Below are 55,632 nucleotides of genomic sequence, written 5' to 3'. Positions count from 1 at the left end.
CGCGGCGATGGCGGCGAGGTCCTCGGCGTCGATGGCCGCGCGGACCGCGTCCCAGGCGTTGATCATGCCCGCAACCGTAGGGAACCCCACCGACAATCTCGCCGCGGGCGGCGGGTACCGGGCCACCGGCAACCTCTGCATGACCGAGCCGGGCGACAGGGTGGACGCCGGAGGGGATGTCCGGGCCCGCGGCCCGCCGCGCCCTCAAGGCCGCCGCCCGGCAGCAGGGTGTCTCCGCTGGCGGCGATGGGCAGCCCCAAGCCATCCATCGACGATGAATCGTCCGGCCGGGGATGGCAGGCAGAGACGATCGAGCGCCCAGCGGGACCGGACTGGACGGCAATTCATGACATATGTCCCTACACCGCGACACCTGGCGGATCGTACGTTACAGGTGCTCCCGGGCGGTTACCGCTGGATGACGGTCGGGCCCGGATGCTGCTGCCGGAGCGGGCGGAGGTCGCCTCTGGGAGCCGGGCGCGAGGTGCCCGAGCGGGAGATCGATGACGTTCTGGGCTTCAAGCGAGCGCGTATGGCAGGCAGGGCAGTGGTGCTGGGCGGCGGCGGGATGATCGGGATCGCCTGGGAGACGGGGGTGCTGGCCGCGCTCGCGGCGGACGGTCTCGACCTGCGCGAGGCCGACCTGATCGTCGGCACATCGGCGGGCGCGGTGGTCGGCGCGCAGCTCGCCACGGGGCTCGACCCCCTGGACCTGTACGCCCGCCAGCTCCGCCCGCAGGCCGGCGAGCAGGCGCCGAAGTCGTCGCCGTTCGCGCTGTTCCGGATCGTGTGGCAGTTGACCAGGTCGAAGACGATCGAGGAGTACGGCGCCCGGATGGGCAGGATCGCGCTGGCTGCCAAGACCTCCACCGAGCAGGAACGCCGGGCGGAGGTGGCGGGGTTGCTCGGTGACGACGTGCGGGAATGGCCGAACAAGCGGCTGGTCATCACCGCCGTGGACGCGGAGACCGGCAAGCCCGCCGACTTCGACGCGGCCAGCGGGGTCGGCCTCGTGGACGCCGTCTGCGCCGGCACGGCCGGCCCTGGCGTCCGCCCGCCTGCCACGATCGGCGGGCGCCGCTACATCGACGGCGGGATGCGATCACCGGCCAATCTGGACGTGGCCGCCGGATACGACCGCATCGTGGTCATCGCCCCGATGACGCGGGGCGGCGGGGTCATGCCGGGAGTGGAGCGGCAGATCGCCGCACTGGGTGACCGGGCACGGGTCGCGCTGATCACGCCCGACCCGGCGAGCTGGCGCAAGGTCATGGGCCGCTCGCCGGCCGGCGCCCTCGACCCGGCCCGCCGCGCCCCCGCCGCCAGGAACGGCCGCTCGGTACGGGCGGCGGAGCGAGTGGCCGCCGTTTGGAACTGGGTCGGGGAACAGCGGGACAGCCACTAGCGGTGACCACAACCATGCGGTCGCAACCCCTGAGCCACCGGGGTTGACGTACTCCAACGCGTGGGGCGGCTGACCATGATGGGGGCGATCGTGAGTGCTGTCCTGATGCGGCGTCAACCTGTGAGGAAGAAGATCACGAGGTATACGGCTGGGCAGAGCGTCCAACCGGACCGAACGAGAGAGTCGCCGGCGACCGCTCCGTTGTCAGTTCGACGACGACTCCGACCATGCCGATGAGCAGGAACGCGAACGGCGTGTACAGCAGGAGGATCGGCAGCAGGGCGAGGCTGAACGTCATCATGGGGACGAGAAGGACCACGGCAGTGTAAACGCCAAGAGCCGTGCCCGCGCCGAGTAGACCCCGTGATACATGTCTCGCCGGCCGGTTCATGATCGGATCATCCGTGGCCCTGCCAATCATGGCAAGACGATCAGACGCGTGGACCCCGGCCGGGACCGACGACCAGCAGATGCCGCCGCAGCCGATCGCCACGCCGGCCGGGTACCCGTCCCAAGGCCGGCATGGTGCATGCCGGTCTCGCCGACGAGCATGGACAAGACGAGCGCGCGGACGGCGGCGCTGCGCCGGCCCGGCCAGTGCCCGGTACGTCTCGGGGGCGACGCGGATGCGCTCGATCTGCTTGCCGAACGTCCGTCCGCTCAGGGACGTACAGAGCCGGGCGCTGCCGCCGTCGTTCCCTGTTCCGACCTCACCAGGACAAGACGGCGGTCGCCTTCGCCCTGCTGGACGTGGTCAGTGCGGGATGGCGTCCCGGTGGGTGGCCAGCCAGGTGTCGAAGGACTGCAACTGCGGGTTGAGCTCGCGCAGCAGCTCGCCGTCGATGAGGTCGACGATGTCCTGCTCGGCCGTGATCAGGTACTGGAGCATGTTGCCGACCTCTCCGGCGCCCGGGAAACCCGCAGCCCGGATCTGGTCGGGGCTGACCGCCTGATAGGTCACCGGCTCACCGAGCGCCTGGCCCAGCGCGGCGGCGTACTGCGCCCCGGTGAGCACGGAGCCGGCGACGCTCACCCTCCTGCCGGCCAGCGCCGTACCGCGGCGGAAGATGCCGAACGCGGTCCTGCCGACATCCTCCGCGGCCTGCGCGGGCACCCGCGCGTCGCCGAATCCGAGTTGCAGCACCAGCGCGCCCTGCTCGTCGCGCCGGGGTGCGAACATGTCCTGGAACGCCTCGTAGTACACGTTCGCCTGCAGAAATGTGGTGGGCACCCCCGATTCCAGGAAGAGCCGGTCGGCCTCTGCCTTGCCGTCGGCATGCGGCACCTTGTACGTGCCGCCGAAGGTCGGCGTGCCGTCGCCCGGCCGGAAGTAGCCCCGAGTGTCGGACAGCGTGGACCAGATGAAATGACGCACGCCGGCGTCCCGGCCGGCCCGCGCCGCGTTACCGGCCTGCTCCAGCTCCTTGGTGGTCGCGGGACGTGCCTGCTCCTCCTCGGGCGTCCGCGGCTCCCAGAAGTTGGTCACCACGAACACGCCGTGCGCGCCGTCGAACGCCTTGCGCAGGCCGGCCGCGTCGTCGAGGTCGGCCTTGACGACCTCGGCCCCGAGCGCGGCCAGTTCCTCGGCCCGCGCCGAATCCGGGTGCCGGGTAAGGGCTCGCGCGGCGAACTGCCCGCTTCGATCGGCCAGGATCGCGCGGACCAGGCCTCCCCCTTGGGCACCGGTCGCGCCCACCACCGCGATGATCTGCTGTTCGCTCACCGGAACAACTCCCTCGATTCAGGTTGATGTATCAACCTAGGCACCATACCGCGTTGGGTTGATACGTCAACCAGCGGGTACCATGGTCGCCATGGGATGGGAGCAGGAACTCGGCGAGGCCGACCGGATGTGGCGCACCTACATCGAGATGTCCAAGCACCTCGGCTCACACCTGCAGCAGCACATGCAGCGCGACCACGAGTTGTCCGCGGCCGACTTCGAGGTCCTGGTCAGGCTCGCGGAATCGGCGGACCGGCGGATGCCCGTCGCGCAACTGGCCGCCGCCACCCAGTGGGAGAAGAGCCGCCTGTCCCACCAGCTCACCCGGATGGCACAACGCGGACTGGTCGAGCGGGTCGATTCCGACCGCCGCTACCCCGACGTCCTGCTGACCGACAAGGGACACGCGGCGATCAACAAGGCCGTTCCGGCGCACACCGAGATGGTCCACGCCCTGTTCATCGACGTGCTCGGCCCCGAGCGGCTGGCAAGCTTCGCCGAAGCCTGCGCCGACGTGCTCCGCACACTCGACGTCCACCGGGAGCAGGACTGCTCGTTGAGCGGGTGACACTCGTGGAACGCAGCAGCCAGGGCCAAGCCCGCGCCTCAGTAGGCCCATCGGCGCCCCGGCCGGGTCGGCCGGCCGGGGAGGATGCGCCCTCCCTGGCAGACCGTTAGAGTTCCCGATCAACGACGTGTCTTCACGCCCGTAGCTCCCCCACACTCGGGCGCCGAGCGCGTCGGCCGATGTCAGCGTGATCACCCGAGGACGTGTGTGGCCAGCCAGAGCAGAGGACGGCCGGGTTGGCTGCATGTAGGTGCGCTCGAAGCTCGCGTTCGTCGGGCGTGGGGTTCGGGAACGTTCCCTCCTGCCGAGACCCTGTTGGCGATCATGACGTTGTCCGCGGTGCCGCGCGCTCTCGGCACCCGGCTGGCCGCCCATCTGGACGGCGGCATCGTCGTGGGCCCGGGCGCCGTCCCGGACTTACCGGGCTTCGAGCGGCTGCGGGGCGTACCGCTGCCCGCCCAGCAAGGCGGATGGGAACGCAGCGCGGGCGTGTACGACCCGACGTGGCGCGCGATCGGGGTGGGCAGCGTGCCGTCACCATCGGCCAGCGTGGCCGGACATGAACTCGGGCACGCGACCGACGACATGGACGGCATGCCCTCGCAAGGCCCGTTCTGGACAGCGCTGCATGCCTCGTGCGCCGAGCGGCTGGATCCTCCGTACCGGGCCATGGTCACCGAACTGTACGCCGAGGCGTTCGCCTGCGTGCTGGTGCGTCGGGCCCGGCGTCTCATCCACCTGTTCGCCGACGAACACGCCGCCCAGCAGGCCTACACCTGGTTCACCGGACAGTACGGGATCGGCTGAACACCATCACCCCTGCCCCCGGCGCGCCGGGGCTATGCTGGGGAGCGAGACGGTGGCAGATGAGACGGAAGGGGCGAACCACATGACCGCGATCAAGCTGGCCGGCGGCGTCCTCCGCGTCCCCACCTGCACCGTGCTGGCTGACGGGACCCACGTCGACGGCACCCGGGACATCACCCCCGACGAACCCGACTACCAGGACTGGCTGCCCCACGCCATCGACGAGGCGGAATCCTGGCACGGGGGCCCCGACGACGACGCCATCTTGCGCCGCTGGAGAGCGGCGGCCAGCGCGTGACGGCTCGGCCTCCTTCTTGGGGGCACGCCTGGCCACGGGTGCTAGCCGGCCCGACCTTCATGTCGTGGCGCAGGTCTTCACCCGAGGTCGTACCAGCTGCGTGACGTGGCGGCGCTTCCTTGCCCGGCATCGCAAGCTCGTCCGGCTGGTGTGGCCGATGCCGGCCGCGCTGCTCGGCAAGTGCCCCACGCAGGACGAGATTGCGGCCGTTCGGGACGTCAGCTGTTCCCCGCCGGGCAGTTCTCCTGCGGCCGCTTCGCGCGCAGCATCGGTGAGGCACATCCCGCGACACGACGACGACCGCAAGGGAGCGCTCGATGGCTACCACCGCAAGGAGATCACTGCTGGCGAGCCTGGCGGCCGTGCTGCTCTGGGCGGGGCTCGCGCCCGGCGCAGGCGCGCAGAGCGGCACGGCGTTCGGCTGGACGCCGGTCGGCACCGTGGACCCCCAGCACGTCACCTCGGCCGACACCCAGCTCGTGCTGTACGGGGTGCAGGCCTTCACCCCGAACAACGTCGCCTTCAACCCGGACGTGATCCCGGCCTCGGTGGGCCAGCTGGTGGTGCCGTACGTACGGGTGCCCGACGGCAACCCGCACACCTACCGGCTGCGCTTCCACCTCAACACCACCAACGCCGCCGGCACGCAGTACCAGCTCATCACCCCCAACGGCGGCGGCACGCAGACCGCGAACGTCTCCGGCGGCGCGATCACGCTCGACTTCACCGTCAGCGTCGACCTGACCGCAACAGCGTGGATGTACTGGTCGCTGAAGAACAGCGGCGGCCACATATGGGTCTTCACCAGGTGCGAGATCGACGAGCAGACCCCCTGAGGCCGCTCCGCTCTCCCGCACCGCCCAGCGCCCGCCGGGTTACTTCTCGGCCGTGCCGGGTTTCCCGCCGATGGACTCCTGATAGATCTCCGCGTAGGTGCGCGAGTCCTTGATGAGGTCGTCGGCGAAGGCGGCGACGTCGTCGCCGATGAGCTCCAGGACCCCCTTGCCGGCCGCGACGCCCTCCTCGAAGAAATCGACGATCCCCGAGAGCAGGGACCCGTCGGTCAGCTCGACCGGCCCGACCTTGAACAGGTACCTCTGCATCTCCTTGTAGACGATCTGATAGTCCGGCGGGAGCGCCTTGACCCGGGCCATGTGCGCCCGCCACTGCTTCTTGCCCTCGATGATGTCCTGAATGCCCACGTCAGCCTCCTAGCCGGCCCAATTTCCTGGCGACGTTCCTGTTCAGCTGCTCGCGCCACCGGTCACGGAAGGTCCGGGCCCCTTCTCCGCCGGCCAGCGCCGCGCAGAAGCCTCCGATGTCGTCACCCAGCACCTCGTGAATGCTCTGCCCGTCGGCCGCCGTCTCCTCGAGCAGCCCCAGAGCACCGTCGAGGATCGGCATCAGGTTGCGGCCCGTGAAGTCCCCGTAGAGAAAGAGATGACCCTTGATCTGTTCCCACGCCGCCCGGTAGTCGGCCGGCAATGCCCCGGCCCGGACCTCGAACGCCTTCATGTCCCTGGTGAGATCGCTGCCGGTGATGGTCTCCCAGAAGTTCATCTCCCACCCTCCTTGAGCTTGTCGATCCGTGATGTGATGTACTCCCATTTCGCCCAGAACGTCGCAAGTCGTTCGCGCCCCGCGTCGTTGAGCGCATAGAACTTGCGCGGCGGGCCCAGCTCGGACGGTCGTTTCGTCACCTGGACGAGCCCGTTCTTCTCCAGCCGCAGCAGGATGGTGTAAACCGTCCCCTCGACGACGTCGGCGAAGCCGAGCTCGTTCAACCGGCGCGTGATGGCGTACCCGTAGGTCTCCTCGTTGCCGATGATTTCCAGCACGCAGCCCTCAAGCGTGCCCTTCAGCATCTCCGTCAGGTCGTCCATCGTGGGTCCTCTTCGATCCTCCAGGTACTCCGTACTAACGAGTACCACTATAAAGTATCACAACGTAGTGGTTTCCCGTCCCCGGCACGCGGCGAGCACCGACCACGGAAGCGATCCGGCGGGGGCGTCAATCCGTCACGAGCAGGCCCCGGGCTCTCAGGTCATCGACGAGGTCGGACGGCAGCGCCCGGCAACCGGACACCCTTACCTCCTTGAGCGACGGGAAGCCGGCGATCGCGCCCAGGTCGCTCAGCCTGGAGCAGGAGTCGAGGTCGAGCCTGCGCAGAGACGGCAGGCGCTCGACGTCGCCGAAAGTGCGCAGCTCGTCGGTGTAGGCCACGTGGAGCTCCTCCAGGTGGAGCAGCCCCGAGAACGGCGTGAGGTCGGCGAGCTGCTCCAGGCCCTGCAACGTCAGCGTCCGCAGGGCCGGCATGCGGGCCAGCGCCGAGAAGTCGCGCAGGTCCTCCGCGTAGGCCAGGTACACCTCCTCGATCGACGGGTGCCCTTCGAGCCCGTCGAGCGAGGTGAGCCGCTGGTCCCGGTCGATGGCCAGCCGCTCCAGCGCGGGCAGCCGCGACAGCGGCCGCAGGTCGGGCAGCGGGGCGGGCGGCAGGCCGAGAGCCGTGAGCCGGGGATGGTGGCCGAGGCCGTCGAGGCTCTTCACCTTCGTGCTGCCGCCGAGCCAGAGCCTCTCCAGCCCCGTCATGACGCCGATGCCGTCGAGGCCGGTCAGGCGGGTGCTGTGCAGGCTCAGCTCGGTGACCGAGCCGAGGTCGCGCAGCCCCTCCAAAGAAGTGATCTTGGTGCGGCTCAGGTCCAGCTCTCTCAGGCGGCTCAGCCCCGACAGGCCGCGTACGTCGTCGACGAACCGGCAGCCGCTCAGATCGAGCTCTTCCAGATCGGGGAACGCGTCACCGACCCCCGCCACACTCGCCACCGCGGTGCCCCGCAGGTCGAGCCGGCGCAGGTGACGCAGGCCGAACAGCGGGGACAGGTCGGCCACCTGGCGGCAGTTGCGGAGCAGCAGGCTGGTCAGGCCGGTGAGCCCGGACAGCGGCCGCAGATCGCTGACGGCCGCGCAGCCGTCCAGCTCCAGCGCGCGCAGCGCGGTCAGCGGGGCCACCTCGGACACGTCCGTCAGTGTCTTGCAGTGGTCGAGGGTCAGGCTCTCCAGCATCGTCAGGTGCCGCAGCCCCGTGAGCGAGCCCTGCCGGCGCAGCACCAGCTCGGTACGCCCCTCGGCGTCGAAGGCCGGAGCCAGCACCTGCTCGGCGAAGCCGTCGGGGTCGAGCGCCTGGGGCCAGAGCCTGAGCAGGTTGTCCGTGGACGGCTTGGCCACCTCGGCATAGGCGGCGGCCAGGGCGAGCGCGTCACCATCCCGGCTGCCCAGCGCGAGCCGCCGCACGGCCTTCCACGCGTTCGCCGGGGACACGGTCGCCAGCTTGGCGCGCAGGTCGGTCAGGTCTGTGGGCTGGATCATGCCACGAGACCCTAAAGGGTGGGGACGACGATTTCCGGGGAAGCGACCATGAAGAACGCTTCAGGAGCAGCCCGGCGACGCCCACCCAGGGTGCGGCCCGCCGGGCGGGGCGACGATCCGGACGCCGATCGGCATCGCGGACTCGCGCACCTGCGCCGGCGGGCACACCCCCGCGGGGTCGTCAGAATGAGCAGCTGTCCACCCATCGGTGGGAGGAGATCTCGTCGTTGGCGTAGGACCCGTCGTTGAAGATCTCCCAGCCGAGCGCGAGATTGCCCCAGTGGTCGCCGTTGCCCAGGCACATCGACGGCTGAGCGTAATGAGCGTGCTTGAAGAACCGCACGTCGTCGAACTCGCCCGGGAAGCCGGTGTTGTACATCGACGTGGCCACGTTGTCGAACGAGTGGCTATCGGACTTGCAGATGCCTGGGGTCGAGCCTTCCCAGGTATCTCCCGATGCGTCCTCCCAGAACCGGTGATTGCCCAGCCACTTGCACCACAGGCCGCCTTCGGTGTCCCACATGGCGTGTTCCCAGACGTTGATGTAACCGTCGGCCAGCACGGCGGCCGTGTCGGCCGTGCCGGTCGTGCCAGGGGGCACGGGCTTGCGCGCGGCATCGCTCGGGACGGGCGTCGCCGTGCTGGACGGATCGGGGCCGGGCGGCACCGCGGAGGCCGCCCCCGGCGTAGCCGCCAGGATCAGGATCGCGCCGGCCAGGCCGGCCAGGGCTCCGGTGGTTCTCTTCATGACTTTCCCCTTCGTGTCGGTCGCCGAATTGACTGCGGAAGGTGGCTCAGGGGGTGGCTCGGACGACGCCGGGCGTGGACGACGGTGCGTGACCTCCACCGGCGGCGGTGATCCTCAGGGCCATCGGGAGCGCGTCCCGTCGCATGCGCCGCTCGGCGATCACGTCCGGCCGGTGGCGGGCCACGAGCTCCCGCGCGTACTTCTCGTCCAGCTCGCGAGCCACGGCCGACAGGCCGCTTTCGCCGGCGCAGATCGCCTCCGCGACCGCGGTGGCGATCTGCTTCTCACGTGCCTTCCGTGCGGCCGGTCCCGCCGACCCGTCCGCGACGGCCTCCGCCCGCGTCAGACGCGGGTGAGCGTACGGATGGCCGCGCCCGCGCATGCACCTCGACCACGCCCCGACCGCGGCGGCGAAGCGCGGATCCCGCACGACCCGGGCCCGGCGCAGATCGGCCAGGTTCTGCACCACCCTGGTGGCCCGGAACCACGTCGCCAGGTCGCCGTACAGCAGCCCTGGCGCCTCCGAGGTGCAACTGGCCGCGTTCCTCCGGACGACGCCCCCCGTGGGAAGCCGGGCCTCCAGCTGATCGGGGCGAGGCGTCGCGGCCCAGGACTGCGGCCCCTCGCCGTACAGGGCGGCGAAGGCGGCTCTCCGGCGCTGCGCGGGCAGCCCTTCGAGATACCGGCGATTCGGATTCCGATCCCGCAGCCGGTCGATCCGTTCGAGGATGTCACCGCCGTAACCATGCCGGCGGGCCCAGCCGAGGTCGTCCACCACGTAGGGGAAGTCGCGGTTCTCAGGGATCGAGTCCCGCGGGACGACCCAGTACCGGAACCCGCGCCGCGCCATGCAGTCACGCACGAGCAACTGTTCGGCATCCCACAGCACGCGGGCCTCACCGGACGTCACCTGCGGCGGCAGATCTGCGGGCCCGGCCCGGGGGGCGGCACCCACCGTCTCCCCTCCCCCGGCCGAGCAGCCCGCGACCACCAGGAGACCGACCGCGGCGGCCACCAGACGCCGCGTACCGGTCGACGGCGATGGGAGCGCGGCGGAACGACCTCCCATCTCAGTAGCCGCCCCGCCCATGGGCACCGAACGACAGGTTGAACGCCTGCCCGATCCCCACCAGGACGTTCCTTCCGGTGCAGTTGTCGAATTCCCACACCCGCTGCTCCTGGGGCGAGCGGTTGTAGACCGACCAGGCGACACCGGCGATCCTCACGCACTGCCCCGACGGAACCGGAGCCGAATACCACGGATGGCCCGGGAAGTTGAGCGCGTTCCACCAGCAGAACCCCGACGCCGGCCGGCAATCCCATGACGCGGACTGGGCCGGCGCGGACAACGGGACGCTCAGGGCCAGCGCCACCCCGGCCGCCGCGACCGCGATCCTTCGCTTGAGCATTCTCGCCCTCTCTCTCGATTGATCCGCCGGTGTCCGGTATAGGGGAGGAGGGTTGTTCGGTGTCACGCGCCGCACGCCGAACAACAACGCTTGAACAACGGCGCCCGCAGATCGGGGGACGGACATGCCGCGTCAGGAACGGCCACTTGACGACGGCGACGACGGCGACGACCGGTTACTCCGGTTCGCAGCCGACCTGCGCCGATTACGCGAACGAGCGGGCAGCCCGTCCTACCGGGAACTCGCCAAACAGGCCCACTACTCCGCCGGCACCCTCTCCGAGGCGGCCGGCGGGCGCAAACTGCCCAGCATGGCCGTCACCATGGCCTACGCGAAGGCCTGCGGAGGCGACCCGGCCGAGTGGGAGGCCCGATGGCGGGCGTTGGCCGAGGAGTTCAACCGGCCCGACACCGCCACCACACCGGACGACACAGCGCCGTACGTCGGCCTGAGAAGCTTCGGACCCCAGGACGCGAGCCGGTTCTTCGGCCGCGAGCGGCTGACGGACAAGGTCGCCGCCACGATGCGCCGGCACCGCCTCATCGCCGTACTCGGCGCGTCCGGATCCGGGAAGTCCTCACTGCTGCGCGCCGGCCTGCTCCCCACACTCGGCTCCCACCCGGTACTGCTGATCACCCCAGGCACCCACCCGCTGCACGAGTGCGCGGTGCACCTGGCGGCGAGGCTCGACGTCACACCCGGCGGCCTGCTCACCGAACTCACCGACGATCCCCGCACCCTGGGCCTGGCCACCCGCCAGCTCCTGGCCAAGCACGCCTCGGCCGACGACGTGGTCCTCGTCGTGGACCAGTTCGAGGAGACCTTCACCCTCTGCACCGACCCCGCCGAACGCACCGCCTTCATCGCCGCGCTGGTCGCAGCGGCCCGCGACCCCGACAGCCGGACCCGGGTGGTCCTCGGCGTACGGACCGACTTCTACACCCACTGCGCACGGCACCCGGACCTCGCCGACGTCCTCCAGGACTCACAGGTGCTCGTCGGCCCCCTGACCACCGAGGAACTGCGCCGGGCCATCACCCAGCCCGCCGTCGACATGGGCTACCGCGTCGAATCCGCCCTGGTGTCCCGCCTCATCGCCGACGCCGCCGGCCGGCCGGGCGTGCTGCCACTGGTGTCGCACGCGCTGCTGGAGGCGTGGGGACGCCGCCGCGGGAACACCATCACCCTGGCCGGGTACGAGGCCACCGGCGGCATCGAACGCGCCGTCGCCCGCACCAGCGAGGAGGTCTACACCGCGCTCGGCCCCGAACGGCAGCCCCTGGCCCGGCAGATCTTCCTGCGGCTCACCGCCCTCGGCGAAGGCACCGAGGACACCAAACGCCGCATCACCCGCGGCGAGATCGACCACCCCGAAACCGCCGCCGTCCTCGACGCGCTCGCCGGAGCCCGGCTCGTCACCCTCGACGGCGACATCGTGGAGATCGCGCACGAGGCGGTGATCCGGTCCTGGCCACGGCTGCGCGACTGGCTCACCGAAGACCGCGAAGGGCTGCGCATCCACCGCCGGATCACCGAAGCGGCCCAGGCCTGGGAGGCCGAGGACCGCGACGAGGGCGCACTCTACCGCGGCACACGGCTCACCGTCGCGAACGACTGGGCCACCGGGAACCCGTCCCTCCTGTCCCCGGGAGAACGGCGCTTCCTCCAGACCGGCCTCGCGGCCGAAGCCCGGGAACAGGAAGCCGCCCGCCGCCGTACCCGCCGGCTGCGGCAACTCGCGGCCCTGCTCGCCGTCCTGCTCGTCCTGACCGCCACCACGACCGTCTACGCCTTCCGCGCCCAACAGACCGCCACACAGCAACGCGACATCGCCCTGTCGCAGAAGGCCGCCGCCGAGGCCACCGACCTGCGCGAGGCCAACCCGGCCCTGTCCGCCCAGCTCAGCCTGGCCGCCTACCGCCTGTCCCCCACCGTCGACGCCCGCGACAGCCTGCTGCGAACCTTCGCCGTCCCCTACGCCACCCGGCTCACCGGACACATCAGCCGGGTCAACGCCGTCGCCGTGAGCGCCGACGGACGCCTGCTGGTCACCGCCAGCCGCGACCGGACCGCGAGAGTCTGGGACGTCGGCGACCCCCACCGCCCGCGCCACCTGCTCACCCTCACCGGTCACGGCGACAACGTCAACGCCGCCGCCTTCAGCCCGGACGGCCACACCGTCGCCACCGCCGCCTGGGACAACACCGCCCGCCTGTGGGACATCACCACTCCCGCCCGACCCCGCCCGCTGGCCGTACTCCCCCATTCCATGGGCGTCAACGCCGTCGCGTTCAGCCCGGACGGCCACACCGTGGCCACCGCCAGCTCCGACAAGACGGCCCGGCTGTGGAACGTACGCGACCACCGGCTCCGCGCGACACTGACCGGCCACGACGACGGGCTGGTGTCGGTCGCGTTCAGCCCCGACGGCCACACCCTGGCCACGGCCAGCTTCGACAACACCGCGGCGCTCTGGGACGTCACCGACCCCGGTCACCCCGGCAAGCCCCGAAAACTGACCGGCCACACCGCCCCGGTGGCCTGGCTGGCCTTCAGCCCGGACGGCCGCACCCTGGCCACCGCCAGCAACGACCACACCACCGGACTATGGGACATCTCCGGCTCCGGCCGGGTCCCCCGCCTGGCCACGATCACCGGCCACCAGGACATCGTGCGCTCAGTGGCCTTCAGCCCGGACGGCCGCCGGATCGCCACCGCCGGCCTGGACGACACCGTCCGCCTGGCCGACATCGCCGACCCCCGCCGTCCCCTCCCGCTCGCCACGTTCACCGGCCACACCGGCAACGTCGTCTCGGTGGTGTTCACACCCGACGGCCGCACCCTGGCCACCGGCAGCGACGACTACACCGCCCGCCTGTGGGACCTTCCCGGCCCGGCACTCACCGGCCACGCCTCCAGCATCTGCTGGCTGGCCTTCAGCCCGGACGGACACACCCTGGCCACCGTCGGCGAGGATCGGGCCGTACGACTCTGGGACACCGCCGACCCTCAACGCCCCCACCTGCTGGCCACGCTCACCGGCCACACCGACGCGGTCTGGAGCGTGACCTTCAGCCCGGACGGACGCACGCTCGCCACCGCGGGCAACGACCACACCACCAGGCTCTGGGACATCTCCACCCCCGCCGGCGCCCGCCCCCTGGCCACCATCCGCGGCCACACCGACAACGTCAACGCGGTCGCCTTCAGCCCGGACGGCCGCACCCTGGCCACCGCCAGCCTCGACCACACCGTACGCCTCATGGACGTCACCGATCTTCGGCACCCGACGCAAGCGGCCCGCTTCGAGGCCGACGAGGAAGGCGTGAACGCGGTCGCCTTCAGCCCCGACGGACACCTCCTCGCCACCGCCGGCTGGAACCGCACGGCCCGGCTATGGCACGTGACCGACCGGCGCAACCCGGTCCCGGCATCGGAACTCTCCGGGCACGCCGACGGGATCAACGCGCTCGCCTTCAGCCCCGACGGCCGCACCCTGGCCACCGCCAGCTACGACGACACCGCCCGGCTGTGGAACGTCGCCGACCCCCGGCGACCCACAACCCTGGCCACCCCGATCAGCCACACCGACAGCGTCAACATGGTGGCCTTCAGCCCCGACGGGCACCTGCTCGCCACCGCGGGCAACGACGGCGCCGCCCGGCTATGGGACCTCACCGACCCGCAACACCCCCAGCAGCAGACCTCCCTCGAAGCCCACACCGACCGCGTCTCCTCGATCGCCTTCAGCCCCGACCGGCACACCGTGGCGACCGGCGGCTACGACCGCGCGGCACTGCTGTGGGAGACCGACGCCGAACGAGTCGCCGCCCGGCTGTGCCGGCTGGCCCACCCGCGCATCGATCGCCAGGAATGGGCCCGGCACTTCCCCGGCCTGCCCTACCGACCACCCTGCCCATGACCCGCGACCCCGGAAAGCCGACAGCCCTGCCGCTTCCGGCCGTCACGACGCCTCGGAGCGGGCCAGGTATTTGTCGAGACGGTCACGGACGTGGTTACGGGCACGGTGCAGCTCACGCCGCGCCGTGACCGGATCGAGACCCAGAGTGCGGATCGCGAGTTCGCTCGGTACGCCTTGGACATCGACCAACGAGAGCAACTCCGCCCCCGCCGGAGGCAGCTCGTCGAGTGCGGCGTCGACGACCCCGTACAGCTCCGTCGTCGTCACGTCCTCATCCGGAGCGAGAATCTGGGCAGGCCCCGGCCAGGAGTTGGGCGACTTGATCCACCCGCCTAGGTCCGGTCCCTCCTGGTAGAGATCGGGATAGAACAGCTCGGCCGGGTCGGCGTAAGGGTCCGGCTCCATCCGGGACACCTCGGTGGCCCGGTCCCGCCGGGGCTGCTCGGTCTCCACGTCCGTGACGCTGTGCCGGTCGGCGAGGTCACCCAGGGTGCTCAGCAGGCTGCGCAGCTCGAACGCGTCCGGGTCTGCCTGCCGCAGCGCCTGGACCCACGTGCTCTGCACCAGGTCCTCGGCGTGTCCGGGATCGATCGCCCGGGCGAGCGCGAGCAGCCGGGGACCATGCTCGGCGAAGGCCCTCCGGAGGTCGCCTCCCTCGCCGGCTCCCGCGTTCATCCCGTCCACGGCTTCTCGAAGCGGAGCGGGGACCTCGATACCAGGGCGACGGGCGAGGACATCGATCGTCGTCCGCAGCTGTGCCATATAAGCGGCGCAGTCCGCGCAGCCCTCGAGGTGCTCCGTGACCCGGGCCGCCTCACCAGGATCCAGAACCGAATCCAGGTAGTCGCCGGCCCGGGACACGACGTCGATGCAGGTCAACTCATTCATCAGCGATTCAGGAGCCGACAGGCCTGCGCCGGCACCCTGGCCCCTTCCGTTCCGCGAGAGCGCCCCTCATCGGCCGGCCTTGTCGTCGCGACGCGGCAGCCGCCAGTCCGGCCGGACGTAATGACAGGTGTAACCGCTCGGATAACGTTCCAGATAGTCCTGGTGCTCGGGCTCCGCCTCCCAGAACGGCCCGGCCGGCTCGACCTCGGTGACCACCTTGTCCGGCCACAGACCGGAGGCGTCCACATCGGCAATCGTGTCCTCCGCGATCCGCCGCTGCTCATCACTGGTGTAGAAGATGGCCGACCGGTAGCTGACCCCGACATCGTTGCCCTGGCGATTCTTCGTGCTCGGGTCATGGATCTGGAAGAAGAACTCCAGAAGGTCCCGGTACGAGACCTTCTCCGGATCGAAGACGATCTCGATCGCCTCCGCATGGGACCCATGATTCCGGTAGGTCGCATTCGGCACGTCACCGCCCGTGTACCCGACCCTGGTGGCATACACCCCGTCGCGCTTGCGAATGAGATCCTGCATACCCCAGAAGCAGCCCCCGGCAAGAACCGCCCTCTCGGTCGTTCCACTCATCGCTTCACCCCTCACCCCTTCACTCTTCCAGCTTGCGGTCCCAGTAGTAACGGCGCAGAAAACAACAGGTACACACCCCGGCGATCCACCTCCCAGATCGCACTCCAAGATCCATAACGGAGCAGGGCGATGCGGTACCCACTAACGCGACGCACCTGCGCGTTCCAACAGCTCCGCAGTCGCCTCCCACAGGCGCCGCTCCCGATCCCGGTCGTGAGCGACCGGCCGCACCTCGGCCAGCTTGGACTTCACCACGAACGCACCCGCACGCAAATGCGCCCACTCCTCGTCAAGGGCCATCGCAGCCAGCAGCGGCCCCGAACGCTCCGGCGTCGACACACCAGGCACCCGACCCAAGGCGCGACTCACCGCCCGAACCACCGCGGGAGCGCCACGACCCAACGCGGTGCCCGGCATCCAACCCGGCTCGAACACCGACACGCTGACCCCGGCACCGACACGACGCTGCAGCTCATGGGCGTAGTACAGGATCGCCAGCTTGGCGTTGGAGTACGCGACGCCGGAGACCGTCATCCCCGGAGCCCGCTCACCGGCAGCCGGACGAGCAAGCTCGACAGGATCGGCCCACTCGGCCTCGGCCACCCCCAGCAGCCTGCGCCAGAAATTGGCGTAATAAGTGTTCGAGCCGAGCAGCACGACCCGCGCCGGGGCAGCGAACGAGCCCAGCAGATCACCGACGAGCTGGGCGTGGGCGAGATAGTTGACGGCGAAAGTCAACTCGTAGCCGTCGGACGAGGCCAGCCGGGTGTCGGTCGAGATGACACCGGCGTTGGCGATCAACGCCCGCAGCGGCCCCACCGCACCGGCAGCGAGCAGGTCACGCACCGCGACCGCCGCGGCACGCACGTCGGCCAGGCGCGACAGATCGCAGCCGATCTCACGGACACGCGCGCCACGCGCGCGAGCCTCGTCGGCGACCGCGGCCAGATCCCGCCCGGCGCGGCCCACCAGCAGCAGATCGGGGCGCTCCCCATGCCGGCGGCCGGCCATGGCCAGCACAGCATGGCGGCCCAGGTTGCGGGTCGGGCCGGTGATCAGAACAGTTCCGGGTTCGGTCATGACCCCAGCCTGCGAGATCAGCCGGCCCGCAGGCAGTCGTCCCGTTTTCGTAGGACTGCCAGGGCCAGGACAACCCAGTACGAGCACCCGCAGACTGGAACGCGTGGAAACATGGGAGTTCGGCCGAACGGTACGCCGCTGGCGCGACCGGGTGGCACCCGAGACCGCCGGCGTACCCGTAGGCCGCCGACGCCGGGCCAGCGGCCTGCGCCGCGAAGAACTGGCCGCGCTCGCCGGCATCTCGGCCGACTACCTGACCCGCCTCGAACAAGGACGCGCGACCGCGCCGTCAGCGCAGGTGGTGGAGTCACTGGCCCGAGCCCTGCGCCTGTCCGACACCGAACGCGACCTGCTCTACCGGCTGGCCGGACACGCCGCGCCCGGCCCGGACATCGTGCCCTCGCGGATCCCCCCGAGCGTGCAACGCCTGCTCGACCGGCTGTCCCACACCCCCGTCGTCGTGTACGACGCCAGCTGGACACTCGTGCTGGCCAACCCGCCCTACGACGCACTCATGGGCGACACGACCACCTGGCACGGCCTGGAACGCAACGCCGTCTGGCGCAACGTCGCCCGCCTGCCCTCCCGGATCGCGCACACCCCACAGGAACAAGCCGAACACGAAGCCCGGCTCGTCGCCGACCTACGCCTGACGGCCTCGCGCTACCCCGCCGACCGCACCCTGCGACGCCTGATCAACGACCTGACCTCCGGCAGCCCCCGCTTCGCCGAACTCTGGGACGCCGACACCCCACCACCCCTGACCGACCCGTCCAGACACAAGACCATCAACCACCCGTCGGTCGGCCCGATCACCCTCGACTGCGACACGCTGTTCGTCGCCCTGGACGACCTGCGCATCACCGCCTACACCGCCGAGCCCGGCACCGAGGACGCCGACCGCCTGGCCCTCGTCATCGTCCTTGGCACCCAGTCGCTGGAGCGCTGACCACGAAAAACGTTCAAAGCCAGCGCCTTTACATTGTAGATTTCTTAAGTTGGAGACTGCGGCGCAAGTGGCGGCAGGCCTGCGACCATCACCCCGTGCGGAGCCGCGCCAAGTGGTAGTCGAGCAGCGCCGCGACGTCCTCGGGTGTGTAGTGCCCCACCAGGGTGGCGTTCACCACGCCCTGCGCGAAGGCGTACAGGATGCTCGCCTCCTTGCCGGCATTCAGGTGGGCGGCGAGTTGGCCGGCGGCCTGGGCGGCCCTGATCTGCTCGGCGAAGAAGGACAGCAGGAGCGGCAACCCGAGCCGCATCGCGGTCGCCTGGTCCTCGGACACCACCGAGCTCGCCTGGAACGCCAAGCCGATGCGGTTCAGGTAGCTGCGCTCCTCGTCCAGCGGCAACAGCTCCAGCACGGTCGCCCGCAGCACGTCGAGCGGCGTGGACCGGTGCGCGGCCACGGCGGCCACCCGCTCCCCGATCCAGATCCCGATGCGCTCCAGCGCCAGCAGCAGCATCTGGTCCTTCGTCGTGACGTAGTACTGCACCGCCCCCATGGACATCCCGGCCTCGGCGGCGACCACCCGCAGGCTGACGCTCTCCATGCCCTTGTCGTGGATGACGCGGTGCACGGCCTCGGCGATGTGCCGCCGCCGGGCCTCGTGGTCGACGATCTTCGGCATATCCCGCGACTTTATCATGCGAGTGCATGGTAAAAACCATCGTCCCCGTTTACCATGCGACTGTATGAAAAAAGGGGACTGACGGGGGTGGATCTGGATGCGGGTTCTGATCATCGGAGTCGGCACGCGCGGGGACGTGGCGCCGTACACGGGGCTGGGGGTGCGGTTGCGCGAGGCCGGGCACGAGGTGGCCATCGCCGCGCACGAGCCGTACGCGGAGCTGGTGACCGACGCGGGCCTGGACCATCTGCCGCTTCCCGGAGACCCGCTCCGCGCGCTGACCGGCCGGCTCGCGGTACGCGTCAGCGCCTTCAAGGAATACAGCGAGCAGCTCGTGGAGGGCCTGGCCGAGATCGCCGAGCAGGAGGCCGACCTGCTCCTGCTCGGCTTGGCGGGCGCGTCGGGCTATCACGTCGCCGAGGCGATGGGCGTGCCGAGCATGGGGGTGCACCTGCAGCCGGTCGAGCCCACGGGGGACTTTCCGCCGGTCATGAGCCTGTTCCACCGGTCGCTCGGGCGGTGGGGGAACCGCAGGGCGGCCCGGCTCGCGTTCGAGTTACCCGCCGCCGGCCCGCTGCTCGCCGGGTTGAGCACCAAGATGCGGGCCCGGCTGGGGCTGCCCCCGATGCCCCCGCGCGCCCTCTACCAGCACCGGGAGAGCACGCGCTGGCCGGTCTTCCACGGGGTCAGCCCGGTGGTGCTGCCGCGTCCGTCCGACTGGCGGCCGGGGCTGGAGATCACGGGTTACTGGTGGCCGCTCCGGCCGCGGGGCTGGCAGCCGGATCCGGTGCTGTGCGACTTCCTGGCGTCGGGACCCGCACCGGTCTTCGTCGGCTTCGGCAGCCTGGCGGGCACGCGGGCCGAGCAGTACACGGAGCTGGCCGTGCACGCGCTGCGGCGGGCCGGGTTGCGCGGCGTGGTGCAGACCGGCCTGCGGGGACGCCTCTCGGACGATGTGCTGGCGGTCGGTGACGTGCCGCACGACTGGCTGTTCCCCCTGATGGCCGCCGTCGCCCACCACTGCGGCGGCGGCACCACCGGAAGCGGGGTGCGGGCGGGGGTGCCCGCCGTGGCCGTGCCGGTGATGAACGACCAGCCGTTCTGGGCGTCCAGGCTGGTGGCGCTCGGCGTGGCTCCGGCCGCGATCCCGTTCCGCCGCCTGACGCCCGCACGGCTGGCCACCGCGCTGACCACAGCGGTCACCGACCCGGCCTACCGGCAGCGGGCCCAGGCCCTGTCGGTCCGGGTCACGGCAGAGGACGGCGCCGCGCCCGTCGTCGAGGCGGTGAACCAGCTCCGGGTTACCCGACGGCCCGGCCACCGGCCAAGATGACGGGTCGGACGGGAGGTCCTTCCGGGCCGGCATCGGCGGCACGCACCATGCTCGGGGCGGGCCGCCGAGCCCGAGGCGATGACCGACGTACGCCGGGCCCAGCGCCCGTTCGGGGGCAGCGAAGCTCTGTGATGGCTGATCCCTCATTGTGTGATGGAACGATGACAACGCGGCTGATCGCCGGATTCGTCTGGTTGCCTTACGGACCATGCAACCGACGAACCCCTCCCCTGGCTCCCCGTTCCCCCAAGGATCCACCGCCCGCCGTCGTGCCGGAGTGATGGCGGCCGTGGCCGTCGCGGCCGGGGCCACGGCGACGGCCTGCGGCGCGTTCACCGCGGCCCCCGGCGCCGGGCCGACCGCGACGGCCCGGCCCGCCGGTCAGGCCGCGACCAGCGTCAGGGTGTTGTGGATGGGCGACTCCATCGCGGGCGCGCAGGCCCCGGCCGTGGCAGCCGCGCTGCAGGCCAGTGGTGTGCGGTTCAGGAACGCCACCTCCAACGGCGGCGGTAACATCGTCGCCGGTGATCATCCGGTGACGGCCATGGCGGCCAAGGACACCTGGAAGAGGCTGAAGGAGGACCTCGTCTCCTTCCGGCCAACGGTGATCGCGTACCAGATCACCACCTACGACTGGGGCACGCCCCGCCAGCAGCTGGCGGCCTACCAGAGGCTTGCCCGGGCGGCGAAGGACGCCGGTGCCCGGCTCGTCCTGGTCTCCGCCCCGCCGTTCAAGATCGACGAATTCTTCAAGCCCCACGCGGACGCGATCAAGAGCGCCCCCGCGATGGCCGCCAAGGTCGCGGACGTTCGCTACCTGGACGCCTCTGAGCTGTGGGGGGACGACTACGCCGCCGGCAAGGCCCAGCGGGCCAAGGACGGGATCCACTCCTGTCAGCAAGGGTCGGCGGCCTTCGCCACCTGGTTCGCCAGGCAGCTCGGCACGCTGGCCGGCTTCACCCCGGCTGCCCCCGGCGCCTGGGCCACCGGGCCGTGGACCGGCGACGAGCGCTTCGTCAAACTCGGCTGCGGCTGATGGAGCCGGCCGCCCGCCGCCCGCATATCGGCGCGCTCGACGGGCTGCGCGGGCTCGCCGTCGCCGCGGTCCTGCTGTTCCACGCCGGGCACATGCGCGGCGGGTTCCTGGGCGTCGACCTGTTCTTCGTCCTGTCCGGCTTCCTGATCACCGGTCTGCTGCTGGAGGAGCTCGCCGGGCGCCGCCGTATCGACCTGGTGGCCTTCTGGGGGCGCAGGGCCCGCAGGCTCCTGCCCGCGTTGGCCGTCATGATCGCGGCGACGTTGCTGCTGGCCTGGGCGTTCGCCGGGCCCGGCATGCTGGGGTCCGCCCTGCGGGACGCGCCATGGGTGGCCGTCCAGGGCCTGAACTGGCATTTCATCGGCGAGCAGATCGGATACTGGAACGCCTCCGGCACCCGTCTGTTCGCCCACCTGTGGAGCATCAGCGTCGAGTGGCAGTTCTACCTGGCCTGGCCCCTGGTGGTGGCGCTGGTCGGGAGGGGGCGCGGCGGGCAGCGGCGGGTCGCGGTGGTCGCGGTCGCCGGTGCGTTCGTCTCGCTCCTGCTCATGATCAGGTTCGGGGCGGCCGTGGACACCACCCGCGCCTACGAGGGCACCGACACCCGGGCCTGCTCCCTGCTCCTCGGCGCGGCCGCGGCCACCGCGCCCGTCCGCCACGCCGTGGCCGGCCTGTCACGCGCGGCCGTGGACGCGATCTGCGTCCCGGTGCTGGGCGGGCTGCTCGCGTCATGGGTGCTGACCAGCGGGGAAACGAACCCCGGCCTGTTCCGGGGCGGGATGTTCGCGCACGCCCTGGCCGGCGCGGCGCTGATCGCGCTCCTCGCCCACGCGCCGGACGGCCTGGCGGGCCGGGCAGTGGGCAGCGCCGTACCGCGCCGGCTGGGCGAGCTGTCCTACAGCCTGTATCTGTGGCACTGGCCGGTCTATCTGCTGCTGCCCTGGCCGGTGGCCGGGCTCACCGGCTGGGGCTGGACGGTCGCCGCGATCGGCCTGTCGCTGCTGGCTGCGGTAGTGTCGAAGGTCGCTGTCGAGGATCCGGTACGACTGCGCGCCCGGTGGGCCACCGGGCGCCGCGGATGGGTGGCGCTGGCCGCCGCGGGAGCGATGGCGGCGGGACTGTGGGCGGCGATACCGCGGCCGCAACCCGGTGCCGGGACGGTCGATGTGAGCAAGCTCGGTCAGCTCTAGCCAGGTCACACCGGTGACATCGCGTCGAAGAGGAGAACACCACATGCCGGGGGTGCTGCGCCGCGTGGCGACCGTACTGGTCGTGGCGGCGGCCCTGGCGGGCTGCGGGATCACCGACACCGATGCGCTGCCCGCCGGTCAGCCGGTCCGGGGCGGCCTGACCGAGAACAGCGGCCGGCTCCTGCGGGTGTACTTCGTCACGCAGGAGGGCACCTGGCCCGTCTCGCGGCCGGCCCCGGCCGGAAACCGGCTGCAACAGGCCATGAACGCGTTGCTCGCCGGCCCCACGGCGGAGGAGCGGGCCCGAGGGCTGATCACACGGCTTCCCCCGTCGACCCGGCCGGTCCGGGCCACGACGATCAGAGGCCGGGTGGAGCTACGTCTGCCCTGGCAGGTACGCAACCTGCGGCCGGTGGCGGTGAGCCAGCTCGTCTGCACGGCCGCCGCCGCGTACGCCGGCGACGACCCCGTCGTCGAGGTGGTCGAGCCCGACATGGACCGGCCCTGGCCGGTCAGATGCGACGAGAACGGATCGGCCGTCCCGGCCGACCAAGGAGCCTCCTCATGACCCGCGTGCTCGTGATAGAAGACGATCCGGCCGTGCGCCGGGGCGTGAGCGTCGGCCTGCGCCACCGGGGCCACGAAACGGTGCTGGTCGCGACCGGTGAAGAGGGGCTGGCCGAGCTGGTCGCGAGCGCACCCGAGGTCGTGCTGCTCGACCTGATGCTGCCCGGCATGAGCGGCCTGGAGACCTGCCGCCGCATCCGCGCCTTCAGCCAGGTGCCCATCGTGATCCTGTCCGCGCGCGACGATGACGTGGACATCGTGGTCGGTCTGGAGGCCGGCGCCGACGACTACGTGATCAAGCCCGCCAGCAGCGAGGTCATCGAGGCACGCATGCGCGCGGTGCTGCGCCGTACCGCGCCGCCCGCCTCCTCCGGCCAGACCCGCACCACCCACGGCGACCTGCTCATCGACCGGGTCGCCCTGCGCGTGCTCAAGCACGGCGCGCAACTGGCGCTGGCGCCGACGGAGCTGAAGCTGCTGCTGTTCCTGTCGGCCGCGCCCGAACAGACCTTCAGCCGCCAGCAGCTCCTGGAACAGGTGTGGGAGCACACCTTCCACGGCGACTACCGGCTGGTCGACGCGTGCGTGATGCGGCTGCGGGCCAAGATCGAGGACGACCCCCGCAACCCCCGCTACATCCAAACCGTACGCGGCTTCGGCTACCGGTTCGGGCCGCTGTGATCCCCCCGTCGCTCCCCCGCGGTCTGCGAGCCCAGCTGGTCCTGGTGTTCCTGCTGGTCTCCGTGCTCAGCGCGCTGATCGCCGCCACCATCACCTTCCGTCAGGGCCGTACCGCGATCGTGGAACGCGCCCAGGCCGACGCCCTTCAGGACCTGCGCGCCCACCTCGCCTCCCGGACGCCTGACCTGCCCGCCGACCCCACCGAGGCGGACCTGCGCATGCTGGCGCTGCAGCTGGACCGCGCGACAGGCATCCGCGGCTGGCGCACCGCCCTGTCCCATCGCGGCGGCCCGCTCATCGCCACCGGAGCGCAGCCGCCTCTGCCCGCGCAGTTGCGCACTCAAGCGGCCACCGCGACCACCGCACTGGCCCAGCGCTTCCATCGCGGCCAGGAGCCCTGGCTGGCCATCGCCCTTCCGGTCACCGCCGCCGCCCGCCCACACGGCCCCCCGCCGCTCGTCGTCTACGCCTCCTTCTCCCTGGCCTCGCAGCAGCAGGATGTGGACACGCTGGCGGCCGCCGCCCGCGCCGGAGCCCTGCCCGTCGCCCTGGTCTCCATCGTCCCCGCGCTGCTGGCCGCGCGCAGACTGCTGCGACCGGTACGGCGGCTGCGGACGGCCGCCGAGCGGGTGGCGGGCGGCAGTCTCGACACCCGCGTACGCGTCACCGGCAACGACGAACTCGCCGACCTCGGCCGTACGTTCAACACCATGGCGGCCACGCTCCAGTCCGACGCGGCCGCGCTGCGCGACATGGAGGCGCGGGCACGCCGGTTCGCCGCCGACGTCTCCCACGAGTTGCGCACGCCGCTGGCGGCCATGTCCGCCGTGACCGACGTCCTCGACGCCGACGCCGCCTCCGGCCGCCTCGCGCCACTCACCGCCGAGGCGCTGCAACTCGTCTCCGACGAGACACGCAAGCTCAGCCGCCTGGTAGAGGACCTGATCGAGGTGTCCCGCTTCGACGCCGGCGTCGCCGTACTGAACCTTGACGAAGTCGACGTGGGCGAGCTCATCGACAAGACGCTGGCGCTGCGGCACTGGCGCGACCGGGTCCGCACCGAGGTTCCCCCCGGGCTGCGCGCCCGGCTCGACCCGCGCCGCGTCGATGTCATCCTGGCCAACCTCGTCGGCAACGCCCTGCGCCACGGCGGCTCGGGGATGTCGGTCCTCGTCCAGGTTCGGGCCGATGCCGACCAGATCGTCGTCACCGTCTCCGACGACGGGCCCGGCATCCCCGCCGACCTGCTGCCCCACGTCTTCGACCGCTTCACCAAAGGCGACGCCGCCCGTACCCGTACCGACGGCAGCGGCCTGGGCCTGGCCATCGCCACCGAGAACGCGCGCCTGCACGGCGGCACTCTCACCGCGGCCAACGCCCCCCGAGGCGGAACCGTCCTGACCCTCACCCTGCCGCGGAGCCATGGGACTCGCCTATAGCACCCGCTGACAGTCAGCTCGCGGCGCGGTCGCCGAGCGGGCGGCGGCGCAACGCCGGGTCGGTCAGGGGCGCGGGGCTCCAGAGGCCGACAGGGTGGTAGACGTTGGTGCCGGGCGGCACGAGCTCGTCGATCCGGTCGAGCACGGTGTCGTCGAGCACCAGCGAGGCGCTCTTCAGCAGGCTCTCCAGCTGCTCCATCGTGCGCGGGCCGAGGATGACCGAGGTGACCGCCGGGTGTGACGCGACGAAGGCGACGGCCAGCGCCGGCAGGGTGCAGCCGAGCTCGTCCGCCAGTTTCACCAGCTCCTCGACGATCTCCAGCTTGGCCGCGTTGACCGGGATGGCCGGGTCGAACCGTTCTGGCGCCCGCGCCGCGCGGCCCTGCGACAGGTCGACCTGCTGCCCCTTGCGGTAACGGCCGGTCAGGAACCCCCAGCCCAGCGGGCTGTAGGTGAGCACGCCCATGCCGAGCCGCTGCGCGGTGGGAAGGACGTCGCCCTCGATGCCGCGGGCCAGGATGTTGTACGGGGGCTGCTCGGTGCGGAACCGGTACAAGCCGCGCTGCCGGGCCACGTGGTAGGCCTCGACCGTCTCGTGCGCCGGGAAGGCCGAGCTGCCGAAGGCCCGGATCTTGCCCTGCCGTACCAGATCGGTGAGTGCGGAGAGGGTCTCCTCGATGTCGGTCCGGTGGTCGGGGCGGTGGATCTGGTAGAGGTCGATCCAGTCGGTGCGCAGCCGCTTGAGACTCGCCTCGACCTCGCGCATGATCCAACGCCGCGAGTTGCCGCTTCGGTTGGGCCCCTCCCCCATCTGGAAGTGCACCTTGGTCGACAGCACCACCTCGTCCCGCCGGCCCTGCAGTGCCTTGCCCACGATCTCCTCCGACTCGCCCGCCGAGTACATGTCGGCGGTGTCGACGAAGTTGATGCCGTGGTCGAGGGCGGTGCGGATGATGCGGATGCTGTCATCGTGGTCGGGGTTGCCGGCCGAGCCGAACATCATGGTGCCGAGGCAGTGGGTGCTGACCTCGATGCCGGTGCCGCCGAGGATGCGATGTCTCATACTGCGGACCCTAGAATCTAGAGCCGACTCTAGGGCAAACTCGGCCACATGTCGGGTTTGAGCATCGGCCAGGTCGCCGAACGCACCGGGCTCAGCGTGCACACACTCCGGTTCTACGAGCGGGAGGGGCTGCTGGCCCAGCCGGTACGGCGCGGAACCGCGGGGCACCGGGTCTACGACGAGGGCGATGTCGACTGGCTGGGCGTGTGCATCCGGCTGCGGGCCTCCGGCATGCCCCTGACCGACATCCGGCGCTACACCGAGCTCGTCAGGGCGGGCCAAGGCAACGAGGTGGCTCGGTTGGAGGTGTTGCGCGAACATCGGGAACGGGTGCTCGCCCAGATGCACGAACTCAACGAGTCCCTCAAGCTGATCACCCACAAGGTCGCCATCTACGAGGGCCGTCTGGGTTTGCGGGACAACGTCGCAGATTGTGCGCCCTGACTTTCAGCTGGGTGCTGCTACCGTCCTTCTCCGCGTCGATGAGTCCGTACGTGGCGAGCGTCATCGAGTCCCCGCCGCCCTCCAGCACCAGGCGAATGGCTTCTTCCTTGCACTCCGGCGAGAAGCGGCCCGGCCGCCACATGCCGCGCTCCCTCGCGGAGGACTGAACGTGCAATTACGTCCAATCCACATCGCCTGCCGCATCCTTACCGTGTCGGCATGACGACGCCGAGCGAACCCAGCCCCGTCCCCATTGACCTGACCCCCGGCATGATCGACGACCTCGGCCGCCAGGCCCTCGATCTCATCGTCCGACAGGTCGCCGCCCTGCCTGAGGCCCCCGCCAGCGACTACCGGGCCGCCGCCGAGCTGTCGGCGCGGGTGCGCCGTCCCCCGGCCGACGGGCCCGGTGATTTCGGCGACCTGCTGGAGACCTTCCGGCAGGCGGCCGGGCAGGGTGTGGACACCTCCGGCCCCGGTTACCTGGCCTACTTCCCGGCGGGCGGCCTCGTCTCGGCGGCGCTGGCCGAGCTGCTGGCGCAGGTCGTCAACCGGTTCACCGGGGTGGCGCAGACCGCGCCCGCGCTGGTCGCCATGGAGGAGAGCGTGCTGGCCTGGCTCGCCACGCGGTTCGGCCTGCCCCCGGGTGCGGGCGGGGTGGTCACGACCGGGGCCTCGGTGGCGACGTTGTCGGCGGTGGTGGCCGCGCGGCACGACCGGCTGGGCGCGGAGTTCGGCGACGGCACCCTGTACGCCACCGAGCACACCCACTACAGCCTGGCCAAGGCCGCGCACCTCGCCGGGCTGCCGGCCGGCTGCGTACGTGTCGTGCCCACCACCGCGGACCTGCGGATGGACCCGGCCGCCGCGGCTGCCATGATCGAGGCTGACCGGGCGGCGGGACTGCGCCCGTTCCTGCTCGCCGGAACGGCGGGCAGCACCAGCACCGGCACGATCGACCCGCTGGCCGGCCTGGCCGCGCTGGCCCGCGAGCAGGGCCTGTGGTTCCACGTGGACGCCGCCTACGGCGGCGGCTTCCAGCTCACCGAGCGCGGGCGCGCCCTGCTGGCGGGGATCGGGGACGCCGACTCGCTCACCTTCGACCCGCACAAGAGCCTTTTCCTGCCGTACGGGACCGGTGTCCTGCTCGTGCGGGATCCGGCGGCCCTGCGCGCCGCTCACGCCGGCGGCGGGCAATACCTGCAGGATCTCAGCCCGGTCGAAGATCTGCCCGACTACAGCCAGCTCGGCATCGAGCTGACCAGGGAGTATCGGGGTCTGCGGCTGTGGTTGCCGCTGCACCTGCACGGCGTACGCGCCTTCGCCGACGCCCTCGACGAGAAGCTCGACCTGACGACCCTGGTGTATCGCGAGCTGTCGGCGAACCCGCGCCTCGACGTGCCGTGGCCGCCGGACCTCACCGTCCTGGTGTTCCGGCTGCGGGACGGCGACGACGAGCGCAACCGGCGGTTCCTGGCCGACGTCAACGCCACCCGGCGCGTCTACCTGTCGAGCACCACGGTCGGCGGCGTCTTCTACCTGCGCATGTGCGTGCTGAGTTTCCGCACCGGCAAGGAGCGGGTGGAGGAGGCGCTGCGCATCATCGACGGCGCGGCCCGCTAACCGGCACCCTCTGCGGGGCCGCCCGTCGTGAGGCCGCCCGTCGTGAGGCCGCCCGTCGTGAGGCCGCCCGTCGTGAGGGCGCGCCCGTTCCGTACCCCTCGCTGGTACGCCCCCGGCGTCACGCCGACGGCCCGGCGGAAGTGCCGCGACAGGTGCGACTGGTCGCAGAACCCGACCGACACCGCCACCTCCGCGGGGGCGATCCCCCGAGCGAGCAGGGTCTTGGCCCGCCGCACGCGTAACTGCACGACGTACGCGTGCGGCGGCAGCCCGTAGGCCCGGCGGAACGCCCGCAGCAGCGCGAACGGCTCCGCCCCGACCGCCGCGGCCAGCGTGCCCAGGTCGGGCGGGTCGGCCGGCGAGCCGTGCAGCAGCTCGCGGGCCCGGGCGGCGGCGCGGGCACCGGCCCTGGGGCGGCGGGCGCGCATCTGTCCCCTGGCGTAGCGGCCGATCAGGCGGGCCAGCAGCACCCGCAACATCGAGTCGGCCGCCAGCCGCGCGCCCTGCTCGGCCGCGCGGTGCGCCGCCAGCAGCAGCCGGCACGCGTCGTCGTCGTCCGCCACCCTCGACGGGAACGACGGAACGCCGTCCCCGGCCCCGGCCTCCCGCGCGATGGCCTGGACCTGCTCCGGCCGGGGGTAGAGGACCCGATACGACCATCCGTCGGGGGTGCGGGCCCGTCCGGTGTGCACCACGCCGGGGTCGATCATCACGATCGATCCCACTCCGGTGCTCCGCACGCCCTCCGGGAAGCCGATCTCCTCCTCGCCCCGCTCGACGGCGCCGATGGCGTACGTGTCGTGCAGGTGCCGGCCGAACGGGTCACCGGTGAAGGTCGCCGACATCAGATCCACCCCGCCCCACAACGGGTCACGCCAGTACCGCACCGTGCTCATGCACCACACGGTACCGAGGACCCCCGGCGGCGAACGGCGGCAGCCGCAGAGCGCGGCGCTCTGCGGCTGCGTGGTGCGTCGTGCCGGACGGGTGGGTGGCTCAGTCGGCGGTGGTGTCCCAGCCGTAATCGGGCAGGTCGAAGAAGTCGTCGCCGTCCAGGGCGTCGACGCTGCCGGTGGCCAGGCCGGTCATCAGCGACTCGACCCCGGTCCGCACCGCGTTGACGAACATGCCCTTGTGCTTCTGGCCCAGATCGTCCTGCTGGCCGCGCACCTCGAACAGGACGGTGCCGGTGCCGTTCAGGGCGAACGCCGATCGGCCCTGCCCGGCGTACTCGCGGGTGTCCGGGTGGAAGTAGCGGCCGACGGCCGTGAGGGGGGATTGCGCGCCGTACGTCGCGATCAGCCCGTTGTAGACCGAGAGCGCGTAACGGCGGGACTTGTCCTGATCCAGCGCCGGCCATTCCGCCTTGTACGCGGCTCCGTCCTGCACGCCGAGGGGCGGGTAGTCCAGCGAGAAGGTGATGAGGTCACCGTCCTGGGGTCCGCCGGTGAGGCGGTCGCAGGGCCCCATGTGGTGCAGGTCGACGTAGGCGTCCACGGCGCCCTTCTCCTGGCGCAGGCCGACGTACACGTCGCGGATCGCGCGCGACTCCGGAGCCAGGAAGAACCCCGCGTCGGTGTCCTTGCCAGGCAGGTCGGCGGCCCGCGGCACGTAGTCGAGATCGGGGTTGAAGTCCCGGTTGAGGTCGTAGCCGGGGAGGTTGATGCCGTCACCGCGCAGGCTGTGGTACCAGGCCGCGGGGGCGCCTTGCAGCTGCGGGAACGTGGCCACCGTGTCGGCCCAGGACAGGACGTTGATGCGCCGGTTGAGCTCGCCGCCGTCGGGGTTGACCATCGGCATCGCGACCAGCGTGATGTCCTCCAGCAGCTGCCTGGTCCGCGCGTCGCCGCCGCTGCCGAGGTCCTTGAGGATCGCCAGCAGCGCCTCGGTCCCGGTGCGCTCGTTGCCGTGGATCGCCGACGTCACCAGCAGGACCCGGTCACCGGTTCCCACCCGGGCGGCCCACAGCGCCCGGCCCTGTGCGGAGTGACCCACGACCTCCACGTCGACGCGGCCGCTGCTGGTCCGCTCGATCTGCGCGAGCGCCGCACCGACCTGCTCGTGGTTGGACCAGCCGGACCAGGAGGGGTTGTCCTGGACCGTGCAGTTTCCCGGCCCTTCCTCGTCCAGCGCGTGCGCGGGTGAGGCGGCGACGATCGACGTGGTCAATGCCATCGCCATGGTGGCGGCCATCATGCTCGTCCGGCCACTGAAGAATCTCGGTGACGGGCTTACCGCGTTCCCTTCGGCTTTTCCTGGAAAACATTTGCGCAGACGCACGACCGCTCCTTGCGTAAACCTGCCAGACCCGCCGGGGAGACCGAAATCCCGGGCGGAAAAGTCACCAGCGACGTTTCCACGGCGGTCCGCCCCGGGACAAGTCCGGATTCCTGTCAGTTTCCTGGGTGTTTTGCGGGCCCGGTTATGGCCGCGACGTTCGGCGGCACCCCTCAACGCCGCCAAGGGTCACGGTGCGGCCCGGTCCGGACACCGAACGTGACACTTGTCATGCCAGTTGAGGTTTGTTACAAGAGTCATGGCGACCTGCGCCGGTCGTGTTGCAGCAAGCACCAGGGAAGGACGATATTCATTCTGCTTCGCCGTGCCGGGGTGCTCCCGACGCCCGCGGCCCCATTCGGTCCATATCCAGATATCAGCGGCCACCGGCTACGGCGTCGGCGCGAGGAGCACGCAGTGTTCGTTGACTAACCCCTTTCCACCCTCCACGAGGGTGAATTGACGGGTGTCGCCGCGCATCGGGACGGGCTTTCCCATGCGCCGGAATTTCGTGTTCTCAAGTGGCGGTGGAGCGCGCCCTGAAACCCATTTACGCCTCCGCCGACGTACATCGATAAGGAGACTGTTCTTGTTCACAAAACGACGAACAGCAGTTGTTCTGGCCACCGTTCTGGGCCTCACGATCTGGGGGACGGCGACGGCGTCGGCTGATCGCACGACGCCGGGAGGTCCCTGGGTCCAGGACGCGCAGCAGGTCTCTCTCCAGCGCCTCCACACCTACGACGAGCTCACCGCCGCACTGCGACGCCTGGAGCAGGGCTCCAAGGGCGCGGTCGACGTGGAGTCGATCGGGAGGACGAACGAGGGCCGCGACATCTGGACCGCGACGGTCGGCACCGGGCCGACCAAGGTGCTCTACATCACGCAGCAGCACGGCAACGAGCCGCTGGGCACGGAGGCGGCGCTGCAACTCCTCCAGCGGATCGGCGCGTCACAGGCCAAGTGGGCCGCCGACGTGCTCGACGACGTGACGCTGCGGATCGTCGTACGCGCGAACCCCGACGGCACCGAACGTTTCCAGCGGCAGAACGTCGACCCTGGCTGCTCCGGCCCCTTCTGCCTGTCCGGAGTGGGATTCGACATCAACCGCTACCACGACCCCGCGATGTCGCCCGAGGCCAACCCGGTGCCGGAGTCGGCCGCGATCCAGCGGATGGTGCGCTCGTGGCAGCCGGACATCACCGTGGACTACCACCACCAGGGCAGCTACCGCCAGCCTGACGGGTCCCTGGCCACCGCCTCCATCCTGTGGCCCACCAACCCCGGCGTGGCGCCGCAGGTCCTCGCCGACAGCAAGCGCGTCGCCGGTCTCGTCTACACCTCGCTGCAGCAGTACGGTTTCGCCGACGTCAGCCTCTACCCCGGCGACTCCCTCCCGGGCATCGCGCGCAACTCCTTCGGCCTGCAGGGCAGCGCGAGCCTGCTGGTCGAGCTGCGCGGCGGCCTCGGCCAGAAGTCCGGCGGCTACCTGATCCGCACCGCCTACGCCTCCATGGCCGCGCTGCTCCAGGCCGCCGCGGACGGCAGCCTCGCCGCGGTCGACCCGGCGGTGGCCGACACCATTCCGGAGCGCGGCGAGCCGATCGACCAGGACGACGAGGAGTGAAGAAGACCATGACGAGGAAGAACCGAACCGCGTACGGTGCCGTGGCGCCGAGGCTGGCCGGCGTGGGCCTGGCCGTGGCGGCCCTGGTGGGCGCGTCCCTGCCGCTGGCGTCGCCCGCCGTCGCCCAGCCCGCGAACGCGCACTGCGGCACCTCCACCGGGGACACCGGCGCATCCGCGTGGACCAGCCACGCCGAGCTGCGCGAAGAGCTCCAGCGGCTGGAGTCGCAGCGCTCCGACGTCCTGGACGTGACGCAGATCGGCACGTCCAACCGCGGGCGTGAGATCTGGGCGGCGCGGACCGGCACCGGCCCCAAGGTCGTGCTGATCACCAGCGAGATCCACGGCAACGAGAAGACCGGCACCGACGCCGTGCTCTCCCTGCTGCGCGACATGACGGCCGGCACGCCGGCGGCCGAGCGCCTGCGCTCGCTGGTCACGCTGGTCGCCGTGCCCAAGATGAACCCGGACGGCGCGGAGCTCGACCGGCGGGGCAACGACCGTACCTGGGCCGAGGTCGTCGCGGACTTCCCGCAACTGGCGGGGGCGCAGCCGGCGTGGAACTACTACGACCAGCCGCGTACGGGAGACGACTACGCGACGCGGCCCGGCTTCGACGTCAACCGCGACTACCACCCGGACCTGAACTACGTGCCCCGGGCCGCGGACTTCCCCGGTTCCTCCTCCGAGCCGGGCTGGTACATCCATCCGGAGTCCAGGGCGGTCAGGGACCTGTACAAGTCGCTGAAGGCGGAGTTCGGCGCCGTCGACACCTACCTCGACCTGCACCACCAGGGCCCCTGCGACCTCGACGAGAGCGGGGAGGACCAGGTGACCATGTCGCTGTCGGGCAAGTTCGTCGACGTGGAGAACCACCACGAGTACAACCAGGGCTACCGGCTCGACTACTCCAAGCGGCTCACCCTGGCGGCGTACGACGCACTGTCGCTCCGCGGGCAGTCGCCGTTCGGATCGTTGACCCTCTACCCGCAGGACATCGACCTGCCCGGCACCGGGCTCGGCTCGTTCGCGCTCAACGGCTCGGGCACCGTGCTGTTCGAGGTGCGCGGGCAGACCCAGACCTGGGGGGCCAAGCAGCGCGGGCAACTGGTGCAGACCGTCGCCAACGGACTCGACGCCATCATCGAGGCCCTGGGCACCGGTGCGGTGAACCAGATCGACCCCGCCCGGTACGACGACATCCCGGAGACCCAGGACTGATCAGGCCGACGGGAACCTGTCGCCCCTCCCCCGCTCGTTCGCCGTCCATTCGTTTCCGTCGGCGCTGAGCAACGTCCGCGTGTGCCGAACTCTCACGCGGACGTTGCCGCCGATCGGGGGAAGTTCGGTGGCGAGCAGGTCGCCGGGGTGCAGGCAGGTCAGCGGGCCGCTGGAGGTGTCGACGTCGACGCGGGTGGCGATGCCGAGTGCGACGGTCCGGCGCAGCGTTCCGGTCACCGGCCGTACGTCATCGCCTTGGTCAGCGGGGCCATCGGACGCCTCGAGGATGAGGTGGGTGTGCTCGGGCCGTGCCACGAGGGTGTGCGTCCGGCCGGTGAGAGCCGGGGGGAGGATGTTGGTGTAACCGAGCAGCCGGGCCGTGCCGGCGTCACTGGGGTGGTCCAGCACCTCGGCGGTCGGGCCGTGCTGGCGGATCCGGCCGCCGATCAGCAGCGCGGTGTCCTCGGCCAGGGCGAGGGCCTCCTGCCGATCGTGGGTGACCAGGATCGTGGCGGTGGGCTGTCCGGTCAGCGCGGCGCGCAGGTCGGCGATCAGGTCGGCGCGGGTGGTGCCGTCCAACCCGCTGAACGGCTCATCGAGCAGCAGCACCCGAGGCCCGACCGCGAGCGCGCGGGTGATGCTGACCCGCTGAGCCTCGCCGATCGACAGGGTACGGGTGTCCCGGCCGGCGAACGGGCCCAGGCCGAGCGCCTCGATCCACGGCCAGGCGCGCATGCGGGCCTCGCGGCGGCTCATACCGCGGAACCGCAGTCCGCTGATCACGTTGGCGGCCACCGTGCCGCGGCGCAGGATCGGCCGTTGCAGCACGGCCGCGATGGCGTGGCGCATCAGTGGGCGCGTCGCGGGACGACCATCGAGCAGGATCTGTCCGGTGACACGGTGGCTGCTGAGCAGGCCGAGCGCGCGCAGCAGGGTGGACTTGCCGGCTCCGTTGGGACCCAGCACGGCCAGCGTGCGTCCCGAGGCGACATCCAGCTCCGGCACGCTGAGCAGCTCGCGGTCGCCGGCGCGCACGCGCAGGTCTCGGCACCCGATCCCGGTGCTCGGGCCGCTCACCGCGGCGCCGTCCGTTGCTGCTGAATCAGCGTCAGCGACAGGTTCACGCCGAACGCGATCGTCAGCAGGATCATGCCGAACGCGATTGCCAGCGAGAACTGGCCCCGGCTCGTGGCCAGCACCGCAGCGGTGGTCAGCACCCGGGTCTGTCCGGCCAGGTTGCCCCCCACCATCTGCGCGGCCCCGACCTCGCTCACCACCGCGCCGAAGGCGGCCATCGCCCCGGCCAGCAGCGGCAACCTGGCCTCGCCCAGCAGCGCCGCGAACGCACGGATCGGATTCGCTCCCAGAGCCTGCATCTGAACGCGGAAGTCGGGATCGACCTGTTGCAGTGCGGCCGCGACCAGTGCGATCACGATCGGGGTGGCGATCGCGGCCTGGGCGATGATCATCGCGGTGGGTGTGTAGAGCAGCCCGAGCCCGCCCAGCGGCCCGCTGCGCCACAGCAGCACGGTGACGAACAGCCCGACCACCACCGGCGGCATGCCCATCCCGGTATTGGCCGCCGCCAGCAGCAGCCGCCGGCCCGGAAAGCGGGCCAGCGCCACGATCGCACCCAGCGGCAATCCCAGTAGCAGGGCGATCGCGGTCGCGGTCAACGAGACGCGCAGGGTCAGCGCGATGATCGACCAGCTGTCCTCGTCCCCGGAGAGCAGCAGCTCGATCGCGTCCACCAACCCGTCGAACAGCACATCCATCGAACGACCTCCCCGGCTGTGCTCACTGGCCCAGCGTCGCTTCGTCCTTGCCGGCGTCCGGGGTGAACAGCGGGCGGCCGAACTCCGCCCGCCCGAACTCGCCGATGAGCCGCTGCGCGGGCGGGGCGACGATCCAGTCGGCGAACGCCTTCGCGCCGTCGGGCCGCACGCGGTTGCCCGCCCTCTCGGTCATCTCGATGACGTGGTAGACGTTCAGCAGGCCCGGGTCGCCCTCGCTGAGCACCTCCAGCTCCAAGGTGCCGCGCTGGGTGAGATAGGTGGCCCGGTCGGACACGGTGTAGGCGGCCTTCTCGCCGGCGACCCGCAGCGTCGCGCCCATGCCCTGCCCGGTGGACTGGTACCAGGAACCGCCTGGAGTCACTCCGGCCCGGGACCAGAGGTCCTTCTCCCTGGAATGCGTACCCGACTCGTCGCCCCGGGAGACGAACACCGCCCGCGCGGTGGCGATCTTCTTCATCGCGTTCGTACTGCTCGTGCCCCGTACTTCGGCCGGGTCGGCCTTCGGGCCGAGCAGCACGAAGTCGTTGTGCATCACCAGCCGCCGGGTGCCGGCGCTGCCCTCGGCGACGAACTTCTCCTCCGCTGCGGGGGAATGCACCAGCAACACGTCGGCCTCCCCGCGACGGCCCAGCTCGATGGCCTGCCCGCTGCCGACCGCCACGGTCTTGACCTGCCAGCCGCTGTCGCGGGTGAACACCGGCAACAGCTCGTCGAGCAGCCCGCTGTCCTGGGTGCTGGTCGTGGTGGCCAGGATCAGCGACTTCTCCGCCGGCCCGCTGGAGGAGGGGGCGGTCCCGCACCCGGCCAGTAAGGCTGCCGCCATCCACGCGAACCCGATCAGGACCTGTCTGCGCATGACTGTGACCCTATCTGTGCTACATCAGAGTAGTGCAAGGGTAAATTGTGCAACGTGACCCGATATCGGGAAATTTGCATTGATCTCGCCCAGCGGATCAGCGCGGGGACCCTCCACCCTGGCGACGAGCTGCCGGGGGTCCGCGACATCGCCCAGCAGTGGGACACCACCGCCTCCACCGTCAGCCGGGCGCAGCGCCGGCTGGCCGACGTCGGAGTGCTCGAGCTGGCCGAGCGTCGCCGTGCCCGCGTAGCCCCCGGCGCCACGCTCGCCGCCCGGCGCTTCCTGCACGGGGACCTGGTCTTCACCCTCGCCGGCAGCGACGACCCCGCTCTCGATCTCCTCGCCGGCGCGCTTCACGGCAAGCTGAAGATCGCCACCCGCGAGGGCAGCGTCACCGGCCTCGCCGCGGTACGCCAGGGTCGCGCCGACGGCGCGGCGATCCATCTGCTGCACCACACCGGCGTCTACAACGCGCCTTTCGCGCTCGGCATGCTGCGCGGCCTGGACCCGCACCTGATCCACCTCTGGCGACGCGAGCAGGGGCTGATCGTGCTGCCCGGCAACCCCCACCGCATCACCGGCATAGCCGATGTGGCAAAGCGGCGGGTCTCCACCCGGCGGCCGGGCACCGGGACCCGAATCCTGCTGGACCGGCTGCTCCTCGCCGCCGGTCACGACCCGGACAGCCTCCGGGGACCGCAGGTCGGGACCCACCTCGAGGTCGCCCTGGCCGTTGCCACCGGCACCGTCGACGTCGGCCTCGGAATCCGCGCGGCCGCTGCCGAGCTGGACCTCGAGTTCATTCCCCTGACCTGGGAGGACTTCGACATCGGGCTGGTCGGGACCGCCCTCGACCCGGCCGCTCATCTCATCGCCGCCCTACAGACGCCGGCCCTGCGCGACCGGATCTCCGCACTCGGCGGCTACGACACCGCCAGATCCGGCGACGTCACGAAACTCCCCGACTCGGGTGCCCGGTGAGTTTGGCGGCCACGGCGTCGAGGACCCAGTCCAGGCCGGTCGCGAAGGACGTCTCGGCGTCCACCTCCGTGCCGTCGTGCACGAACTTGGCCAGCGCCGGGAAGCGGCCCGTGGCCAGCATCCTGCTCACATGCGGGCCGGAGGCGCGCTGCCAGTCGCGCTTGGACAGGCCCGTGGCGCGCTCGGCCCGCAGGTTCGCGATCTCGCGCCTGATCGCGCCGGTCAAGTAGGCGCTGACGGTCTCCACGGCGCGCATGACGGTGTCGAGGTCGGCGAGGCCGTCGAGGGCGGCCAGCTTGGCCTCGGTCACGGCGAGGGCGTTCGGGCCCAGGGCTGGACGGCCGCCGAGCAGGTCGGCCAGCCATTCGTGACGGAGGGTGGCCTGCCTGGTGCGGTGGGCGTGGCTGCGCAGCGCCTCCCGCCAGTCGGCGGGCTCCTCCTCGGGGAGGATCTCGGCGTGGACCTCGTCCACCATGAGGTCGAACAGCTCCTCCTTGGTGGAGATGTACCCGTACAGCCGCATCGGGCCGGCGTCCAGCCGGGCGGCGACCTTGCGCAACGACACCGCCTCCAGCCCGCCTTCGTCGGCCAGGGCGATGGCGGCGGCGACGATCCGCTCCCGGTCGAGCGGGGCGGGGCGAGTCGGCGGCTCTGGCCGGTCCCACACAGTCATGCGTACATCGTACTGTTGCGATACGCCATCTCAGCGAAATACAGTGTATCGACATGAGACACCGTATCGCCGTGGTTGGAGGCGGCCCCGCCGGCCTCACCTTCGCCCGCGTCCTGCACCGCCACGATCACCCCGTCACCGTCCTCGAACGCGATCCCGCCCCCGACGCCCGTCCCCCGGGCGGCACGCTGGACCTGCACGTAAAGCTGGGCCAGCTCGCGCTGGACAAGGCGGGGCTGCTGGCGGAGTTCCAGGCGCTGTCCCGTCCCGAGGGGCAGGCCATGCGCATCCTGCACACGGACGGGGCCGTCCTGCGCGACTGGCAACCCCGTCCGGACGACCGGGCCAATCCCGAGATCGACCGCGGGCAACTCCGTGACCTGCTGCTCGGCCCCCTGGACGTTCAGTGGGGGCGGGGCGTGACGGAGGTGGTGCCGGGGACCCGGGACGGCGTGCTGGTCCGGTTCGCGGACGGGCGGCAGGAGACGTTCGACCTCGTGGTCGGCGCGGACGGCGCCTGGTCCCGGGTCCGCCCGGCAGTCTCGTCCGCGACGCCGCACTACACCGGCGTCACCCTGGTCGAGACCTCCCTGGACGACGTCGACACCCGCCATCCCGACCTCGCCCGGCTGATCGGCGACGGTTCCGTGGCCGTGTACGGCGTGAACCGCGCCCTCGTCGCCCAGCGCAACAGCGGCGGCCACGTCAAGGTGTACGCCCAGTTCCGCGCGCCGCTGGACCGGCACACGAACCTGGACCGGCGCGCGGGCCTCGACGTGGCCGATGTCGAGGCCGATGTCGAGGCCGATGTTGAGGCCGATGTCGAGGCCGATGTCGAGGCCGATGTCGAGGCCGATGTCGAGGCCGATGTCGAGGCCGATGTTGAGGCCGATGTCGAGGCCGATGTCGAGGCCGATGTTGAGGCCGATGTCGAGGCCGATGTCGAGGCCGATGTCGAGACCGTGCGGTCAAGGCTGCTGGCCCTGTTCGACGGCTGGGCCGCTCCCGTCCTCGACCTCCTCCGCCACGGCACCGCCTTCGTCCCCCGCCCTCTCCACGTCCTGCCCGTGTCCCACACCTGGACCCACGTTCCCGGGGTGACGCTACTGGGCGACGCCGCCCACCTGATGCCCCCATTGGGGGCGGGCGCGAACCTCGCGATGCTGGAAGGCGCCGAACTCGCCGAGTCCGTCGCCGCCGCCCGCGGTCCTGAGGATCTGGACGAGGCCGTCCGCGCCTTCGAGGAACAGATGTGGGCACGGGCCGGCAGATGGGCGAAGATCACAACAGCCGGGCTGGAACGCCTCGTGAGCCCGGACCCCACCGAAGCCATCGCCCTCTTCGACGAAGTCCAGCCATCCTGACTGCCGAACCCGAGAGAACCAGCGACCACGGGACAGCACCGCACCGCCACGGGTTCCTTCCGGCGATCCACCGCCCGCCCTGTTCCCACCACCGCCCCCAAGCCGCGCTATCGCCGCGCTAACCGCCCGCCAACGCCCGTCCCGATAATCGCCACGACCGTCAGTAAGTAGGGGATACGAGGAGGCAGGATGAAAGTGCTCATCGACAAGGCTCTGGCGCTGGTACTTCCTGAGGTGAGGGCGTCGGCGGTGTGCGGATACCAGTACAAGTGCTTCTCGAGCGGCTGGCACAGGAGGCTGTGCTGCTCGTCTTCCGGCGACAACTGCTCGCCCTGGCAGTTGCTCGGCCCCAGCTGCCCGTCCTAGCGAGAAGACCCGCCACGCACCGTACCGTCAGAAAGGGAAGCCATCGCCGCGCTGTCGAACCCGGACGCGCCGTTGGTCCGGTCTGACGGTTGTTCATCGCGGACGGGCCGGGCTCCGCGGGGGCCCGGCCCGTCGATGCCGCTGTGGTGAAGGGGAATCGCCGGCGGCGCGTACCAGTTGCCCGTACGTCCTTGATGACCTTCAAGCGGCCTCGTCGGGGGCCGCGCCCGCCAGTCGGCCGGCGGGCCGGGCGTTGCGCAGGCCGAAGGCGGAGACGGCCGCCCCCAGCAGCACCATGATCACCGGAACGACGAGCGCGGTGCGGTAGGCGTCCAGCACCGCGCCCGGTGAGCCATCGGCGCCGGCCGCGGCGAACCCGTACACCGCGGTCACCGCGGAGATCCCGACCGCCGAGCCGAACTGGGTGAAGGTGTACAGCAGGCCGCCGGCCAGGCCCTGCTCCTCCTCCGCCACGCTGTCGGTGGCCGCGATCGTCAGCGGACCGTAGGCGAGGGCGAAGGCGGTGCCCGCGATGATCAGGGTCGGGAACATCGCCGCGTACGACCAGTCCATCCCCACCGGCAGGAAGAGCCCGTAGGCCGCGATCGCCAGCAGGAAGCCGCCGAAGATCACCCGGGCGCGGCCGTACCGGTTCACCAGGCGGGGGGTGAGGATGGGAGCCAGCACGGCGTCGCAGCCCATGACGATCAGCGCGATCGCGGTCTGCAGCGACGACCAGCCGCGCAGCTCCTGCAGGTAGAGCGTCACGATGAACTGGAAACCGAAGAACGCACCCAGGAACAGCAGCGCGGCGACGTTGGCCCGGACCAGCGCGGCCTTGCGGAAGATCCCCAGGCGGACGAGCGGCGCCTTGGCGCGCCGTTCGATCACGATGAATGCCGCCACCAGCGCCAGCCCGGCGGCGAGCGCGCCGAGGGTCAGCCCGAGCCCTTCGCCGCCGTGCTCGAGCCGGACGATGCCGTAGGCGAGCAGCAGCATCGCGGCGGCGGCGCTGGCCGCGCCGGCCAGGTCGTAGCCGCAACGCGCGGGCTCAGGGCGGGCCTCGGCGGACAGCAGCCTGAGCGCCGCGAACAAGATGACGCCGGCCATGAACACCGGGGCGAAGAACACCCAGCGCCAGTCGAGTTCGGTCAGCAGGCCACCGATGACCAGGCCCAATGAGAAGCCGCCGGCGCCGACACCGGCGAAGATCAGCAGGGCCTTGTCGCGCTGCGGCCCCTCCGGGTACGAGGTCGTGATGATCGACATCGCGGCGGGGGTCATGAAGGCCGCCGCCACTCCGGTGACGAACCGCGCCACGACCAGCATCCAGCCGTCGGCCGCGAAGCCGCCCAGCATGGAGAAGACCAGGAAGACGCCCAGCCAGGTGAGGAACATGCGTCGCCTGCCCAGCAGATCGGCGGCACGCCCGCCGAGCAGGGTGAAACCGGCGTATCCGAGCACGTAGCCGCTCATCACCCACGCCGCGGTGCTGGTGGTGAGGCCGAGGTCGGCGCGGATGGTGGGGATGGCGACGGCCAGCATGGCGACGTCGCTGCCCTCGAGGAAGATCGTGCCGCACAGGACGAGCAGCAGGGCCCAGGATCGTCCGCTCCCGCGGGCCGTGGGTGTGGTGGACACGGATTCGCTCCTCACTCGTTGAGCCGCTTGGTCACATCCGGTTCATCAGCAGGACGGCCAGATCGCCGATCGGGCCTCGGCCGGGAGCCGCCTGTGGGTCGGTCACTTCAGCGTGGCCCTTCATGAGGTCCGCCCTGCGGGGGTGGTGAGGGCGCACGAGGCTCTGGTGAAGGGGGTGAACAGTTCGACGGTGCCGTCCTCGGTCGTCAGCACGGTGCCGCCGACGGCGACCTGGCCGTAGCCGGCCTGGAGGGCGAAGGTCATGCCGGGCGCGATGACGAAGTCGTGGCCGCTCGGCGGCTCCTGGCCGCCGGCACTCAGGCTGAGCGGGTTGAGCCCCACGAGGTACGGCTCCCCGCCGGGACCGCCCAGGTGCGCGGCGACCGCGGCGGCGGCCTGGCCGACGGTGTTGGCGGGCCGTACGGCGCGCAGCCCGGCCGCGTAACCGGCCTTGGCCCGATCGAGCGCCTCGGCCACGGTGCCGGGCACCTCGCCGGGTAGGCGCGGCATGCGCCCTCTGACCTCGAGGAAGCCGTACGTGCAGCGGATCTCGACCAGCACCACGTGCCACGGGAGATCGGCCCGCCGCCGGCGCGGAGAGCGGGCGCGGCGAAGCCGGGGCCGGTGGCCGGAGTGGAGGGGCCGACGCGCCGGTGCTGATGCGTACGGCCGGTGTGGATGGGGAGACGCCGGCACTGATGCGGACGGCCGGTGTGGAGCAGCCCGAGCACCTGCGACCACAGGCTGTGAGGCAGGAGCGGACCCCGGTGGATCGGCGGGTACGGTTCCAGGCCGAGCACGCCGACGGCCGACCGGTGCAGCCGGTGTTCCCAGAGCACCTCGGCGATGCCGTACGCGTGCCGGGACGGCCGGGTGGGCGCCCACGGGCTCCGGGACGGACCGTCGGTCAGCGCCACCGGCCTGCCGACGCGGGGGAAGACGACGATCGCGTCCGAGGGGCCCCCGGTGAAGTAGGTGTTCTCGTACAGCAAGAGCGCCTCGACGACTTCGGCGTCCATCAGCGCCCGGCCCAGTGCCCAGCGACGGCTGCGCTCGTTCTGCGAGTACGTCCCGAGGTTCATGGTTCGAAGGCTAGGAATCACCGGGCCCCGGCCGCATCGGACAGATGTCCGGTCTTCCCGATTGCCTGCCGGACGGACACTGATCTAGATTTCCGGTCATGCTTCATGGGCGCGGGAAGGAGCAGGCCGAGCTCGATCGGCTGCTCGACAAGGCCCGCGCCGGCTCCAGCGGGGCACTGCTCATTTCCGGGGAGCCGGGGATCGGCAAGTCGGCGCTGGTCGACTACGCCGCGGATCGCGCGCCGCCACTGCCGGTGCTGCGGGTCAGCGGCGTCGCGAGCGAGGCCGAGCTGCCTTACGCGGCACTGCAGTTATTGCTCGGCCCGGTCCTGGGGGAGATCGAGGCGCTGCCCGAGCCGCAGGCCGACGCGCTGCGAGCCGCGCTGGGCCTGGCCGCGGCGCCGCCGTCCGGGGTGGACCGCTTCCTCGTCGGCCTGGCCGCCCTCACCCTCCTCGCCGAACGGGCGCCGCTGGTGTGCCTCATCGACGACACCCAGTGGCTGGACCGGGCTTCGGCCGACGCCCTGCGTTTCGTGGCGCGCCGGCTGCGGGGCGAGGGCGTCGCCCTGGTCTTCGCCGCCCGGCCGGGGTTCGAGGCCCCGGGGGTGCCGGTGCTGTGCCCTGCCGACCTCGACCGCGCCGCGGCGGCCCGGCTGCTGGACGAGCACGCGCCCGGCCTGAGTGCCGGGGCACGGGAGCGGGTGCTGGCCGAGGCGGCGGGTAACCCGCTCGCGCTGCGCGAGCTGCCCGCGTACACCACCGACCCGCTGGCGACGGCCAGGCTGCCGCTGCCGCACCGCATCCAGCAGGCATACGAGCAGCGCATCCGCGAGCTGCCCGCGCCCACCCAGACCCTGCTGGCCCTCGCCGCGGCCGAGGAGTCCGGCGACCTGACGGTGATCTTCGCAGCCGCGGCGGCCCTCGGCCTGCCGGTCGCCGCCCTCGACTCGGCCGATGCGGCCGGGCTGGTCACCGTCTCCGCACCGACGTGGTCGTTCCGGCACCCGCTCATCCGGGCCGCCGCCTACCAGAACGCCACCTACAGCCAGCGGCTGGAGCTCCACCGCGCTCTCGCCGACGTACTGACCGGCGAGCTGGACGCCGATCTGCGGGCCTGGCATCTCGCCGCGGCCGCGACCGGACCGGACGCCCAGGTGGCCGAAGCGCTGGAGCGGGCCGCTGTCCGCGCCCGCGAGCGCACGGGCTTCAGCGCCGCCGCCTCCGCGCTGACCAGGGCCGCACAGCTCACCCCGGACGTCGCCGAGCGGGGCCGGCGGCTGGTGCTCGCCGCCGAGACGGCCGAGCTGGCCGGGCGGACGGAACACGCGCTCGCCCTGGCCGACGAGGCCGAACGCCTCACCCCAGAGCTCCGGCCCGCCGCCCTGAGGGCGCGGATCGCCTTCGAAAGCGGTTCGCTGCGTACGGCCTGCGACATCCTGATCGAAGCGGCCGGGAAGAACGACACGGAAACCGCCGCCGCGATGCTGTCCGACGCCGTCCGCGCGGCGTTCTACGCGGGCGAACCCGGCTGGGCCGGGCAGGCCCGTACCCGGCTCGACAAGCTGCCGCTCCCCCGCGACGCCCTGGCCCGGCTGATGGCCGCCGGCGTCACCCTGCTCCTCACCGGAGCGGTGGAGGAAGCGCTGCCGAGCTGCCGCGCGTACGTGGCCCGGGTCCGGCGAGCCCCGGACGCCCCGGCCATGATGCGCAGCAACGCCGCCTCGCTGGCCATCCTGGTCGGGGACTTCGACGCCTCCCGCACGCTGTCGATGTCGCTCACCGAGGAGTGCCGCGCCCGCGGCATGATCGGCTGGATGCCGCTGGCCCTGGCGACGCTGTCGGTCGCCGAGCTCTACCGCGGGCGTTTCCGGGACAGCGCGCTCGCCGCGGCCGAGGGGCTGCGCGTCGCCGAGGACACCGGGCAGCTCCACCGCCTGGCGCACCAGCAGGGCGTGCTGGCCTGGCTGGCGGCGGTGGAGGGCGACGAGGAACGCTGCCGGGCCCTGGCCGAGCAGAACCTCACCCACTTCGCCACCGAGCACGTCGCCACCAGCAGGGCCTGGGGCGTGTGGGCCCTGGCCATGCTCGACCTGGGCCACGGACGTTTCGAGGCCGCCCTCGACCGGCTCGACCGGGCCGCTCAGGGGCCGGTCGGACGCCAGATCCACGCCGTGTACTTCGCGCCCGACCAGATCGAGGCCGCCGTACGGCTCGGCCGGCCGGAAGCGGCGGCGGTGCCGTACGAGCGATTCCGCCGCTGGGCGGAGGCGGCCGGCCTGGCCTGGGCGCGTGCCGTACTGCACCGCTGTGAGGCCCTGCTGTCCGCGGACCCGGACGCCGAGGAGCACTTCGTCGCCGCCCTGGACCGTACGGACCGCCCCTTCGAGCAAGCCCGCACCGAACTCCTCTACGGCGAATGGCTGCGCCGCAACCGGCGCCGCACCGACGCGCGCGCCCACCTCCGTGCGGCCCAGGAGACCTTCCGCGGCATCGGCGCCGCTCAGTGGGCCGACCGCGCCGCGGCCGAACTGCGCGCCACGGGCGAGACGCTCAGCCGCCACGACACCGACGACCTGGCCGCCCGGCTCACCGCCCAGGAGCTCCATGTCGTCCGGCTGGCCTCGACCGGAGCGACGAACAAGCAGATCGCCGCCCAGCTCTTCCTCAGCCCCAAGACGGTCAGCCACCACCTCTACCGGGCCTTCCCCAAGCTGGGCGTCACCGTGCGCACCGAGCTCGCCCGTATCGACCTGGGCTGAGTTCAGCCGTCGGACGATGGCCGCGTGAGGTGGCCATCGCTTCGGGCGATCGAGTCCATCGGGAACAATCGCTTTTCACGATGGCGTCTGGCTCCTAGCGTGGTCGGCATGACAGCGACCCACCGTCGCACCGACAAAGGCCATACCTCGCGCCTGGGATGGCTGGTCCTCGCGGTCGCCGTCGTCGTGCGCTGTTCCGACGATCAAGAGAGAGTCCGATGAGCACATTCGTGTTGATCCACGGCGGAGGAGACGTCGGATGGTCGTGGCACCTGGTGGCGGCCGAGCTACGAGCGCGTGGGCACGACGTGCTGGCCCCCGACCTTCCGGGTGACGACGAGTCGAAGACGCTGGCGGACTACGCCGACGCCGTGGTCGAGGCCGTCGGTGACAAGCGGGACCTGGTCGTCGTGGGCCACTCCTTCGGTGCGTTCACCGCCCCCTTGGTCGCCGATCGCCTGCCCGTCGACGTGCTGGTCCTCCTGGCCGGCATGATCCCGTCGCCGGGTGAGTCGCCGGATGAGTGGTGGGCCAACACCGGCTACCAGAGCGCGATGGAGGAGCAGGCCAGGAGCGATGGCGGTTTGACCGGCCACGCGGATCCATTCGTGAGCTTCTACCACGATGTGCCCCGGGAGCTGGCCGAGGAGGCGCTGGGCAAGGAGCGCGACCATCCGTCCAGTGCCGCCTCGGCCGGTCCATGGCCGTCGGATGCGTGGCCGGACGTGCCGACGAGGTTCGTGCTCTGCACCGAGGACCGCTTCTTCCCGCCCGGCTTCTTCCGCCGGCTGGTGCCCGAGCGCTTGGGCATCGTCCCCGACGAGATCGCGGGCGGCCACTGCGTCGCACTCAGCCGCCCCGGAGAGGTGGCGGACCTGTTGGCGGGCTACGCGGCCGCCGCGTCCGCCACGAGGATCGAGCAGTGAACCGTTCCTCGCCGTCGCCCTCCCACCCAGCGCGGGTCCGACGCTCCCCGGCCGGTGGCCGGCGGACCTCACATCGGATGGACCTGATGCGAGGCTGCTCCCCAAGGGTCGGTCGAAGCGGTGTCGAGAGGATCCGGTGACGGTGATGTCCAACAGGCTGGAGTCACATGGCCAGGTCGCGGCGGCGGAGCCCGTACAGGCCCGCGGCCGTGAACCCGGCGGCCACGAGCGTGAGCCCGAGCAGCGTGCCCGCGGCCGGCGCTGCCCCGACCCAGCCCCCTGACGCGGCCGGCAGTCCCCAAAGGACCCGGCCAGGGGTAGCCCGGCGCTGACGCAGACCACGGTGATCAGCACGGCCAGGACGACATTCGCGGCCAGCACGACGGTGAGGGCGGCGGTCACCGGGGTGTGCCGCGCCACGGCGGACGACCCGACGAGCTCGCGCCTGCCAACACCCGCGGACGACATCGAAGTGCTCTGGCAGGCCGGAGACGTTCGGCGCACGACGGTGCAACTGATCTCCATACAGGCCCCAACAGCCCGACACCCTGCCTAGATCGGCCGCTTCGAGCCCGGCTTGCACACGATTGCCCCGGAACCGTCCACGCCTGCGGCGCAAGGTTGTCGAACCTTGAGGGGAATCTGCCTTCGCCCCCATCTGACTCCCGAATGCGCACATTTACCCTGGTCGCACAAGGGGGAGCGCGTTGAAGGCATGTCGTGAGTGGTCGGTGCGGACCCGGCTGAGCCTGCTGTCGGCCATCGTGATGACTCTCCTGTGCGCGGGCATCGCCGCGTTGATCATCAAGATCGTGCACGACGACCGCACGCTGGAAACCAATCGCCGTAATCATCATGCGATCACGCACGCCGCCCGCCTCCTGACCCGTGGCCAGGTGCCCACGGCAAGCACGGGTTACCCGATCTCCGCCTTCCAGGTGATCGACCCCACCGGCCGGATCGTGTCGGCCAGCGCGAACCTGCGAGGACGGCCACCTATGGCCCCATTCGTCCCGAGCCCCCTCGTGGGCGGGATGGAAACCCTGTGCCACATGCCCGACCTCCCGGGCACCTGCATGATCGTCTCCGCTCAGCGTGTCCCACGGCCAGACGGCGACTGGAGCATCTTCGTAGCCGCGCCCGCCCACCCGTGGTACGTCACCGAACGGCTCCTGACCGGCGTGGTGGCGGTCTTCGTGCTGCTGATCGCGATCACGACCATCGGCGCGTGGCGGATCGTCGCCAGATCACTCAAGCCGGTCGATACCATCCGGACCCAGCTGTCCAAGATCACCTCCACGGATCTGGGGCACCGCGTTCCGGTGCCCGGGCCGCGAGATGAGATCCATGACCTGGCCTGCACGGTGAACCAGACCCTGACGCTGCTGGAGGCCGCGTTCCAGCGGGAACGCCGCTTCACCTCCGACGCCTCACACGACTTGCGCAGCCCCATCACCGCGATGCGCACGCAGCTGGAAGAGGCGCTCCTCCACCCTGCCGACGCCGACTGGCCCGCCACAACCGCCGCCATGCTGAACAGCCTGCACCGCCTGCAGGCCATCGTCACCGATCTGCTGACCCTCTCCCGCCTGGACGCCGGCGCGCTCGGTCCCGCCGCGCCGGTGGACCTGAGGGATCTGGTGTCCTGCGAACTGGACCACCGCCACCCGCATGAGGTGGTCATAGCTCGCGACCTCCAGTCGGCCCTGGTCCACGGCGACCGCCTGCAACTCGTCCGCCTGCTCACCAACCTGGTCGACAACGCCGAACGGCACGCCGCTTCCACCGTGACCATCTCACTGAGCGCCGAAGCGGGACAGGCCGTGCTGGCGGTGAGTGACGACGGCTCCGGCATCCCCGCGGGTCAGCGGGAGCGGATATTCGAGCGCTTCGCCCGCCTGGACGACGCCCGCGACAAGGACGCCGGCGGCACCGGGCTCGGCCTTCCGATCGCCCGGCAGATCGCCGAACGCCACGGCGGAACGCTCACCGTCGAAGAGTCCGAGCAGGGCGCTCGTTTCGTCGCCCGCATCCCGCTGTACTCCGCACGCCGGCCACATCCCTCACACGATCAGCCCACCGAGTAGCGAGCAAGGTTCTCCCGACTACCCGGATGCGTGCGCAACTGCGGGAGTTTCCGCTGCGCAGGCACCAGTTCGACGGGACGAGGGTGAGCGCGAGCGCCTGGCGGCCGCGCCTGCAGGCGGTCGGACACGCTGTCGCCGAGACGGCCACGGACGCCGGCCTGCAGTGCGAGACCCTGGATGAGCGGGATCGAGTCAAGCTGGGAGCGGATACGACGTCATGGCAGCGGCGAGCGGTCGCCGGCGGCCGGGTCGGCTCGCGACCGGGGATCGCCTTACGGAACACCATCGAACCTCCCGCGCGAGATGCGACTGTCACCCGCGGGGGACGGCGTCCTGCTCCCAAAGCTGTCTCAACCCTCAGAGCGGCTGTGAGCTAGATCACGGTTGAGGTTTACCTTGGGTCAGGGTGCAAGCTCGGCGCAGCGCAGCGGCGCGACGCTGACCCGGACATAACAGCTTCGAAGGGCAAACCACCATGACGATCACCCTTTCCGATCAGGACAAGAGCACCCTGCGGATTGCCGCCTACGGCGCCGTGTCGCTGATGGCCGCCGCCGGTGCCGCCGGCAAGCCTCACAAGATCGCCACCAACGGCAGCATCGCGCTGGGCTCGGCCACCGGCCTGATCGGGCATGTGCTCGCCGACTACCCTGACGGCAAGGACCTGACCGGCACGTCCGTGGCCGAGATGGCCGACCGCGTGCTGCCGGCCCTGACCGCGGCCATGAACCTCCTGAAGCAGCAGGATCCGGCCGAGGCCGACAACTTCCGCGGCACCGTCCTCGTCGCTGTCGAGACCGCCCAGATGCACCAGAGCCGGCCGAGCCCGGCCACCGCCGCGATGGCCCGCAAGATCACCGAAGCCCTCGACACCGCCGGGGCGGCCGTTGCGGACGGCGGGGCCGTGCCGGAAGCCGCGGCCGGGCAGGACCGGCCGGAGCTGCAGAAGGTGATCGAGGAGATCGTCGAGTCCGGTTTCCTCGGGGTGTCGCTGCGCGTGCACGACGAGCGGGGCGAGTGGGCCGGCAGCGCCGGGGTGGCCGAGCTGGGCGGGACCGCCAAGCCGCCGGTCAACGGCCATGCCCGGATCGGCAGCAACACCAAGACCTTCACCGCGACCCTGGTGCTGCAGCTGGTGGCCGAGGGCCAGATCGAGCTGGACACCCCGGCGGCCGACTACCTGCCCGAGTTCGGGCTGGACGAGCGGATCACGGTGCGGATGCTGCTGCAGCACACCAGCGGGCTGTTCAACTTCACCGGCGAGGTCTACGACGACGGGTCGATCGTGCACGGGATCCCCGTGCCCTACGGCACCACGGGCAAGGAGTGGGTGGACAACCGGTTTCACACCTACCGGCCCGAGGAGCTGGTACGTCTGGCGCTGTCCAAGCCGGCCCGATTCGAGCCGGGGACCGGCTGGAGCTACTCCAACACCAACTACGTGCTGGCCCGGTTGCTGATCGAGAAGGTCACCGGCCGCTCGCTGGCCGAGGAGATGCAGCGGCGGATCCTGGGACCGCTCGGGCTGTCGGGCACGGTGGTGCCCGACGCCTCGCCGGAGATTCCCGAGCCACACACCCACATCTACTACCGGTACGAGGACGCCGGCGAGCAGAAGACGATCGACATCACCCGCCACAACCCCTCCTGGGTCTCAACCGGCGGGGACATGATCTCGACCAGCCAGGACCTCCACACGTTCATCTCCGCGCTGCTGGGCGGCAAGCTCCTGCCGGCCCCCCTGCTCGCCGAGATGTGCACCCCGCGCGCCACGGGCATCCCGAACTTCGAGTACGGGCTGGGAGTGATCGTCCAGAAAACGGACTGCGGCGGCACCGTCATCACCCACAGCGGCGGCACTGTCGGCTCCACGACGCTGATGTACATCACACCCGACGGCGGCAAAACCATGACCGCCGTACTGAACTGGGTGGCCGACGCCGACATGTCCATAGCGACAGCGCTCCGGAACGCCCAGCAAAGGCTCGTCAACGAGGTGTTCTGCGGCGAGAAGGCCGATCCGGCTCAGCCGGCGGACTGAACCCCCGTTACCCGTACGCCTCGAGAGGCGACCCCTTCCGGTCGTGCATCAGGTAGAACGCGAACTGGGACCACATGCTCGGCTATGGTCTGGCTAGTCGCCGCGCTCGAGGACAAGGCAGGATTGCGCCGATGAACGGAGTCACGATCGGGCAGGCGGCGGCGTTCGTCGGCGTCACGGTGAAGACGGTGCGCCACTACCACAAGCTCGGCCTGGTGAAGGAGCCGGAACGCGACAGCTCCGGCTACCGGCGCTACGGCTCGGCCGAGCTGTTGCGGCTGGTGCAGGTCCGGACGCTGGCCGCCGCCGGGGTGCCGCTGGCCGAAGTCGGGCCCCTGCTCGACGCCGACGCCGCGCCGTTCGCCGCCGCTCTCACCGACGTCGAACGGCAGCTCACCGAGCGGATCGAGGAGCTGATCGCGCGCCGTGACATGCTGCACCGGCTCGCCGACGGAGACCGGGCCCTGCTGGGCGACCGCGCCGTGGCGCTGCTGGAGCGGATGGCCGGCCTCGGATTTCCCGCGGAGGAGGTGGCGGCCACCAGGGAGGGCTGGGTGCTGGCCAGGGCCCTGGTCCCGGAGGGCTTCGACGACTTCCTCACCCATGTCGAGCACGCCCTCGACGATCCCCGCTTCGTCGCGTTGAGCAAGCGCGCAGTCGAAGCCACGACATGGGAGCCGGACGACCCGCGCCTGGCCGAGCTCGCCACTGCCGTTGCCGACCACTTCCTCGCCAACCCCGCACACCTGAAGATCGTGACCGGCCTGCAAGCCCGCACCGACGCCGCAGCCCGGTACGACCTGATCGCCCACCACGGCGAAGAGCAGGGATCGGCCACGGCCCGGGGGGTCGCGCTCGTCGAGGCCAAGCTCCGCGCCGCGGGCATCCACATCCCCAGACCAGACACCCACTGACCGCGCCGGTCCCCAGGCCGAAGAACCGGGGACCGGCCGGAGAACCGGGGACCGGCCGGGATCTGCCGGCAGACAACCGCGGGAGCAGCTCGTCCCACGCTGGGTGCGTGCATCGCCTCAGCCATCCACGCGTCCTTCGAAGGAGCGGCCGTCGCGGGGAAGGAACGTTGCGGCCGGGGCCTCCTGATTTCTGATCGGGCCTGGGTGCTGCGGCGGCCCGCTGGGTGCGGACCGCCGGGTACGTTCACGCGTACGTGATCAGTCCCACTTCTGGCCCGCGGGCACCCGGAACGTGGTGTTGATGCGGTTGAAGAAGTTGGTGGTCGCGATCATCAGCACCAGGGCCCCGAGCTGCCGCTCGTCGAAGTGCTTCGCGGTCTCGGCGTAGATCTCGTCGGTCACCGAGCCCGGCCGGTCGGAGAGCCGGGTCGCGGCCTCGGTGAGCGCGAGCGCGGCACGCTCGGCGTCGTCGAAGATCGGGTTCTCGTACCAGGCGGCGAGGTTGAGCATCTTCTCCGCGCTCACCCCGGAGTTCGCGGCACTGGCGATGCCGGCGTCCACGCAGGCGCTGCAGCCGTTGATCTGGCTCGCGCGCAGATGCACCAGCTCCAGCGTCTGCTGCGGCACGCCTCCGGCGTACATCGCCTTGAAGAGCTGCTGGACGGCGCCCGTGATGTCGGGCTGGGTCGAGGCGTCCTTGATACGCGTCATCTCTGCTCCCCGGGAGGGTCGTCGGAACGGTTGACGCCACTACGACGTGCCGCCGCCCGGGAAGGTAACGCGGGGCCTGCGTTACCTTCGCGGCTCGCGATACGTCGAAGTGCCGGTACCGAGGAAAGACCATGAGGAGGATCGTGACCGTGACCGACGAGGAAGAGCTCGCCGCCGCGTTCGAGGCCCAGCGCTCCTATCTGCACGCGATCGCGTTCCGCCTGCTCGGCTCGCACGCGGACGCGGACGACGCCGTGCAGGAGGCGTGGCTGCGGCTCGTACGCAACGGCGCCGACGGGATCGGGGAGCTGCGCGGCTGGCTCACCACGGTGACGGTGCGGATCTGCCTGGACGCGCTGCGCAGGCACGGGGTACGGCGGGAGCAGCCGCTCGAACTGGAGGTCGGGATGCTCCCGCGGGAGGCGGTCTGGGGCTCCGGGACCGACCCCGAGGAGGAGGTCCTGCTAGCCGAGTCGGTCGGTCTCGCGCTGTACGTCGTCATGGACGCCCTGACCCCGGCGGAGCGGGTGGCGTTCGTGCTCCACGACGTGTTCGAGGTGCCGTTCGACGGGGTCGCGGCCATCCTCGGCCGGAGCACCGCGGCCACGAAGATGCTCGCCAGCCGGGCCCGGGGGCGGCTGCGGACCAGGGTGGCCGCCGCCGACGCCGCGGGCAGGGAGGTCGTGGACGCGTTCTTCGAGGCGGTCGGCAAGGGTGACGTCGCCCGGCTGCTCACCATGCTCGCGCCCGATGTGGAGCTGCGCGCCCAGACGCCCGGAGGGGCGGTCACCATTCGCGGAGCGCGCAACATCGCCGGTCAGGCGACGCTGTTCAGGAACGCGGACGCGCGGATGCATCCGGCGCTGGTGGACGGCGCCCCTGGAGCCGTCATCACCTTCGGCGGGCGGCCGGCCACGGTCGTGGCCTTCACGATCGTGGACGGCCTCATCACGGTGATCGGCTCCATGACCGACCCGGCCCGGCTGGGCCAGATCGTGCCGGCGTGGGTGGAGTGAGGCGGGGCACCGAATCATGTACCGGCGAGCTCGATGCGACCCGCCATACGGTTGGGGAGCCCAGCGGGGTCTTGGCGTCGGCGTCCGCCAGGAGAGTTCGCCGGGCTCACCGTCAGGTGACATCACCCGACTGTCCCGTCAGCTGCTTCCGGCCTGCCGAGGGCCGCCAGCTCCGCTTTCGCCTGCTCAAGCGATCTGGGCGTCCACGTTTTGTGCTTCTCCGCCAGCTCGATCGACCGGGTCAGATACTCGCGGGCTTCGCCGGTCGCACCCAGCCCGGCATATGCCCGGCCCAGCGCCAGGCGCATGTTCATCGTCCAGATGCTGCCCTGCTCCATGGTCTCGGCCAGAGCCGGCTCCGCCACCTCGATGGCCTCCTGCCAGCGCTGCGCGGCGAGCAGAGCGCCGGCCAGGCCCCCCAAAGCGAACAACCGTGAGTGCTGTGCCGCGGCGGAGACGACCGGCTGCTCGTCGATGCTCCGCAGCAAGCTGCGGTACTCCTCGATCGCCTCCTCCTGCCTGCCGAGACGGGCGAGCGCGATCGCCACTCCGCCGCTGGCCCAGTAGTAGGTCTGGTGGTAACCGGCGGCTTCGGCCAGCTCTCGCCCCCGGGTGTACGCCCACAGCGCCTGATCGACGTCGGGCAGGGCCCGCCAGGCCTCGGCCGCGTTGCACACCGCGTCGGCCTGCTCTCTGACGGCGCCGAGGCTTTCGGCGAGCCGGTAGACCTCCATCGCCCGCTCCGCACCCTCCCTCAACGCCGCCTCCCCGCGGCGTGAGTAGGCGGCGAGGAACGCCCAGACGTGGCGGTTCATGTGCCACAACTCCCGGCGGCGGTCGGACAGCCGGGCGGCGGCGGCACGCGTCAGCCCGAACACCTCCAGCCAGTCGCCCAACCAGTGCGGCGTGTAGGCCGCGAACCAGCGCATCGCCTCACCGAGTCCGGCCACCTGCTCGTGCCGGTCGGCTGCGGCCGCCATCCGCAGCCCGGCCAGCCAGGTGTCCCTTTCGACCTCCAGCCAGGCCCGCGCCTCCTCCTGCGTGGCGAGCGGAACCAGGCCCTCGTAGCCGGGCGGTGGTGCTCCGTGGTCGGGTTCGAACCACCGCCCGGCCACGGTCGCGGTCTCCAGCAGCCAGTCGGCCACGCGCCGCTCGGCCGCCGCTCTGGCCTCGGCGGGTTCCTCCTCGCGCAGCCGGTGGCTCGCGTACAGCCGGATCAGGTCGTGGAAGCGGTAGCGGTCGGCGCCTTCATGCTGCAGCAGGCCCAGCTCGACCAGGTCATCGAGCTGATCCTCGGCGGCGAACACCTCGCTCTGGGTGAGCACCGCGGCGATCGGCGCCGCGAAGTCCACCGCGGGGACCAGCGCCAGCCGCCGGAAGGTCGCCTTCGCCCGCGACGACAGCAACGCGTACGACAACGCGAACGCCGCCTCCACCCCCACATCGCCCACCGCCAGGTTCGCCAGCCGGCGATCCGCATCCGACAGCCGCTCCGCCAGGTGTCGCATCGTCCATCCGGGCCGGGATGCCAGTCGGGTGCCGGCGATCCGCAACGCCAGCGGCAGGTGTCCGCACAGCCCCGCCACCTGCGCCGTCTCCCCCGCCGCGCGATCGGCGGCGTCCCGCACGATGGCCTGCAACAGCTGCGCCGACTCCCGCGGCGAGAACGGCGCGAGCGCGATCCGCGTCACCCCCTCCAGCCCGCCCAGCGTGCGGCGGCTGGTCACGACCACCATCCCCGCGCCGGGGCCCGGCAGCAGGGGCCGTACCTGAGCCTCGTCGGCGGCGTTGTCCAGCACCAGCAGGCACCGCCGCTCCGCCATGAGCGCCCGCAACTGGCTGGCCCGCTCCTGCTCCTCCTCGGCGATCGCGCGCGGGTCCAGACCCAGCGCCCGCAGCAGCCGGTGCAGCGCCTCGGCCGCCGGCATCGGCTCGGCGTCGACGCCCCGCAGGTCCACGTAGAACTGCCCGTCCGGGAACACCTCCCGCAACAGCTCGGCCGCCCGCACCACGCACGCCGTCTTCCCCAGGCCCGCCTGGCCGTGCACCACCACGACCGGCGTGGGGCCGTCCGCGGGCGCCGCCCGCCCTTGCTCGCACAGCAGCTCGAGCTCGGCCTCCCGGCCGACGAAGTCGCCGAGCCCGCGCGGCAGCTCGTACAGCCGCGGCCGCCCCGCCCGCTCCTCCCCCGGGCCGCTGGACCGCGGCCGGCCCGCCCTGGCGGCCTCGGCCAGTTCCGCCCGCTGCTCCTCATCGAGCCGCAACGCGTCGGCCAGCGCCTGCACCGTTCGCCGTTGCGGGCCGCGGCTGATGCCGCGTTCCATGTCTCCGATGGCTCGTACGCTCACGCCGGAGGCGTGGGAAAGCTCCTCGATCGTCAAGTGCGCGGCCTGCCGCAGGCTCCGCAGGAGCGGGCCGAACGAGTTGACCATCCATCCTCCTCGCTGCCTGCACCCGGCCACCGGGCGGCGTGATCCAAGGTACCGGCGTGCCCGGGACCGGCGGCCGGCGGGCCACGCCAGGGTGGAGCCGCCGGTTCGCCCCGTCCGGGGCCGACGGCGACCTGGCCGACGCGGTCGTCGTAGGCGCTCACGGCGGACAAGCGCTGCGGTGCACTGTACTGGCCGGGTTGCGGACGTCCCACAGGACGGCCACGCTGCGCGGACCGCTGCGGCCCTGCCGCCGCGGTGGCACGGGCGATCCGAAGGAGAGAACAGGTCGTTACCGTTGCCCCGGGCAGCTCCGGGGGTCGACGTCCTCCTCCGTGCCGGCGACGGTGACCTGGGCAGGGCTGTCCGGCGTCGCGGCGGCGGCCGTGCACACGATCTGCTGGACGGCGAGCGCGGACAGGTCGCCGGCCGCAGCGGACGGGGTCACCAGCACGTGGCCGGCCGGTTTGGCGGTCACCAGGAACGGGGCGGCTTGGGGCGGGACGTCGGTGGTGAACCCTTTGGCCTGCTCCCTGGCGGTGGGTCCGTCTGCCAGCAGCGCGAGCGTGTCGGCCCGGAACAGCGGACGGCCACCCAGCCCGGGCCGCGCCACCGGACTGAGCCGGCCGTTCTTGACCAGATAGAGGGTGATCGTCGTGACCGGTACGACGCCTCCGCTCGGCGGGTCGCCGGCTTCGATGACGTCACTCGGCCGCACGCCGCAGCCGGCCACGGCGGCGAGCGACACCAGGCCCGCGGCGAGCACGCGGCGGGCGGGTCCGGTCCTCATTCGGGGCCTCCCGTGTCGGTCTGCCCGTCCGGATCGTGTGCCCGGCGCGGCAGGCGCAGCGTGAAGACGGCGCCGCCGTCCGGGGCGTTGGTGACGGTGAGATCGCCTCGGTGCAGACGCGCGTTCTCCCGCGCGATGGCCAGGCCCAGGCCGCTGCCCTCGGACCGGGCCCTGGCCGCGTTGGCCTTGTAGAACCGGTCGAACACGTGCGGCAGCACCGCTTCGTCCAGCCCCGGCCCGTGGTCGCGAACCTCCAGAGCGGTCCAGGGC

Annotated in this window: 51 protein-coding genes and 1 pseudogene (1 of these 52 only partly in view); 25 read left to right on the top strand and 27 right to left on the bottom strand. The window is 71.4% G+C overall.

Annotated features, from left to right (window positions below; translation table 11 throughout):
• Positions 1-66, bottom strand: partial view of a hypothetical protein gene (locus ACTWPW_RS31430; protein ID WP_443170748.1) — the 5' portion only. 243 nt of this gene lie to the left of the window's left edge; 66 of the gene's 309 nt are visible here — the first part of the coding sequence; its start codon is at positions 64-66; the stop codon falls past the left edge of the window.
• Positions 67-532: 466 nt separating this feature from the next.
• On the opposite strand from ACTWPW_RS31430, the gene ACTWPW_RS31425 reads away from it, so the two are divergent.
• Positions 533-1,405: a patatin-like phospholipase family protein gene (locus ACTWPW_RS31425; RefSeq protein ID WP_443170747.1), complete on the top strand. Its 873-nt coding sequence runs from the start codon at positions 533-535 to the stop codon at positions 1,403-1,405.
• Positions 1,406-1,538: 133 nt separating this feature from the next.
• Here ACTWPW_RS31425 and ACTWPW_RS31420 read toward each other — a convergent pair whose 3' ends face one another.
• Positions 1,539-1,898 carry a hypothetical protein gene (locus ACTWPW_RS31420; protein ID WP_443170746.1) on the bottom strand — a complete coding sequence of 120 codons (360 nt, stop codon included), beginning with the start codon at positions 1,896-1,898 and terminating at the stop codon, positions 1,539-1,541.
• 261 nt (positions 1,899-2,159) lie between these two features.
• Positions 2,160-3,128, bottom strand: a complete 969-nt coding sequence (locus ACTWPW_RS31415; RefSeq protein ID WP_375112494.1) for an NmrA/HSCARG family protein — start codon at positions 3,126-3,128, stop codon at positions 2,160-2,162.
• A gap of 91 nt (positions 3,129-3,219) precedes the next feature.
• Here ACTWPW_RS31415 and ACTWPW_RS31410 point away from each other — a divergent pair, with 91 nt between their 5' ends.
• The 4 genes from ACTWPW_RS31410 to ACTWPW_RS31395 all read left to right on the top strand — a co-directional run bounded on the left by ACTWPW_RS31410 (position 3,220) and on the right by ACTWPW_RS31395 (position 5,637).
• Complete coding sequence (locus ACTWPW_RS31410; protein ID WP_375112495.1) at positions 3,220-3,696, top strand: MarR family winged helix-turn-helix transcriptional regulator; 477 nt, start codon at positions 3,220-3,222, stop codon at positions 3,694-3,696.
• 324 nt (positions 3,697-4,020) lie between these two features.
• Positions 4,021-4,503 (top strand): hypothetical protein, encoded by a 483-nt coding sequence (locus tag ACTWPW_RS31405; RefSeq protein WP_375112496.1) that lies wholly within the window; start codon positions 4,021-4,023, stop codon positions 4,501-4,503.
• Positions 4,504-4,585: 82 nt separating this feature from the next.
• Positions 4,586-4,801 (top strand): hypothetical protein, encoded by a 216-nt coding sequence (locus ACTWPW_RS31400; protein ID WP_375112497.1) that lies wholly within the window; start codon positions 4,586-4,588, stop codon positions 4,799-4,801.
• 317 nt (positions 4,802-5,118) lie between these two features.
• A complete protein-coding gene (locus tag ACTWPW_RS31395; RefSeq protein ID WP_443170745.1) occupies positions 5,119-5,637 on the top strand; it encodes a hypothetical protein in 519 nt (172 codons plus the stop codon).
• 39 nt (positions 5,638-5,676) lie between these two features.
• Here the strand turns inward: ACTWPW_RS31395 and ACTWPW_RS31390 are convergent, their stop codons facing one another.
• From ACTWPW_RS31390 to ACTWPW_RS31360, 7 genes are all read right to left on the bottom strand, one after another.
• Positions 5,677-6,003 carry a DUF1048 domain-containing protein gene (locus tag ACTWPW_RS31390; RefSeq protein ID WP_443170744.1) on the bottom strand — a complete coding sequence of 109 codons (327 nt, stop codon included), beginning with the start codon at positions 6,001-6,003 and terminating at the stop codon, positions 5,677-5,679.
• 1 nt (position 6,004) lies between these two features.
• A complete protein-coding gene (locus ACTWPW_RS31385) occupies positions 6,005-6,361 on the bottom strand; it encodes a DUF1048 domain-containing protein (RefSeq protein WP_375112500.1) in 357 nt (118 codons plus the stop codon).
• The gene (locus ACTWPW_RS31380) at positions 6,358-6,684 is read right to left on the bottom strand and encodes a PadR family transcriptional regulator (RefSeq protein WP_375112501.1); all 327 of its coding nucleotides are present in this window, start codon (positions 6,682-6,684) and stop codon (positions 6,358-6,360) included. The genes ACTWPW_RS31385 and ACTWPW_RS31380 overlap by 4 nt, the downstream gene beginning before the upstream one ends.
• A gap of 127 nt (positions 6,685-6,811) precedes the next feature.
• Positions 6,812-8,164 carry a leucine-rich repeat domain-containing protein gene (locus ACTWPW_RS31375; RefSeq protein ID WP_443170743.1) on the bottom strand — a complete coding sequence of 451 codons (1,353 nt, stop codon included), beginning with the start codon at positions 8,162-8,164 and terminating at the stop codon, positions 6,812-6,814.
• Positions 8,165-8,345: 181 nt separating this feature from the next.
• On the bottom strand, positions 8,346-8,912 hold the full coding sequence (locus ACTWPW_RS31370; protein WP_375112503.1) for a hypothetical protein: 567 nt from the start codon (positions 8,910-8,912) through the stop codon (positions 8,346-8,348).
• A 46-nt stretch (positions 8,913-8,958) separates the two neighbouring features.
• Positions 8,959-9,927: a hypothetical protein gene (locus ACTWPW_RS31365; protein WP_443170742.1), complete on the bottom strand. Its 969-nt coding sequence runs from the start codon at positions 9,925-9,927 to the stop codon at positions 8,959-8,961.
• A gap of 55 nt (positions 9,928-9,982) precedes the next feature.
• Positions 9,983-10,321 (bottom strand): peptidase inhibitor family I36 protein, encoded by a 339-nt coding sequence (locus ACTWPW_RS31360; protein WP_375112505.1) that lies wholly within the window; start codon positions 10,319-10,321, stop codon positions 9,983-9,985.
• A 124-nt stretch (positions 10,322-10,445) separates the two neighbouring features.
• Here ACTWPW_RS31360 and ACTWPW_RS31355 point away from each other — a divergent pair, with 124 nt between their 5' ends.
• Entirely contained in the window at positions 10,446-14,243 is a 3,798-nt protein-coding gene (locus tag ACTWPW_RS31355) for an nSTAND1 domain-containing NTPase (protein WP_443170741.1), read from the top strand.
• A 42-nt stretch (positions 14,244-14,285) separates the two neighbouring features.
• Here ACTWPW_RS31355 and ACTWPW_RS31350 read toward each other — a convergent pair whose 3' ends face one another.
• From ACTWPW_RS31350 to ACTWPW_RS31340, 3 genes are all read right to left on the bottom strand, one after another.
• Positions 14,286-15,131 (bottom strand): zf-HC2 domain-containing protein, encoded by an 846-nt coding sequence (locus tag ACTWPW_RS31350; protein WP_443170740.1) that lies wholly within the window; start codon positions 15,129-15,131, stop codon positions 14,286-14,288.
• Positions 15,132-15,197: 66 nt separating this feature from the next.
• Entirely contained in the window at positions 15,198-15,719 is a 522-nt protein-coding gene (msrA, locus tag ACTWPW_RS31345; RefSeq protein WP_375112508.1) for a peptide-methionine (S)-S-oxide reductase MsrA, read from the bottom strand.
• Positions 15,720-15,860: 141 nt separating this feature from the next.
• On the bottom strand, positions 15,861-16,799 hold the full coding sequence (locus ACTWPW_RS31340) for an SDR family NAD(P)-dependent oxidoreductase (protein WP_375112509.1): 939 nt from the start codon (positions 16,797-16,799) through the stop codon (positions 15,861-15,863).
• A 103-nt stretch (positions 16,800-16,902) separates the two neighbouring features.
• Here ACTWPW_RS31340 and ACTWPW_RS31335 point away from each other — a divergent pair, with 103 nt between their 5' ends.
• Positions 16,903-17,748: a helix-turn-helix transcriptional regulator gene (locus ACTWPW_RS31335; protein WP_443170739.1), complete on the top strand. Its 846-nt coding sequence runs from the start codon at positions 16,903-16,905 to the stop codon at positions 17,746-17,748.
• Between the two features lie 88 nt (positions 17,749-17,836).
• Here ACTWPW_RS31335 and ACTWPW_RS31330 read toward each other — a convergent pair whose 3' ends face one another.
• Positions 17,837-18,427 (bottom strand): TetR/AcrR family transcriptional regulator, encoded by a 591-nt coding sequence (locus ACTWPW_RS31330; protein ID WP_375112511.1) that lies wholly within the window; start codon positions 18,425-18,427, stop codon positions 17,837-17,839.
• Positions 18,428-18,524: 97 nt separating this feature from the next.
• Between ACTWPW_RS31330 and ACTWPW_RS31325 the strand changes: the two genes are divergently transcribed.
• The 6 genes from ACTWPW_RS31325 to ACTWPW_RS31300 all read left to right on the top strand — a co-directional run bounded on the left by ACTWPW_RS31325 (position 18,525) and on the right by ACTWPW_RS31300 (position 24,673).
• Positions 18,525-19,760, top strand: a complete 1,236-nt coding sequence (locus ACTWPW_RS31325; RefSeq protein WP_443170738.1) for a glycosyltransferase — start codon at positions 18,525-18,527, stop codon at positions 19,758-19,760.
• Between the two features lie 208 nt (positions 19,761-19,968).
• On the top strand, positions 19,969-20,796 hold the full coding sequence (locus tag ACTWPW_RS31320; protein WP_443170737.1) for an SGNH/GDSL hydrolase family protein: 828 nt from the start codon (positions 19,969-19,971) through the stop codon (positions 20,794-20,796).
• On the top strand, positions 20,796-21,986 hold the full coding sequence (locus tag ACTWPW_RS31315) for an acyltransferase family protein (RefSeq protein WP_443170736.1): 1,191 nt from the start codon (positions 20,796-20,798) through the stop codon (positions 21,984-21,986). The genes ACTWPW_RS31320 and ACTWPW_RS31315 overlap by 1 nt, the downstream gene beginning before the upstream one ends.
• 43 nt (positions 21,987-22,029) lie before the next feature.
• Positions 22,030-22,554, top strand: a complete 525-nt coding sequence (locus tag ACTWPW_RS31310) for a GerMN domain-containing protein (protein ID WP_443170735.1) — start codon at positions 22,030-22,032, stop codon at positions 22,552-22,554.
• The gene (locus ACTWPW_RS31305) at positions 22,551-23,234 is read left to right on the top strand and encodes a response regulator transcription factor (RefSeq protein WP_375112516.1); all 684 of its coding nucleotides are present in this window, start codon (positions 22,551-22,553) and stop codon (positions 23,232-23,234) included. The genes ACTWPW_RS31310 and ACTWPW_RS31305 overlap by 4 nt, the downstream gene beginning before the upstream one ends.
• A complete protein-coding gene (locus ACTWPW_RS31300; RefSeq protein ID WP_443170734.1) occupies positions 23,231-24,673 on the top strand; it encodes a sensor histidine kinase in 1,443 nt (480 codons plus the stop codon). Before ACTWPW_RS31305 ends, ACTWPW_RS31300 begins: the two co-directional genes overlap by 4 nt.
• A 13-nt stretch (positions 24,674-24,686) precedes the next feature.
• Here the strand turns inward: ACTWPW_RS31300 and ACTWPW_RS31295 are convergent, their stop codons facing one another.
• The gene (locus ACTWPW_RS31295) at positions 24,687-25,736 is read right to left on the bottom strand and encodes an aldo/keto reductase (protein ID WP_375112518.1); all 1,050 of its coding nucleotides are present in this window, start codon (positions 25,734-25,736) and stop codon (positions 24,687-24,689) included.
• A gap of 48 nt (positions 25,737-25,784) precedes the next feature.
• On the opposite strand from ACTWPW_RS31295, the gene ACTWPW_RS31290 reads away from it, so the two are divergent.
• Both ACTWPW_RS31290 and ACTWPW_RS31285 read left to right on the top strand, forming a co-directional pair.
• Complete coding sequence (locus ACTWPW_RS31290) at positions 25,785-26,180, top strand: MerR family transcriptional regulator (RefSeq protein ID WP_375112519.1); 396 nt, start codon at positions 25,785-25,787, stop codon at positions 26,178-26,180.
• Between the two features lie 219 nt (positions 26,181-26,399).
• Positions 26,400-27,803 carry a pyridoxal phosphate-dependent decarboxylase family protein gene (locus ACTWPW_RS31285; protein ID WP_443170733.1) on the top strand — a complete coding sequence of 468 codons (1,404 nt, stop codon included), beginning with the start codon at positions 26,400-26,402 and terminating at the stop codon, positions 27,801-27,803.
• On the opposite strand, the gene ACTWPW_RS31280 is transcribed toward ACTWPW_RS31285, so the two are convergent.
• Both ACTWPW_RS31280 and ACTWPW_RS31275 read right to left on the bottom strand, forming a co-directional pair.
• Positions 27,800-28,699, bottom strand: coding sequence for an AraC family ligand binding domain-containing protein (locus tag ACTWPW_RS31280; protein ID WP_443170732.1), 900 nt, complete (start codon positions 28,697-28,699; stop codon positions 27,800-27,802). The genes ACTWPW_RS31285 and ACTWPW_RS31280 overlap by 4 nt on opposite strands.
• Positions 28,700-28,799: 100 nt before the next feature.
• Complete coding sequence (locus ACTWPW_RS31275; RefSeq protein ID WP_375112522.1) at positions 28,800-29,984, bottom strand: M14 family zinc carboxypeptidase; 1,185 nt, start codon at positions 29,982-29,984, stop codon at positions 28,800-28,802.
• Between the two features lie 685 nt (positions 29,985-30,669).
• Between ACTWPW_RS31275 and ACTWPW_RS31270 the strand changes: the two genes are divergently transcribed.
• Positions 30,670-31,707, top strand: a complete 1,038-nt coding sequence (locus ACTWPW_RS31270; protein ID WP_443170731.1) for a M14 family zinc carboxypeptidase — start codon at positions 30,670-30,672, stop codon at positions 31,705-31,707.
• A gap of 8 nt (positions 31,708-31,715) precedes the next feature.
• Complete coding sequence (locus tag ACTWPW_RS31265; protein WP_443170730.1) at positions 31,716-32,927, top strand: M14 family zinc carboxypeptidase; 1,212 nt, start codon at positions 31,716-31,718, stop codon at positions 32,925-32,927.
• Here the strand turns inward: ACTWPW_RS31265 and ACTWPW_RS31260 are convergent.
• The 3 genes and pseudogenes from ACTWPW_RS31260 to ACTWPW_RS31250 form a co-directional block, all read right to left on the bottom strand.
• Positions 32,928-33,938, bottom strand: a pseudogene (locus ACTWPW_RS31260) (ABC transporter ATP-binding protein); the annotation flags it as partial.
• Between the two features lie 62 nt (positions 33,939-34,000).
• A complete protein-coding gene (locus ACTWPW_RS31255) occupies positions 34,001-34,702 on the bottom strand; it encodes an ABC transporter permease (protein WP_375112526.1) in 702 nt (233 codons plus the stop codon).
• A 22-nt stretch (positions 34,703-34,724) separates the two neighbouring features.
• Positions 34,725-35,579, bottom strand: a complete 855-nt coding sequence (locus ACTWPW_RS31250; protein ID WP_443170729.1) for a substrate-binding domain-containing protein — start codon at positions 35,577-35,579, stop codon at positions 34,725-34,727.
• Between the two features lie 54 nt (positions 35,580-35,633).
• Here ACTWPW_RS31250 and ACTWPW_RS31245 point away from each other — a divergent pair, with 54 nt between their 5' ends.
• Positions 35,634-36,563, top strand: coding sequence for a substrate-binding domain-containing protein (locus ACTWPW_RS31245; RefSeq protein WP_375112528.1), 930 nt, complete (start codon positions 35,634-35,636; stop codon positions 36,561-36,563).
• On the opposite strand, the gene ACTWPW_RS31240 is transcribed toward ACTWPW_RS31245, so the two are convergent.
• Positions 36,532-37,236, bottom strand: a complete 705-nt coding sequence (locus tag ACTWPW_RS31240) for a TetR/AcrR family transcriptional regulator (protein ID WP_375112529.1) — start codon at positions 37,234-37,236, stop codon at positions 36,532-36,534. The genes ACTWPW_RS31245 and ACTWPW_RS31240 overlap by 32 nt on opposite strands.
• 53 nt (positions 37,237-37,289) lie before the next feature.
• Here ACTWPW_RS31240 and ACTWPW_RS31235 point away from each other — a divergent pair, with 53 nt between their 5' ends.
• Positions 37,290-38,600: an FAD-dependent monooxygenase gene (locus ACTWPW_RS31235; RefSeq protein ID WP_443170728.1), complete on the top strand. Its 1,311-nt coding sequence runs from the start codon at positions 37,290-37,292 to the stop codon at positions 38,598-38,600.
• A 567-nt stretch (positions 38,601-39,167) separates the two neighbouring features.
• On the opposite strand, the gene ACTWPW_RS31230 is transcribed toward ACTWPW_RS31235, so the two are convergent.
• Together ACTWPW_RS31230 and ACTWPW_RS31225 are read right to left on the bottom strand one after the other, a co-directional pair.
• Positions 39,168-40,607: an MFS transporter gene (locus ACTWPW_RS31230; RefSeq protein WP_443170727.1), complete on the bottom strand. Its 1,440-nt coding sequence runs from the start codon at positions 40,605-40,607 to the stop codon at positions 39,168-39,170.
• Positions 40,608-40,727: 120 nt separating this feature from the next.
• Entirely contained in the window at positions 40,728-41,171 is a 444-nt protein-coding gene (locus ACTWPW_RS31225) for a hypothetical protein (protein ID WP_443170726.1), read from the bottom strand.
• Positions 41,172-41,787: 616 nt separating this feature from the next.
• On the opposite strand from ACTWPW_RS31225, the gene ACTWPW_RS31220 reads away from it, so the two are divergent.
• The 5 genes from ACTWPW_RS31220 to ACTWPW_RS31200 all read left to right on the top strand — a co-directional run bounded on the left by ACTWPW_RS31220 (position 41,788) and on the right by ACTWPW_RS31200 (position 50,416).
• On the top strand, positions 41,788-44,448 hold the full coding sequence (locus ACTWPW_RS31220) for a helix-turn-helix transcriptional regulator (protein WP_443170725.1): 2,661 nt from the start codon (positions 41,788-41,790) through the stop codon (positions 44,446-44,448).
• Positions 44,449-44,666: 218 nt separating this feature from the next.
• Positions 44,667-45,374, top strand: a complete 708-nt coding sequence (locus tag ACTWPW_RS31215; protein WP_443170724.1) for an alpha/beta fold hydrolase — start codon at positions 44,667-44,669, stop codon at positions 45,372-45,374.
• A gap of 707 nt (positions 45,375-46,081) precedes the next feature.
• Entirely contained in the window at positions 46,082-47,461 is a 1,380-nt protein-coding gene (locus ACTWPW_RS31210) for a sensor histidine kinase (RefSeq protein ID WP_443170723.1), read from the top strand.
• A gap of 475 nt (positions 47,462-47,936) precedes the next feature.
• Entirely contained in the window at positions 47,937-49,502 is a 1,566-nt protein-coding gene (locus ACTWPW_RS31205) for a serine hydrolase domain-containing protein (protein ID WP_443170722.1), read from the top strand.
• 131 nt (positions 49,503-49,633) lie between these two features.
• The gene (locus ACTWPW_RS31200; protein WP_443170721.1) at positions 49,634-50,416 is read left to right on the top strand and encodes a MerR family transcriptional regulator; all 783 of its coding nucleotides are present in this window, start codon (positions 49,634-49,636) and stop codon (positions 50,414-50,416) included.
• Between the two features lie 258 nt (positions 50,417-50,674).
• Here ACTWPW_RS31200 and ACTWPW_RS31195 read toward each other — a convergent pair whose 3' ends face one another.
• Positions 50,675-51,127, bottom strand: a complete 453-nt coding sequence (locus ACTWPW_RS31195) for a carboxymuconolactone decarboxylase family protein (protein ID WP_443170720.1) — start codon at positions 51,125-51,127, stop codon at positions 50,675-50,677.
• Positions 51,128-51,258: 131 nt separating this feature from the next.
• On the opposite strand from ACTWPW_RS31195, the gene ACTWPW_RS31190 reads away from it, so the two are divergent.
• Positions 51,259-52,143 carry a sigma-70 family RNA polymerase sigma factor gene (locus ACTWPW_RS31190; RefSeq protein ID WP_443170719.1) on the top strand — a complete coding sequence of 295 codons (885 nt, stop codon included), beginning with the start codon at positions 51,259-51,261 and terminating at the stop codon, positions 52,141-52,143.
• Between the two features lie 122 nt (positions 52,144-52,265).
• Here ACTWPW_RS31190 and ACTWPW_RS31185 read toward each other — a convergent pair whose 3' ends face one another.
• The 3 genes from ACTWPW_RS31185 to ACTWPW_RS31175 form a co-directional block, all read right to left on the bottom strand.
• Entirely contained in the window at positions 52,266-54,575 is a 2,310-nt protein-coding gene (locus tag ACTWPW_RS31185) for an ATP-binding protein (protein WP_443170718.1), read from the bottom strand.
• A 289-nt stretch (positions 54,576-54,864) separates the two neighbouring features.
• Entirely contained in the window at positions 54,865-55,362 is a 498-nt protein-coding gene (locus ACTWPW_RS31180; RefSeq protein ID WP_443170717.1) for a hypothetical protein, read from the bottom strand.
• Positions 55,359-55,632 (bottom strand): ATP-binding protein (locus ACTWPW_RS31175; RefSeq protein WP_443170716.1); only part of this gene is annotated, 274 nt, incomplete at its 5' end. The genes ACTWPW_RS31175 and ACTWPW_RS31180, both read right to left, overlap by 4 nt.

It is taken from the genome of Nonomuraea sp. KM90, from assembly GCF_052246675.1.
Classification (GTDB): domain Bacteria; phylum Actinomycetota; class Actinomycetes; order Streptosporangiales; family Streptosporangiaceae; genus Nonomuraea.
This window is presented reverse-complemented; position numbering and strand designations above follow the sequence as displayed.

What these genes read in the sequence shown, in the direction of transcription:
- ACTWPW_RS31265 (WP_443170730.1), top strand. Translation starts at nt 31,716, where the DNA reads ATGACGAGGAAGAACCGAACCGCGTACGGTGCCGTGGCGCCGAGGCTG.
- ACTWPW_RS31285 (WP_443170733.1), top strand. Translation starts at nt 26,400, where the DNA reads ATGACGACGCCGAGCGAACCCAGCCCCGTCCCCATTGACCTGACCCCC.
- ACTWPW_RS31195 (WP_443170720.1), bottom strand. Translation starts at nt 51,127, where the DNA reads ATGACGCGTATCAAGGACGCCTCGACCCAGCCCGACATCACGGGCGCC.
- ACTWPW_RS31185 (WP_443170718.1), bottom strand. Translation starts at nt 54,575, where the DNA reads ATGGTCAACTCGTTCGGCCCGCTCCTGCGGAGCCTGCGGCAGGCCGCG.
- ACTWPW_RS31360 (WP_375112505.1), bottom strand. Translation starts at nt 10,321, where the DNA reads ATGCTCAAGCGAAGGATCGCGGTCGCGGCGGCCGGGGTGGCGCTGGCC.
- ACTWPW_RS31255 (WP_375112526.1), bottom strand. Translation starts at nt 34,702, where the DNA reads ATGGATGTGCTGTTCGACGGGTTGGTGGACGCGATCGAGCTGCTGCTC.
- ACTWPW_RS31295 (WP_375112518.1), bottom strand. Translation starts at nt 25,736, where the DNA reads ATGAGACATCGCATCCTCGGCGGCACCGGCATCGAGGTCAGCACCCAC.
- ACTWPW_RS31315 (WP_443170736.1), top strand. Translation starts at nt 20,796, where the DNA reads ATGGAGCCGGCCGCCCGCCGCCCGCATATCGGCGCGCTCGACGGGCTG.
- ACTWPW_RS31305 (WP_375112516.1), top strand. Translation starts at nt 22,551, where the DNA reads ATGACCCGCGTGCTCGTGATAGAAGACGATCCGGCCGTGCGCCGGGGC.
- ACTWPW_RS31400 (WP_375112497.1), top strand. Translation starts at nt 4,586, where the DNA reads ATGACCGCGATCAAGCTGGCCGGCGGCGTCCTCCGCGTCCCCACCTGC.
- ACTWPW_RS31425 (WP_443170747.1), top strand. Translation starts at nt 533, where the DNA reads ATGGCAGGCAGGGCAGTGGTGCTGGGCGGCGGCGGGATGATCGGGATC.
- ACTWPW_RS31340 (WP_375112509.1), bottom strand. Translation starts at nt 16,799, where the DNA reads ATGACCGAACCCGGAACTGTTCTGATCACCGGCCCGACCCGCAACCTG.
- msrA (WP_375112508.1), bottom strand. Translation starts at nt 15,719, where the DNA reads ATGAGTGGAACGACCGAGAGGGCGGTTCTTGCCGGGGGCTGCTTCTGG.
- ACTWPW_RS31235 (WP_443170728.1), top strand. Translation starts at nt 37,290, where the DNA reads ATGAGACACCGTATCGCCGTGGTTGGAGGCGGCCCCGCCGGCCTCACC.
- ACTWPW_RS31375 (WP_443170743.1), bottom strand. Translation starts at nt 8,164, where the DNA reads ATGATCCAGCCCACAGACCTGACCGACCTGCGCGCCAAGCTGGCGACC.
- ACTWPW_RS31380 (WP_375112501.1), bottom strand. Translation starts at nt 6,684, where the DNA reads ATGGACGACCTGACGGAGATGCTGAAGGGCACGCTTGAGGGCTGCGTG.
- ACTWPW_RS31410 (WP_375112495.1), top strand. Translation starts at nt 3,220, where the DNA reads ATGGGATGGGAGCAGGAACTCGGCGAGGCCGACCGGATGTGGCGCACC.
- ACTWPW_RS31275 (WP_375112522.1), bottom strand. Translation starts at nt 29,984, where the DNA reads ATGGCGATGGCATTGACCACGTCGATCGTCGCCGCCTCACCCGCGCAC.
- ACTWPW_RS31355 (WP_443170741.1), top strand. Translation starts at nt 10,446, where the DNA reads ATGCCGCGTCAGGAACGGCCACTTGACGACGGCGACGACGGCGACGAC.
- ACTWPW_RS31280 (WP_443170732.1), bottom strand. Translation starts at nt 28,699, where the DNA reads ATGAGCACGGTGCGGTACTGGCGTGACCCGTTGTGGGGCGGGGTGGAT.
- ACTWPW_RS31405 (WP_375112496.1), top strand. Translation starts at nt 4,021, where the DNA reads ATGACGTTGTCCGCGGTGCCGCGCGCTCTCGGCACCCGGCTGGCCGCC.
- ACTWPW_RS31290 (WP_375112519.1), top strand. Translation starts at nt 25,785, where the DNA reads ATGTCGGGTTTGAGCATCGGCCAGGTCGCCGAACGCACCGGGCTCAGC.
- ACTWPW_RS31200 (WP_443170721.1), top strand. Translation starts at nt 49,634, where the DNA reads ATGAACGGAGTCACGATCGGGCAGGCGGCGGCGTTCGTCGGCGTCACG.
- ACTWPW_RS31250 (WP_443170729.1), bottom strand. Translation starts at nt 35,579, where the DNA reads ATGCGCAGACAGGTCCTGATCGGGTTCGCGTGGATGGCGGCAGCCTTA.
- ACTWPW_RS31190 (WP_443170719.1), top strand. Translation starts at nt 51,259, where the DNA reads ATGAGGAGGATCGTGACCGTGACCGACGAGGAAGAGCTCGCCGCCGCG.
- ACTWPW_RS31395 (WP_443170745.1), top strand. Translation starts at nt 5,119, where the DNA reads ATGGCTACCACCGCAAGGAGATCACTGCTGGCGAGCCTGGCGGCCGTG.
- ACTWPW_RS31330 (WP_375112511.1), bottom strand. Translation starts at nt 18,427, where the DNA reads ATGCCGAAGATCGTCGACCACGAGGCCCGGCGGCGGCACATCGCCGAG.
- ACTWPW_RS31370 (WP_375112503.1), bottom strand. Translation starts at nt 8,912, where the DNA reads ATGAAGAGAACCACCGGAGCCCTGGCCGGCCTGGCCGGCGCGATCCTG.
- ACTWPW_RS31385 (WP_375112500.1), bottom strand. Translation starts at nt 6,361, where the DNA reads ATGAACTTCTGGGAGACCATCACCGGCAGCGATCTCACCAGGGACATG.
- ACTWPW_RS31240 (WP_375112529.1), bottom strand. Translation starts at nt 37,236, where the DNA reads ATGACTGTGTGGGACCGGCCAGAGCCGCCGACTCGCCCCGCCCCGCTC.
- ACTWPW_RS31325 (WP_443170738.1), top strand. Translation starts at nt 18,525, where the DNA reads ATGCGGGTTCTGATCATCGGAGTCGGCACGCGCGGGGACGTGGCGCCG.
- ACTWPW_RS31320 (WP_443170737.1), top strand. Translation starts at nt 19,969, where the DNA reads ATGCAACCGACGAACCCCTCCCCTGGCTCCCCGTTCCCCCAAGGATCC.
- ACTWPW_RS31205 (WP_443170722.1), top strand. Translation starts at nt 47,937, where the DNA reads ATGACGATCACCCTTTCCGATCAGGACAAGAGCACCCTGCGGATTGCC.
- ACTWPW_RS31180 (WP_443170717.1), bottom strand. Translation starts at nt 55,362, where the DNA reads ATGAGGACCGGACCCGCCCGCCGCGTGCTCGCCGCGGGCCTGGTGTCG.
- ACTWPW_RS31310 (WP_443170735.1), top strand. Translation starts at nt 22,030, where the DNA reads ATGCCGGGGGTGCTGCGCCGCGTGGCGACCGTACTGGTCGTGGCGGCG.
- ACTWPW_RS31215 (WP_443170724.1), top strand. Translation starts at nt 44,667, where the DNA reads ATGAGCACATTCGTGTTGATCCACGGCGGAGGAGACGTCGGATGGTCG.
- ACTWPW_RS31220 (WP_443170725.1), top strand. Translation starts at nt 41,788, where the DNA reads ATGCTTCATGGGCGCGGGAAGGAGCAGGCCGAGCTCGATCGGCTGCTC.
- ACTWPW_RS31350 (WP_443170740.1), bottom strand. Translation starts at nt 15,131, where the DNA reads ATGAATGAGTTGACCTGCATCGACGTCGTGTCCCGGGCCGGCGACTAC.